Genomic DNA, 57,671 nt, shown 5'->3' on the forward strand with positions numbered 1-57,671 from the left:
CGGTAGTGTTGACAACACTATCAAACTCTGGAATGTAGAAACAGGCCAAGAAATCCGCACCCTCAAGGGGCATGATAGCACTGTCTATAGCGTTAATTTTAGTCCCGACGGCAAGACTTTAGTGAGCGGTAGTGTTGACAAGACTATCAAACTCTGGAATGTAGAAACAGGCAAACTCTGGGATGTAGAAACAGGCGAAGAAATCCTCACCCTCAAAGGGCATGATAGCGCTGTCATAAGCGTTAATTTTAGTCCCGACGGCAAGACTTTAGTGAGCGGTAGTGTTGACAAGACTATCAAACTCTGGAATGTAGAAACAGGCCAAGAAATCCGCACCCTCAAGGGGCATGATGAGCTTGTCACAAGCGTTAATTTTAGTCCCGACGGCAAGACTTTGGTGAGCGGTAGTTGGGACAAGACTATCAAACTCTGGAATGTAGAAACAGGCCAAGAAATCCGCACCCTCAAGGGGCATGATAACCATGTCACAAGCGTTAATTTTAGTCCCGACGGCAAGACTTTAGTGAGCGGTAGTTGGGACAAGACTATCAAACTCTGGAATGTAGAAACAGGCAAAGAAATCCGCACCCTCAAGGGGCATGATAGCGCTGTCTATAGCGTTAATTTTAGTCCCGACGGCAAGACTTTAGTGAGCGGTAGTGTTGACAAGACTATCAAACTCTGGAATGTAGAAACAGGCCAAGAAATCCGCACCCTCAAGGGGCATGATGATCTTGTCACAAGCGTTAATTTTAGTCCCGACGGCAAGACTTTGGTGAGCGGTAGTTGGGACAAGACTATCAAACTATGGAATGTAGAAACAGGCCAAGAAATCCGCACCCTCAAGGGGCATGATAGCGCTGTCTATAGCGTTAATTTTAGTCCCGACGGCAAGACTTTGGTGAGCGGTAGTGCTGACAACACTATCAAACTCTGGAATCTTGGGACAGACTGGGGTTTAAGTGATTTAATGGGGCGTAGTTGCGATTGGGTGCGGGCTTATTTGCACAATCCTAATTCTGATGTTAAGGAGGAGGATAGGGGTTTGTGTGATGGGATTTGATCCCCCCCTGCCCCCCTTAAAAAGGGGGGAGAATTTAGTATCTGGGGAAATTTATCTAAATTTCGTTAAAATTATGATAGAAGGAATCGATCAGAAAAATGATGAATGAAAACTACCCGCTACTTTGAAGAACAAGTCTTGGTCAAAAGACCCTATCTTAAGCGAGAATGGTGTCAACAGGCTATCCAGAATCCAGTTAGACGAGAAATAGAACCAAATGGACGCATTCGTCATTGGTTATACATTCCCGAATTAGGAAAATACTTGCGAGTTGTCACTCTAGATGATGGAGAAACCATTCATAACGCCTTCCCAGATCGTAACTTTAAGGAGTAAAAAATGAAATTTAGTTATTATCCTGAAACCGATTCTCTATACATTAGCCTATCAGAAAAAACAAGCACCGATTCTCAAGAAATCGCCCCTGATATTGTTTTAGATTTTGATAGCGAAGGAAAATTAGTTGGAATTGATATTGATCAAGCTAGTCAAATTGTTGATTTAACTCGTTTAGAAACTGAATCTTTCCCCCTTAATTCTGTTATTTTAGCTCAATCAAAATAGTCTATATTAGAATCAAATAGCCAAAGAGATAACAAGGGCTAAAATCTCCATTTCTTTACCCGATGAACTGGTTAATTACCTAAACCAGAAAGTAGAAGATAAAAGCATTTTCATCGCCTCAATTTTACAACAATGGCGACAACAACAAGAAGCAGAAGAACTCGCCCAAGCTTTTTTAGCAGTAGATGAACTAGAATTAGGATGGACTGACGAATGGCAAACAGCAGCGATTATCGACTCGGAAGCATTATGGCTGAAGTAAAACTGAGTTCTAAACATCTAAACTCCTTAAAAAAATTTATTGAAGACGCATTAACCGAAAGACTGCAAGAACTTCAAGAAGGAATTAAGCGCACCCAAGAACGAATAACTTTTTTTGAAAATAAGTAGCTGGTTATAATTAAATTAAAAATGGATTTTAGCTTCGATCCCCCCTGCCCCCCTTGATAAGGGGGGTGCCGATAGGCGGGGGGATCCCCCCTTAATCCCCCCTTAATAAGGGGGGCATCTGATGATTTTTAACGCCTACCTACTTAAGTATCAAATGCAGACACAAGAATTTCTCAGACGATTTGAAAACAATGAATTGCAGCATACCTTAGACTTTGATGAATGGATGGGAGAAGCTTGGATGCTAGAAGCTTTACTGCAAGACAAAGAAGAAATTGAGGAGATAGAATTTGTTGATTAATGACTATTTTCAAGAGATTAGACATCTCATTGAAGCTTGTCCAATAGTTCAATCTTATAACCTCATTACTGATAGTAGAAGTCTTTATGTAGGGTTTGCTGAAAAAGTAGGGGCGAAGCATTCGGATAGAAAATCTCTGGTTTCACCGATAGGTTATTGCCCGAATGCTTCGCCCCTACAGGACGCGGGCCGATGAAGATGCAAGGTTTTGAACGACGATTCTCTCAAAATCTTGCACCTGTTTCGCTCGTAAAGCCACAAATTTGACAGAAAAGAATTTGATTCGTCGGGTTGATAAGGATATACAGTTCGGGTTTATAATGATAAAAGTTTATGCTTAGAAAATTAATTAGGGCTGGCTGAAAAAGTAGGGGCGAAGCATTCGGATAGGAAATCTACGGTTTCAGCGATAGGTTATGCCCGAATGCTTCGCCCCTACAGGACGCGGGCCGATGAAGACGCAAGGTTTTGAACGACGATTCTCTCAAAATTTTGCACCTGTTTCGCGAGAAAAGCCACAAATTTGACAGAAAAGAATTTGATTCGTCGGGTTGAGAAGGATATACAGTTCGGGTTTATAATGATAAAAGTTTATGCTCAGAAAATTAATTAGGGCTGGCTGAAAAAGTAGGGGCGAAGCATTCGGATAGGAAATCTACGGTTTCAGCGATAGGTTATGCCCGAATGCTTCGCCCCGAAGATGCAAGGTTTTCAACCACGATTCTCTCAAAATCTTGCACCTGTTTCGCAAAATAGGCCCCTAAAACCCTTACCTCGTCTATATTTCACATTTATTCAGCAAGCCCTAATTACACTCTTTAAAAAAGTTTCTTTATTTCGACAGTAGCTGTCAGTATCTCTCGTAATTGTAGCGTTTAGAAATGCCTAATCTTAACCAATTAACCAAGCGAGAAGGTATGAGCAACCCTTCTCGCTTTATTATAACTAAACCAACGCCTCCACAGCTTGCGGAACTACTGCCGTCTCGGTCGTGGTCGTGGGATTTTCCCCTAGGTAAATTCCCAAAGAACGGGCTGTTTTGACGATAAAACCATTAGGATCCACGGGATAGGCACAGCGATGCTCTTGATGACATTGTTTGATAATTTTGATCACTGGTTTCAGGGGCAAACTACGCACTTGTCCCCCGCGCCAAATCACCACGCGATCGAGTTTTCCCTGTTCAATTAATTCTACGGCCTTAATGCCGAAAGCCGTGGCTAACAGTCGATCCATGGCCAAAGGAGGACGACTTCTTTGCAGGTGTCCCAAAGACATGGCCCGCACATCCATGGAATTGAGATAACAGAAGACGGGATCGGTAACGCACAAAGAGCGAGTTTTGTCAAATATTAATTTTTCTAAATAATCGGCAATATACTTCTCTTTTTGGTTATCTTCGTTTTTAACACCCTCAGAAATCACAATAAGAGCGAATTTACGACCTTGAGCGCGTAATTGTGCCAAATGACGACAACAACCGTCGATAATTGCGGGAGTGAGAGCCGGGGTTAATTCGGGAATAAAAATCGCATCGGCCCCCCCGGCAATTCCGGCATGAAGGGCTAAATGACCGGCATCTCTACCCATCACCTGCACAATCATCACCCTTTCGTGACTAGCGGCGGTAAAGGTGAGATCATACAAAGCTTGAGTAACGATATCGACGGCAGTGGTAAAACCGACTGCCCATTCCGTATAGGGAACGTCATTATCGATGGTTTTGGGAACCGCGATAATATTCCAATTGCCTTTCTGGGCGAGATCGTAGATGATATCGATGCTCCCATCGCCCCCGACGACGATCAGGGCATCTAATCCCAGCATTTCGTATCCTTGCAGGATTTTCGTGGCAATTTCTGGGTTTTCGGGATGTCCTTTGCTCAAAGAACCCAAAACACTACCACTAAGAAACTGCAAAACGTCTAATCCTTTCAAGACCCCGGGTAGGTTATAGCCATGCTGAGTCAGGATCAAATCTTCGGGGTGATATTTTCCCTCGGCAATCTGCATAAAACCGTCGGTCCCGTAGGGAATGCCGTACACATCCCAACCCTTGAGTTTTGATGATTTCACCACGGCACGAATTACCGCGTTTAACCCTGGGCAATCGCCACCACTGGTCAGAATGCCGATTTTTTTCTTTTGATTCTCGTTCATGGTTATATCCTCCAGGATTTTTTTTTCGTTGTCGGGAGTCAGTATTAAGGAGTCAGGAGTCGGGAGTCAGGAGATTATTTTTATTTATTCTCCCTGCTCCCCACTCCCCAATTCATAATTCATAATTCATAATTTCCCACTCCCCACTTTTATTTACTGGTGGTTTGAAAACGTTTCCAAACAGGTTCGTAACTTTGCAGAGCTTTCATGTACTGTACCCGTTCAAAAGCAGTGGGATCTGGGCAATTCATTTGACTCATACTGCCAATTAACTGCTCGATCGATTCATACTCATTTTCTTCCAACCAATGCAATAAACCCTGTTCGATCTTGATAATTTCCTCCAAACCGTGGCGTAATAAAACACTAACTAACATAGTCACTTTTGCCCCCACCATCATCATTTTGATCACGTCGATGGCGTTATGAATACCACTGGTAGCGGCAAAATCCGTCGGTACACGACCGTAAAGCATGGCAATCCAGCGCAGGGGTAAACGCATCGCTTGGGGATTACTGAGGATAATATTGGGGTGAACATCTAAGGTTTCTAAGTCGATATCCGGCTGATAGAAACGGTTAAATAATACCAACCCATCGGCCCCTGCTTCCGCTAATTGTTTAGCCATATTGGCCGTATTGCTAAAGTAGGGACTTAACTTCATCGAGACGGGAATCGATACCTCCGATTTGACAATTTTGAGGATATCAATATAGTTTTGTTCGACGTGATTTCCGGTTAATTCCAGGTCGTTGGGAACATAATAAACATTCAACTCCAAAGCATCAGCGCCCGCTTGTTGAATTTGAATGGCATACTCCAACCATCCCCCAGAGGTCTCACCGTTGAGACTGGCAATAATGGGAATATCGACCATTTCTTTGGCTTTGCGAATATGGTTGAGATATTCGTCGGAACCAACGTGAAAAACCTCCGGTTCGGGAAAATAAGTCAAAGCTTCCGCAAAACTCTCGGCTCCGTGGGTAAAATGATGGTGTAAAGCCAGTCTTTCGTGTTTAATCTGCTCCTCGAAAAAGGAGTGTAAAACCACGGCAGCGGCCCCAAAGTCTTCCATTCTCTTGATATTGTCGATATCCTCGCTCAAGGGTGCGGCCGCACCGATGACTAGCGGCGATCGCAATTGTAAACCCATGTAGGTAGTGTGTAGATTCATAACTATTCGTTGCTCCCTGTACCTTTTGCTGCTAAATACTGATACATTTGCCAGCGCGTATCCACATCTGCTTGTGCTTCTTTGAGCAGACGTTTAGCTTCCTCCGGCTTACTGGTGGCCAACATCTTAAAGCGATTCTCCGAGTAGAGAGTTTGCGCTACGGTAAGCTTAGGCGCACGGCTGTCCAATTGTAGGGGATTTTTGCCTTCTTTAGCTAAATCGGGATGATAACGGTACATTAACCAGCGACCGCTTTCCACCACTTCTTTTTGATGGTTCATGGCGGTGGTCATGTTGATCCCGTGAGCAATACAGTGAGAATAGGCGATAATTAACGATGGCCCGTTGTAAGCTTCCGCTTCTAGGAAAGCTTTGATAGTTTGCTCGTTTTTTGCCCCCATAGCCACGCTGGCCACATAGACGTTACCGTAGGTCATGGCCATTAAACCGAGGTCTTTTTTCGGTCCTGGTTTGCCACCAGAAGCAAATTTAGCTACGGCGGCCCGAGGAGTAGCTTTCGAGGCCTGGCCGCCCGTATTCGAGTAAACTTCCGTATCCATGACCAAAATATTCACATTGCGACCACTGGCTAAAACGTGATCTAAGCCACCATAACCGATGTCGTAGGCCCAACCGTCACCCCCGACAATCCAGACGCTTTTCTTGACCAGATAATCGGCCACGGATAACAACATTTTCACCTGCGTGGTCGGGGTTAATTGCCCTAAACGGGATTTTAAGGCCTCTACCCGATGCCGTTGTTCGTAAATTTCCGCTTCATCGACTTGGTGACAATTGAGAATATCTGCCGCTAGACTTTCTCCGATTTCACTAGCGAGGGTTCCTAACAGTTCGGCGGCAAATTCTGCCTGTTTATCGATGGAAACTCGGAATCCTAAGCCAAATTCGGCATTATCTTCAAAGAGGGAATTCGACCAAGCTGGACCGCGACCTTCGGCGTTAACTGCCCAGGGTGTTGTCGGTAAATTACCTCCGTAGATAGATGAACAACCGGTGGCATTAGCCACTATCATGCGATCGCCAAATAGCTGACTGACTAATTTAACGTAGGGAGTCTCACCACAACCGGCACAAGCGCCGGAAAACTCAAAGAGAGGTTCCTGCATTTGCTGATGGTTAATTTTATTGAGATTTAGGCTTAATCGGTCTGGATTAGGCAAATTAAGGAAGAAATCCCAGTTAACTCGTTCCTGTTCCCGCAGGGGCAATTGGGGAGCCATATTAATCGCTCTTAGACGTGGTTGCGATTTGTTTTTAGCGGGGCAAACATCAACACAGAGACCGCAACCGGTACAATCTTCGGCGGCCACTTGGATGGTGAATTTTAGCCCTTTCCAGTCGTGATCCTTGGCATTAGCGACTTTAAAGGTTTCCGGGGCCGTGGCTAATTCGGCCTCATCATAGACTTTCGAGCGAATAACGGCGTGGGGACAAACGAGAACGCATTTACCGCACTGAACACAGACATCCGCATCCCAAACGGGGATTTCTTGGGCAATATTGCGTTTTTCCCATTGGCTAGTGGCGGTGGGATAGGTCCCATCGTTGGGAAGGGCGCTAACGGGCAATTCATCCCCGTGACGGGCGATAATTTTGCCGAGGACTTCTCGGACGAAAGCGGGTGCAGTGTCGGGAATTGGTGGTCTTAATTCAAAAGCTTCAGGGGTGACAGTGGCGGGAATTGGGACTTGATAGAGGTGTTCTAGGGCAGAATCCACAGCTTTGATGTTCATCTGCACGATTTCTTCGCCTTTCTTGCCGTAGGTCTTGCGGATAGCTTTTTTGATTTGTGCGATCGCCTCTTCCCGCGACAAAACCCCCGCTAGGGCAAAGAAACACACCTGCATGACGGTATTAATCCGACTGCCCATCCCCGCTTCTTTGGCTACTTGAGTGGCATTAATTGTATAAACTTGCAGATTTTTGTCGATGATAGTTTGCTGGAGATGGCGGGGTAAGTGACTAAACACCTCCTCCGGTGGATAGGGACTATTCAGGAGAAAAATTGAGTTCGATTTAGCGGTTTCTAGCAGGTCAAATTGTTCGACAAATTCCCACTGATGACAGGCGATAAAGTTAGCATCGGTGATTAAATAGGTAGAGCGAATCGGATGGGGTCCAAAGCGTAGGTGAGAAACGGTGACAGACCCAGATTTTTTGGAATCATAGACGAAATAACCCTGGGCATAATTATCAGTATCTTCACCGATGATTTTAATTGAATTTTTGTTAGCTCCCACCGTACCATCGGAACCTAAACCGTAGAAAACCGCCCGCACTACTTCGTCCGGTTCGGTGGAAAAACTGCGGTCATATTCCAGACTGGAAAAGGTAAGATCATCAACGATACCAATAGTGAAGTGATTTTTCGGTTTGTCGAGACTTAAGTTATCAAATATACCAGCAATCATGGCTGGAGTAAATTCTTTGGAAGATAAACCGTAGCGTCCTCCCACAATTTTCGGCAGCTTGCCTTCGTACTCTTCCATAAAGGCATTTACCACGTCTAAATATAGCGGATCGCCCCCAGCACCGGGTTCTTTACAGCGATCTAAAACGGCTATTTTTTTCACCGTGGTGGGCAGAGCTGCCAGTAATTTTTCGGCGGCAAAGGGACGATAGAGACGAACTTTTAAAACCCCAACTTTAGCCCCATTTTGATTGAGATAATCGACGGTTTCATGGACGGTTTCCCCTCCCGATCCCATTAACATAATCACTCTTTCGGCATCGGGCGCACCGTGGTATTCATAGAGATGGTATTGCCGTCCTGTTAATTGGGCAAAACGATCCATAATTTTTTGAGTGATATCGGGACAAGCATGATAGAAAGGATTGACGCTTTCCCTTGCCTGGAAATAAACATCGGGATTTTGTGCCGTGCCTCGTAAAACCGGTCGATCGGGAGTTAAAGCCCTTTGACGATGGGCAATAATTAGGTCTTCATCGATCAGTTCTTTGAGAGTTTCATCGCTAATTAATTCGACTTTTTGCACCTCATGACTGGTACGAAACCCATCAAAAAAGTGCAGAAAAGGAATCCGCGTTTCTAGGGTGGTAGCCGTGGCAATAGCCGCCAGATCTTGAGCTTCTTGAACGGAATTAGCCGCTAACATAGCCCACCCCGTACTTCTGGCAGACATGACATCACTATGATCCCCAAAAATTGACAACCCTTGGGCTGCTAAAGCACGGGCCGCCACATGAACCACTGAAGAGGTTAATTCCCCCGCAATTTTGTAGAAGTTGGGGAGCATTAATAATAATCCCTGCGAGGAAGTGAAAGTAGTAGTTAAAGAGCCTGTTTGTAGCGCTCCGTGCAGGGTTCCCGCTGCCCCACCTTCGCTCTGCATTTCGATTACGGAAGGAATGGTTCCCCAGAGATTAGCTCTGCGTTCGGCTGCCCAACTATCGGACCATTCACCCATAGGCGAGGAGGGAGTGATAGGATAAATAGCGATTACTTCACTGAGACGATAGGCAACGCGTGCAACAGCTTCGTTACCGTCTATGGTTGCATAGGTTTTTGTGGTCATGTGTTCCCCTTAGTTTTTACGATATTTGTCGGGATTTTAAGTTTTTTTACGGCTCAATTTCGCACTAAATATCCTCTCGTTTCCCTGACAACCGAAGGATCTTCTTTGAGCGTCGCTTTTGACTCCCTATCTACTATTGGACGCTTACGGCAGACAGGCTTAAGTAGAGCGATTTTTCTGTCTCCACCTCGATCATTATCCAGATTCTTGGCTTTCTAGCAATTCGTTATTTTTTCTTAATACGCTGCTGAGTTTGCCAGCAACCGACACTGGGATTAATTAATATTGAGAATTGATAAGTAATCGTGCAGAATTAATTTCCTAAATTTTTGATTTTTGCCAGCGGTCTCAATAACCAGTTGATTTAGTCGGCCGATGAAGTTAAGATGTACTAGGTTGAACACAAATGAACTAAAGTACAAATTATCTTAACCCAAGGATAGGAAAATAGATCATGACTAACCTCGAAACCCTTACTCAAGCGCAACAGGAGTTGTACGACTGGCTAATTGAGTATATTCGCACTACTCAACACGCCCCTTCCATCCGGCAAATGATGCGAGCGATGAATTTACGCTCTCCCGCACCGATTCAAAGCCGTTTAGAACGTTTACGCGCCAAAGGCTATATTGATTGGACAGAAGGAAAAGCACGCACCCTGCGGATTCTCAAACAACCAGTGCAAGGTTTACCGGTTCTAGGTGCGATCGCTGCAGGTGGTTTAGTGGAACCCTTCACCGATGTGGAAGAAAAACTCGATCTTTCTAACCTGTTGCAACGCAGTCAAGACTGTTATGCTCTGCGGGTTTCTGGAGACAGTATGATCGAGGACCATATTGCCGATGGGGATCTGGTGATTATGCGTTCTCTCACCGGCAATGAAGCGGTGTCCAATGGGGAAATCGTCGCCGCTAGAGTGGAAGGCCACGGCACTACTTTAAAACGTTTCTACCAAGAAGGAGAAATCATCACTCTCCAACCCTCCAATCAAAAATATCAACCAATTACAGCCAATACCGAACAAGTACAAGTACAAGGGGTTTTGGTTGGTGTTTGGCGCGGTTATTAGCCAAAACTGGGGCGCACTTAAGCGCCCCGATAATTTGACTTTTGTTCTGCTGGCTTTTTTTTAGTTTGTCATCGAGTCCTTCGCTCTGGGAAAAGAATCGGGTTGGCAGACATAGGATAATATAAGGGTTTTAGCCTATCCCGAACTCAGATGTCTTAACTTTTATGCCCAAAAAACAGAAATATCCCCATCTCTTGGGATCAAAATGGACGGCAAAACAAAAAACATGGGGCTGGCGACATTTTCAAGTGGTCAATCGTCAAAATCGCGGTCAATGGGTTTTTGCCGAATTAGTCGCTTCCTGCGATCCGACTGTCCGCTTCTGGATTAATGCTAAACAGTTGCAAGACGCGAATCTCTGGCAATCAGGTTGGCAAACCCTAACGGAAATGAACCAACCGGACAGCGCCGACGAGATTATTGTTAATTAAGTAGGTAGGCGTTAAAAATTATCAGATGCCCCCCTTATTAAGGGGGGATTAAGGGGGGATCGAACCTAAAATCAATTTTTAATTTAATTATAACCAGCTACTTAAATGCAGTACAGCCTATTGCTGTTCCATAAAAGTCCGCACCGTACCATCGGAACCAAGAACCAGACGCAATTGGGGATTACCGGGGATATCGAGGGGAGAAACGAAAGGTTGATTGAGCAGGGGCATATTAGTGCGATCGAGATAGATTTTCGCCGCCTGTCCCAGGGGAATAATCTGTTTTAGGGAACCATCCTGATTTAAGACCAAACGGTACTCTAGAGTATGCTTGAGACTTTCTGGCGGTTGCCAACGGGATTGAAAATATTCTCTGGTTTCTGCCACTTGGGGAATTGTATCTAGTAAATTCGTCTCTGGGGCTTTAGCGATGCTTGTGGGCGGTTTGGGGTCTAAATTGACATTTTCAGGGTTAATAGGGCTTAGAGGCGGTAAATTGGGCAATTTTGGCGGTGCTGGAGTCGGATTCATCGTGGTGGGGGGAAGATTTGCCAGTGCATTTGTACCCTGAGCGCTGGTGACGGGGGGGGCAGTAATCGGGATGTTCTGATTATTCGGTTCAATTATGATCGCCGTGCCGCCAGGGAGCGAACCTGTGACTGGTGGCGGCGGTAAAGTGGACGGCGGAATCACTAGGGGGACGCTAGAGGGGCGCACTGGGGCTGGAACGGTTGCCACGGGTGGCGGTGGCGGTAAAGGGGTTTTATTGCCCAAATTTGCCGGTAACTGCGGGTTTGGGGCGGCTGTTCCCGTGGGGGGTAAAGGCAGCGTTGGCAAGGGTTGGGGAATCTTGGCGCTATTGGGATCGGTGGTTAAATCATTGTTGACTGCTTGTTGCTGTTGATAAAATGCGATCGCTATTCCCCCGATAGTTATTAGGGCTGAGGCGATTAATCCCGTCCACATCAGGGCATTTTTTCGAGTTTTCTGGCGAATTAATGGGGGTATTAGGGGGCTTTCATGGTTATATTCCCCTAAAGCATTGGCTAGATCGAATAATTGCGATGTGGTTAATTCGATCTCCTGTTTATCTTGATCGGTTAGCAGGGAACCTAAAAATAATTGATGCTGGAGAAGTCCCTGACAATGGAGAGAGGGTAAGGAGGGAAGATGACTTTCGGGGGAACCACTAGCCACGAAAGAGAGGCTAGAAACAGGACTAGAGAGTAAATTCTGCACATAATTAGCGACAATTTCCCCTAGGAGTTGTAATTGTGTGCGATCGCCTTTGATCGTCACCTGTTTTTCCTCACTCAATCTAGGATCATCAAAGCGCAATTGAAAGTGGGCATCGTTTAAGACATTTTTACCTAGCCAAACCGCTAGAGGCGAACTATTTCCCCAAATTTCTAGGGTACAGGTGGGGGGTGTATATTTGCGAATTAGATTACTCATTTTTAGTTATCGGTGGGAATTATGAATTATGAATTATGAATTATGAATTATGAACTGGGAAGCTTTTTTTCAGTGTTGCCAAAGGCACGGCGTAGCCGTCCAGTAAACAGTAAACAGTAATCAGTGAACTGAAAACTTACATCTGATAACTTACATCTGATAACTGATAACTGATAGCCTTTTTACTTTTTACTTGCCAAAAGGGTGTGCCAGAGAAGGAGATGACTGCGGGGGCTGCTGTAGAACAATAAATCGATTAATAATTTCCAAGCTAGGGAAGTTAAGCTAGAATCAATGAGATTATTTTCCGATATTTCTGGGTATTTTAAGCGAAAATTATCAATATAATTGCCCAAAAGCGTGGTTTTGACCGGTTCTTCTCCTTGAGTTCCCACTTGTTCCAAGAGAATTACAGCGCGACGGATTAACTCTTGCTTTTTTTGGGCTAGATGACAGAGGAGGAGAACTAGAGAACGGATGTCCGCTAGGGAAAGTTTTGACTGGGGTTGCCAGTGGTGGGCAACTAGGCGATCGCTTGTATCTGCATCTAAGGCTAATTCTTGGGCTGCTTGGGTGATAGACTCGGAGTCTAAATTAGCTAGAGAGACTAAAGCCGCCAAAATCAGGTTTAAATAGCTATTAATACTCTCTAACTGCTCGTTACTGGGTGAGATAGCTAGGGGTAAATCCTCACCCGTGGAGGACTCGGCAGACTGAGGCATAGTCAAGGACATAGATAATAAGGAATTGCCAGCAGAAAAACTTGGGTTTAGGAGAAAAAATCACTGGTTCTAAAGTGTCATAATAATTGAGATTGTTCTTTTCTTGCACGTCCGCTCACCGATTGCCTCCCACCCAATGAGTTTAGAATCCGCTACCGATGAAGTCATTAAGCAAAATTTGGAACAATTTCTAATTGTTTTGTCCGTTTCCTTGAGTGTGGCCACGGTTTCGAGGATTTTTAGCTGGTTTCGCCAAATTCCTTACACCCTATTGTTAGTGATAGTCGGTTTAGGTTTAGCCTTTATCGATATCCGTCTGGTGAACCTATCCCCCGAACTGATTCTAGAAATTTTTCTGCCCCCTTTGCTATTTGAAGCCGCTTGGAATACGCGCTGGCGAGATCTGAAGGATAATTGGATTCCCGTCAGTCTTTTCGCTATTGTCGGCGTAATTATCTCGATTTTCGGGGTTGGTTTTACCCTAGATGAATTGACCAATTTACCCCTATTTACGGCCTTATTAGTGGGTGCGAGCCTTTCTTCTACGGATCCCGTCGCTGTTGTCGCTCTTTTTCGCGAATTAGGGGCCAGTAAAAACCTCACCGTGCTTTTGGAAGGGGAAAGCTTATTTAATGATGGGGTTGCTGTCGTCGCTTTCGCTCTTTTGGTGGAAATTCCCCTCGGTGCTAGTGGTCTATCCTTGGAGACAACCATTAGCCGGATTGCCGCTTTTATCGGTATCGGGGTGGCAGTGGGTTGTTTAGTGGGTTTTGGTATCTCCTATCTGACTCAACGTCTGGATTTACCCCTAGTGGAACAGTCTTTAACTCTTGTGTCCGCCTACGGTGCTTATCTATTAACCGAGGAGTTTGGGGGTTCGGGGGTAATCGGAGTGGTGACTACGGGGATTATTTTGGGTAATTTTGGCTCTCGAATTAGTATGAGTCCCCGTACCCGCCTATTAGTCACGCAATTCTGGGAGTTTCTCGCTTTTTTTGTCAATTCGATCGTTTTTCTCCTCATCGGCGATCAGATCCGTCTCTCCAGTTTAGCCGATAATCTCAATTTAATTTTTATCACGATCGCCGCCGTAGTAGCAGCCCGTTTTTTGGCTACCTTTGCTTTGGCAACTGTTAGTAATGCCTTGATGGAAACTAAAATTAATTGGCGGGAAAAAACGGTTTTATGGTGGGGAGGTTTGCGCGGTTCCGTTTCTATTGCCCTAGCTTTAAGTGTGCCGGTTATTTTTCCCAATCGTCAGGATATCATCGATATCGTCTTCGGAGTTGTTCTCTTTACCCTTTTGGTTCAGGGATTAACTATTCAAACTTTCCTATCGAGATTAGACTTGATCGGTGATCAACCAATTCGAGAAAACTATGCGGAACTTTTAGCCCGACGGGTAGCTTTAAAAAGAGTTTTAGACTATCTTTCTAAATTAGATAAATCTCCCGATGTTGCCCCAGAATTCTTTAGTTATGAGCAGCATCTTGTCAAAGAAAAGTTAAAGACCGTAGAAGCGGAAATACAATCTCTCAACGATAGTTATCCCCAATTACAGCTATTAACAATGGAACAACTTCGGGAAACCCTCCTAGATATCGAAGCTGATACCTACGCTGAATTTATTCGATCTGGCCGTTTAACTAGCAATTTATCCCCCGTCCTCCAAGAAATTCTCGCTGAAAGTAAAATTAGTGAACAGTAGGACTATTTTGGGGTATATACAATCAATCTCAATTCTCCTAACGATCAACGACTGGGTTTTATGACAAAAACCCCTCCAATTAATGAAGGGGTTTTTGTGGGGTTTTATGGGGGATTTTAGGAGACTTTTGTAGTTTCTTTTTCAGTGGATTGGGAGGGTTTTAGTTTGCGTTTGAGGGTGGAAGCTGCGCCAAGTGTTCCGAGTGCGAGGAGGCCGAGGGTTGAGGTTGGTTCAGGTACTTTTGTTGAAGCTGCAATTGATTGAAGTTCAAGCGTGGACTCGAAGGACTGATTGTTACGGATTAGATTTGTGACAGGGATTGACGTTCGTCCAAAAAGTTCAGGTGGGGAGTGTGGATTATCAGCTATAAAGCTGATATAATCTTGGATAAATTGAGATGACAAATTAAAGTCAGTAATCTCAAGTCCGCCGAAAATATTATTGCCGAAAGGGGATAAGGCTTCGTCGTCAATTAGGAGACTGGGAATATCCGCAGTCAGAAAGTTTTGTCCATTTTTCGATATAGTTAGAATCCCGTTCTTGAATAGAAAGCCGTTTCCAATCGGTCCACTTAGTGTTAAATCTGTTACACTCATCGTCGCTCCAATTATTGGATCACTAACGAACATAGGGTCGAAAGTTTCGTTACCTACAAGGTTAGCAAAGTTGAATGTAACATCTGTGAAAGAAAGTTTTCCTGTTGTACTATCAAACCTTATCTTAGGCGCAATGCTATCCACTAGTATTGCTCCGCCTTCGGGAGAACCGAATTTGAGATTAGGTAGAGGTATTTCGGGAGCTTTTTGGACACAAAGATGTGCAAATGATCCAGAGATATTGTTGATAGGTAAATTACTGGCTCGGAAGTCAATACTCACGATGGGTGGGCAAAAATCTAAAGTATATTTGGCAGATATAAGTTGTGGATTGTTATTGTTTCCTAGAAGAGGAGACATAGTTTCTGGAGTAAATTTTTTTTGACCATCCACATCAACGTAATCAAAGAAAATTGTCAGATTTGTCGAGTTTTCATTACGGTTTGTAGCCTGTCCCACAAAGCTAAAAATTTTCCTGATTCCGCTTGGATTGTTTAGGAAAGGCTGAAATTCTCTTGATTCATTTGGATTGAGATTAAAGCTGTCTCCTGGAATCGGACCACCAGGAATAGGTTCGACTTGTGCTATAGCAGCCTCTGGGATAAACAGAACTAGGGAGAGCAAAAGAGATTTTCCGAGCAGAGATTGTATTTGCATTGGTGTTTCTCTGAATGTATTACGAAATTAACTATTTTCAAGTGCGATTGCCCCCCTCGCAGCTAGGTCAAGCAACACTTCAACCCAGCGCCAAAAGGAGATGACAAAAGGATACACATTACCCCCCCCCGCACTGTAGTCTAAGCTACAATTTAATAAATCTTTATATTCTTCTCCCTGGCTTAGGGATTCATAGGGGAAAGAGTCTCAGGTATTTTCCCCTGTTTTACTGCTTCTCAGGCGACCGATCGCCTTCCGTGAGGGATTGTGGCGCGGTGTGTCAGATTCGGTAATAGGGTTCAAAATTTCGCTAACATTGTTAAGTAGCTGGTTATAATTAAATTAAAAATGGATTTTAGGTTCGATCCCCCCTGCCCCCCTTGATAAGGGGGGTGCCGATAGGCGGGGGGATCTGATGATTTTTAACGCCTACCTACTTAGGTGATTATTTATTATGAGTATGTCGAGAGAGGAACAATTAAAGCTCCTTGGTCAGATGAAAGATTCTGATATCGATTATTCAGATATAGCTGCTACTGATGCCGAATTTTGGCAAGAAGCTACTGTAGAAGCTGCCCGTTGGATGGTATCGAGGGAAACGCCCATCGCCAGTAGGGGCAATTCATGAATTGCCCCTACTCCGTACCTACCAACTGGGTTTTAAGTTTTATGATGCCTTACATCTGGCTTTTGCTGAAGCGGGGGGCGCTGATATTTTCCTGACCACCGATGACAGGCTGCTGCGAAAAGCTCAACAATATAGAGATTCAATTAACGTAATGGTAGAGAATCCCTCGCTTTTAGCGATGGGAGTGTCAAAGGAGGATGGCAATGAAATTAGCTGAACTGAGAAAACAAGGATATCAAGCTTTAGTTGACTCTTTAGGGGTGGTGGGAATGCTCCGCTTCCTGCAACAATTGGAAGTCGGCCATGGCGATTAAACCGCCGAGCGACACCAGTGGTTAGATGAACTGACCCTCGCCGATTTTCAGAGCTACGTTCAACAAAAGAAAAGTATCAATGGTGGGGAGTTAGGGGGTTAGAAGGCAGAACTGGCTCTTCTGGTTTCTGTGTGGAAACGAGGTCTATACTGATAGAATATCCGCCAAATAGCGCTGAAAATCTTGCCCGATAAGCATTTCACGATTCCATAAGCAAAAATTATCAGACAAAATCGAGAAGAGCCATTAATTCTGTCGGGGTGATTAGAAAGGAATATCGTCTAAATTTTCCTCCACCGATGTGTCGCTAGGTTGCCAAGCGGAAGGATTAGAAAGTTCATAGGATGCGTCGTATTCAAAATCCCCGGTGGAGACAGGTGCGACGGGTTTTTCCACCTCGGTTTTATTCGATTTGTGGGTATTGATTGGCACGACTTTTTCCGGAGTCGGGGCTGCCATTTCACCGCTACTCATGCTGCCGTCAAGATGATAGAGATGACTAATGACTAATTCGGCCCGTTTTTCCTTAAAACCTTCGGGACGATCGATCATCTGCATGGAGAGACGACCTTCTAAAATTACCTGATCACCTTCGTGATAATTCTGAGCGACTTCTGAGGCTAAATTTCCCCAAGCTACGGCCCTTAAATTAGTCGGGGTTGCCTCGGCACGATTGGGAGAAAACTCGACTAACATTTGAGCGTAGGGAGTTTGATTATCTTGGGTATAACGTAATTCGGGACGACGGACAATTTTAGCCATTAAAATGCAACTGTTCATGGTCGAAAATCAGTCTGAATTTTTCTAATAGCACCATTGTACTGAATAAGTACAATGATCACCACTGGGGAGGTTGGGGAATTTTATGGGACTCTGGTTAAGAAAAAATCTCTTTAACACTTGGTACAACGTCATCTTAACCCTTGCGGGTCTATTTCTCAGCCTCTGGGGTGGTTTAAGTTTTCTCGATTGGTCGATAAATCGGGCAAAATGGGCTGTAGTGACGGAAAATCTCGGTTTATTCGTAGTCGGTCGTTATCCAGAACAGTCAATATGGCGAATTTGGCTGATTTTAACGATACTTGCGGCTTTATCGCTGTTTTCTTGGCAATTAAACCGGGGTCGCTTCCCCAATTGCCCCGCTTTTCTCCAACGCTGGTGGGGATTGCTCTGGTTATTGACTTTACCTTTAATCGCTTGGTTACTATTGGGGGGATTATTTTTAAAGGCAATTCCCCTCGATGATCTCAGTGGTTTAATCTTAACTTTATTAGTAGCGATCGCAAGTATGATTTTATCTTTTCCCTTGGGGGTATTATTGGCCCTGGGGAGACAGAGTGAATTACCGGCAATTCGTTGGCTATCTATTGGCTATATCGAATTATTGCGCGGTTTACCTTTGTTGGGAATTTTATTCATGGCTCAGGTGATGTTACCTTTAATTTTACCCGCCGGGACGAGACCGGAACGGGTGATCAGAGCGATCGCCGGATTTACCCTTTTTGCAGCAGCCTATCTGGCCGAAAATGTCCGGGGTGGTTTACAAGCGATTCCCAAAGGTCAAATTGAAGCGGCCAAAGCCTTGGGTTTAAAACCGATTTTCGTTTTATTATTGATCGTTCTACCCCAAGCTTTAAAAGCGGTCATTCCCGCTATTGTTGGTCAATTTATCAGTTTATTTAAGGATACTTCTCTACTGGCGATCGTGGGACTGGTGGATCTCCTGGGTATGGCAGGCTCGGTTTTAGCTAATCCGAAATTTATCGGCGATTATCCAGAGGTTTATCTATTTTTGGCGTTTATTTACTGGATTTTCTGTTATTCTATGTCCCTAGCCAGTCGTAGGTTAGAACAGCGTTGATTGGGGTGTGGGGTGATGGGGAATTATGAATTATGAATTATGAATTATGAATTATGAATTGGGGTATGGGGAGAACAAATAAAAATAATCTCCTGAATACTGACTCCTGAATACTGTCTCCTAACCCCACCAACAGACTTATTCAGCACACCCTACCTGGCTTTTTGTCATAAATATTGATATGATTTAACAATCAGCAGCAATTTATGGTAAATATATTTATTTAGGAGAGCGAGAAAATGGCTGGATTCTTTGGCCTGTTTGGCAATAAGACGAAATACGTCGATGAACCGATGGATATGAGCGCACCGGAACCGAAAGAGGCTTTTTACTTGGAACCCGATGACGCTAAAACTCTCGGTGATATCGACTTTATGCGGACACCGATCACGATCCGACGTACTTTCCCGAAAACTGCCTCGAATAAAAAGGGTGGCGAATCAATTAAACAGATTTCTTCTATGGAAGTCAGCAAAGTCACCGATAACGGTATTGTGGCAAAATCGGCGACTTCCGAGGCTAATAGTAAGGCTAACGGCGCTAATGATAACGTTCGTCGCGCTAACGATGACAATATCAATCCTTTCCTGAAAATGGCCCGCGAAATCAAGAAATAGTATAGTAAGGTGAGCATTGGCCACCCTTGAGAGCAAACTTTGGTGGGGAAAGCCCACCTTTTTTATGACCATTATTAACGGAAAAACCAAGTTATTAGGCGTAATCGGCGATCCTATCAGCCATACTCTTTCTCCCCTCATGCACAATGCCGCTATCGATGCCTTGGGGCTAAATTATGTCTATCTTCCCCTACCGATCGCGCCAGAAAATTTAGCAACGGCGATCGCTGGTTTGGCTGCCATCGATCTACAGGGTTTTAGCGTGACGATTCCCCATAAATTAGCAATTATTCCCTTATTATCGCAAATTACCGAGAAAGCCAGGCTAGTGGGCGCAGTTAATACCGTCTGGCGCACGGAAACCGGTTGGCAGGGAACGAATACCGATGTGGATGGCTTTCTCGCACCCTTGAAATCCCTTGACAAAGATTGGAGTCGGGTGAATCCAGTTATTTTAGGCAATGGCGGCGCCGCCCGGGCGGTGGTGGTGGCTTGCGCCCAGTTGGGCTGTGGCGAAATTCATGTGGTAGGACGCAATCAAAAGAAATTAGATCCTTTTAAAGAAAGTTGGGCGAATACCAGCCTCTATGACCTCCTAGAAGTGCATAGTTGGGACGAATTAGAGGGGCTGGTATCCACCACAGAACTCCTGATTAATTCTACCCCGATCGGAATGTCCCCCCAGGGCGAACAATCCCCTGTTGAGTTAGAATTATTAGACCTTTTACCCCCATCGGCGATCGCCTACGATCTAATTTATAATCCCCGGCCGACGAAATTTCTCCGGTTAGCCCAGACTAGAGGGATAAGAATTATTGATGGGTTAGAAATGTTAGTTAATCAGGGAGCGATCGCACTAGAAATCTGGTTAGGTCAACCCGTCCCCGTCTCGGTCATGCGGGAAGCTTTGTTAAAACAATTCTAAATGCTAAAATCCTATTTCTGGCTTTATTTATGCCCCCTTCTAGTTCCTTTTGGAAAACTCTGAATAACTCGATTCTAGTACGCTATCTATTATTATTTGGCTGTGGCTGGAGTCTAATTATCTTAATTAACTATTTCTACGGGATGATCGCTATTTTTACCGGTTCGGCAGTCCTGGCCGCTCTATTAAATTATCCCGTGGTTTGGTTATCCCGTTATCTACCGAGAGGACTAGCCATTGCTATTACCACCCTAGTAGCTTTTATCCTCCTATTTAGATTAGTCACAGGCATAGGATTAGAAGCGGTTAATCAGGGGAGAGGACTACTATTCAATCTTACCGATGCCCTTAGTCAAAAAGATTTTTTACCCTTTCAAGACTTTCTCGATCGATTAGATTTGAATAAAATGGTGGGAAGCTTACAAACCGGTTTAGCCACGGGTTTATCGCTCGTACAGGGAGTTTTTTCCAGTGTCTTTACGGGCGTTTTCGGGGCGGTAATCAGTGTTTATATGCTCATCGACGGTGATAAACTCTGGCGAAGTTTTTTGCAACTTCTCCCCATAGCATACCGGGAGCGTTTTGCCAAGTCTTTTCGACAAAGTTTTCTGGGATTTATTCGCGGGCAACTGTTGTTAATGCTCTTTTTATCGGTGACGAGTTTCTTAAGTTTTTCCCTATTAGGAATCAAATATGGGCTAATTTTAGCGAGCATTCTCGGTGTTATCGATGCTATCCCTGGTATCGGGGCAACCTTGGGCATTTTGTTGGTAACTATCTTGACTTTTACCTCCCAGGGACTAGCAATTGCCGTTAAAGCTTTTATTGTCTGTGTTGTCTTGGTGCAAATTCAAGATAATATTCTTCGCCCTAAAGTTATGGGTAATGCCCTAGAATTAAACCCAGTAATTTTATTTTTATCTCTCTTTATCGGCGAAAGAGTTGCGGGATTATTAGGAATTTTTCTCTCCATTCCTATTGCTGGAATGATTGCGATCTGGATCGGATCGAGTGAAGAAAAACCAATAACAGATTTAGAGGAAAATCAGTTAGGAGAAAGTCAGGAGAATTAAGGGCTGATCCCCAGTCTCTACTATACAATTAGAGAAATTTGTTATCCACAACACTCGATCGCTACCTATGGAAAACCTAGATTTAAAGAAATCCTCGCCCCTCTTATTTATCTCACCGTTTTTTCTCTGGGGAACAGCGATGGTAGCGATGAAGGGTGTTATCCCCCACACCACCCCCTTATTTATGGCGGGAATTCGCCTTGTCCCCGCCGGAATGTTAGTTTTAATAGTAGCTTGGTTTTTAGGTCGTCCTCAGCCCAAAACCCTGCAAGCGTGGCTATGGATTGCCCTTTTTGCTCTGATGGATGCCACTCTTTTTCAAGGTTTTCTGGCATTGGGATTAAATCGCACCGGGGCAGGATTAGGTTCGGTAATTATTGACTCCCAACCCCTAGCGGTGGCTTTAATGTCGAGTTGGCTATTTAAAGAAGTTATCGGTGTCTGGGGGTGGTTGGGATTGGGTTTAGGAATTGGGGGAATTAGTTTAATTGGCTTGCCCGATCAATGGTTTTATGACTTTTTTGGACAAAAAGCGGTAAATATTGACTTTAGCTGGCAGGAATTACTAAATAGCGGCGAAATGCTCATGCTTTTGGCTTCCCTATCCATGGCGGTGGGAACAGTGTTAATCCGGTTTGTCTGTCGTCATGCGGATCCCGTCAGCGCCACAGGATGGCACATGATTTTAGGGGGATTGCCCCTATTTTTAGCTTCAGGTTTCACCGAATCCCATCAATGGCAAAATATCGATTTAAATGGTTGGTTAGCTTTAAGTTATGCCACTATTTTTGGTAGTGCGATCGCCTATGGAATATTCTTTTATTTAGCCGCCAAGGGCAATTTAACCAGTTTAAGTTCTTTAACTTTTTTAACTCCGGTTTTTGCCCTCACTTTCGGGAATTTATTCCTCGGTGAGATGTTAAGTGTATTGCAATGGGTGGGGGTATCTTTAACCCTCGTTAGTATTTATTTAATCAATCAAAGGGAAAGAATCGCCCCACAATTGCGGGCAATTTTTGCTAATCTTTCCTCACTTATACCCAAAAGCAACTAACTCAATCCTGAGATAATATAGTTAGTAGCGATCGCTATTATTGCAGAAAGCGGCGACTAAACTACCGCGACGAAAACAACCCACCTGACAGTAAACCTCGTCCGGTTGCAAACAGGCAACGGCTAGATTGAGCAGGGGAAAGAGATTGCGATCGGGATAGGAGGCGGTTTTTGGGCTTAAAAGGGTTAATTGCTCGGAAATAGGCGACATCAAAGGCGATCCCCAATCCTGATACTGTTGGGGCAGTTTTTCTAAGAATTTCTGTAAATCCATACCTTAGCTCTTGCAAAAGTGACGATCCTCACCCCTTAATCATAGATCGTTATCTTCGGGATGAAGTCACTGCCTTAATTGTGGAAGAGTGCTAATCTGATCTATTAGCCCATCAGCACAAGTAGACCAACTTCTGATATGCCCTACAACTGCTTCCAGATCAAATTTTGGGGAGTACGGGGAAGTATTCCCTGTCCAGGTTCGGAAACGGTTCGTTATGGTGGTAATACTTCCTGTGTGGAGATGCAAGTCGGTAGAGAAAGATTAATCTTTGACGGTGGTACAGGGTTACGCATCCTAGGACAGTCTTTGATGGCAGAAAGTCCAGCGAAAGCCCATTTATTTTTCACCCACTCCCATTGGGATCATATTCAAGGTTTTCCTTTTTTTACCCCTGCTTTTATCAGGGGCAATACTTTTAAAATCTATGGGGTTCCCTCCCCCAACGGGGCAACCATCAAGCAAAGATTACACGATCAGATGTTACATCCTAATTTTCCCGTGCCTTTGCAGATTATGCAGGCCGATTTAGAATTTTATGATCTAGAAATCGGCGAAACCCTCCACTATGGCGATGTCAGCATCGAAACCCGTCCTTTAAACCATCCAGGAGAAGCGGTGGGTTATCGGGTAAATTGGCGGGGTTTATCGGCAGCTTATATTACCGATACCGAACATTTTCCTGATCGCTTTGATGATAACGTTTTGGCTTTAGTCCGGCAAGCGGATGTGATGATTATTGATGCTACCTACACCGATGAGGAATACAACGATCCTAAGTATTCTAAGGTGGGTTGGGGCCATTCCACTTGGCAGCAAGCAGTCAAAATCGCCCAGGCAGCGCAAGTTAAGCAGTTAGTTCTATTTCATCACGATCCCGGCCATAATGACGATTTTCTCGATCGCATTGGTGAACAGGCAAGAAAGATTCTGCCTCAAACTATTCTCGCCCGGGAAGGCCTCTCGATCGAACTGCGACCGGGAGATGATCAGATAGATGAAGCGTAACCTAAGTCACTGTTCCCACCATGAAGATAACTGCTCCCCGTGAGCGCAGATAAGATAGAATGATATAACTTCATCTGGGATTTTCTCTGATGCCATATTATAAAAATGTCCAATCAATCCTCACCTAACTCTAGGGAAATACAAGCAATTTTTGATCAGATCGCTCCCGAATATGACCGACTTAATCAAGAATTAAGTTTAGGATTACACCGCGTCTGGAAATTAATGACAGTCAAATGGTGTCAACCCAAAAAAGGGGATTTTGCCCTCGATATCTGTTGTGGTAGCGGCGACCTGACTAACCTATTATCAAAACAAGTGGGTAAAACCGGCCAAGTGATCGGACTAGATTTTTCCCCACAACAATTAAAAATCGCCCGTCAACGTTTTAGCGCCACTAATATTAACTGGATGGAGGGGGATGCCCTTAATTTACCCTTTGCCGATTCTAGCTTTGATTGTGCCACTATTGGCTATGGATTACGCAATGTGGTGGATATTGCCCAATGTTTGGGGGAATTATACCGAGTCCTGAAACCGGGCGCTACAGCGGCGATTCTGGACTTCCATCAACCCACCGAAACCATCGCCAAATTATTCCAAAACTGGTATCTCGATCATATCGTCGTTCCCGCCGCCGAGCGCTACGGTTTAACTGACCAGTACGCTTATATTAGTCCGAGTATCGATCGCTTTCCCCGGGGCCCAGAACAGGTAAAATTAGGCTATCGGTCGGGATTTTCCAGCGCCGTTCACTATCCACTCCTAGCAGGACTGATGGGAGTGTTAGTCTTAAAGAAATAACTCACTCACATTTCCGTTTATTTTTTGCTGCTAAATTGAATCTCCCTACTCTTTGGACATGGATCTTACCGCCGATCGCGGGGGCAATTATTGGCTATTTTACCAACGATGTAGCCATTAAAATGCTATTTCGTCCCTACAAGGCGATTTATATCGGTAAGCGTTCTCTTCCCTTCACTCCGGGGTTAATTCCTCGCAATCAAGATCGATTAGCTGTCCGGGTATCGGATACGATCATGGGTTCCCTGTTAACTCCCGAGGAACTACAAAAACTGGCTAAACGACTCCTCGACACCGAAAGGGTACAGGGGGCGATACTCTGGCTGTTACAATTAGCTTTAAAACAAATAAAAGGCGATCGGCAAGCAAAAACCGCCGAGATTTTGGCGGCGATTCTTCACGATTTATTCGGGGAATCTTTAGCGAGATTACTAAAAGTTTTAGCCCGACGGCAGGACTTTTTAGAAAAACAGATCAATCAAATTTTTGATCGCCTAGTCTTAGAATTTTCTCTCAGTGAACAACAGGCGCGACAATTCTCCGATTGGCTATTAGAAACCGTCCTACCTGCTGATGTTATCCGTCTAGCTTTAATCGATTTTTTAACCGATCGCAATATTCAAGTTATCGATGAAGGATTTCGGGAAAAAACCAGTGGAACCTATTGGGTAGTAGCCAATTTATTCGGTTTACGCAATGCCCTCGCTCGCTTACGCACTTTTTGCCTTGATGAAAAGGATTTAGCTAATACCAGAATCAAAGAATTATTACTATCTTTAGAGATGCGTAATCGTCTGAAAAACTGGTTACAAAGTATCTCTTTACAAAATTTACCTATCTCCACTGTCAGACAATTGCGTAAAACCACCAGGGACACGGTGCGAATTTATATTCAAGAAAGTGGCGAACAATTTCTGCAAGATTTTGGACAAACGATCGACTGGGATCAAATCGCTAATTTAATTATTAATCGTCTGCAATCTTCGGAGTCAATGACTACATCATTAGGGGTAATTAGTCAAGAGTTAGCGTTAATTTTAGAGCGTTATTTAGAGGAAGATTTAGAGAAATTAGTCGCCCAAATTATCCCAATTCTCAACATCGATCAGGTAATCCGCGATCGGGTAAATGCCACTTCCCCTGCTGATCTGGAAAATGCTATTCAAGGCATTGTTAAACAGGAATTACAGGGAATTGTTAATCTCGGTGGGATTCTCGGTCTTCTGGTTGGACTAATGCAAACAGTTATTTTGATTGCACAGAATAGAGGGTAATAATTGGTGGGTTAACTTAGTTTAACCCACCGGAATCATCCCGTTTATTTTTAAGGTAAAATCAAAAAACTTCCCTGACAGAAAAGAGTTTGATCGTCGAGAATAAAAGATTTAATCTCCACATCTTTGCCTAAATCGACGGTAAAAGGTTGCAAATCAATAGATAAATCTGGGGCTAAACCTTGCCATTGTCGGGGACTAATCCCTAAAGTGCGGACATCTTCTAGGGTAATATCAGCGCTAAAAATTACTTCTGCACCCGTTTCTCTATGGCCGAGAAGACAGAAATAACCCTGATTTAAGAGAACATTTTTCCAGTTAAACTGCTGTTGTGAGATAATTTCTCTGGCGTTAACAACTCCGTTATTTTCTAGGGAAAAAATTAGTAAATCGGCAAAAGCATTAACTAAAATAGTCGAGGCGATCGAATTATTTAAATCCTGCTCGTTAATTTCCACCTCACCGCTAACCCGAATAGGTTCCAAAATTTTTAGGGGTTTCCCTCGCAAAACCTGCCCAATATTAAGACGAATATTTTCCCCTCTTAATTGCGCTTTACCTAGATGTAACCCCTGATAAATCGCTTTTCCTACGGCTAAAAATACCCCGGGGATATAACCGCGCAAAATTTGCCGATCATGACCTTGCAGCTGCATTTCTAAATCTTCTATCTGTTCTACTTGTGTTCTTAAGAACAGACGTACTGCTGGCGGCAAAACCTTACTAATAATCTCACTTTGAGTATTGACCCACATAAACGTTATCTCACTCACTCCACAATGTTTCTAATTGTAACAGAGCTAGATCGATCGAACCATGAGGGGCTGCCGTCAGCTATCATACTAAATCCGTTGAGTAGAGGCGAGTTATGAGGAGAGGCAAAAGGCAAAAGGCAAGAGGCAAAGGGGAATAAATAATCAGTTTTTAACTAGGTAGGCGTTAAAAATTATCAGATGCCCCCCTTATCAAGGGGGGATTAAGGGGGGATCGGCACCCCCCTTATCAAGGGGGGAAGGTGGGATCGGCACCCCCCTTATCAAGGGAGGATTAAGGGGGGATCGAACCTAAAATTCATTTTTAATTTAATTATAACCAACAACTTAATAACTGGATTTGGTATCATTTATAGCTAAAAACTTCGCTACTTTCTGTTTACTGATCACTGATCACTGACAAGCCCCTAATTCTTAGGTTTTTGAGGCGTTGAGGGAATTAAAACGAGGGGAAAGATAGGCGACTAAAACCCCAAGGGCAAAACCGATTAAATTGCGGAAAAGGGGCAGTAATTCACTGGTGCGAGTAACCACCGGTCCGATGCCAAAAGCAACAAAGAGGATAAACCAGAGGGGAGAGACAATTAAAACCCATTGCCAAGCGAAAACCTGTCCTTCTTTGCGAGGAATACCGGCAAAACCGAAGACTAAACCGCCGACAATTGAGGTAATTAAAGTTAAAATCCACTGTTCCTTCGGTAAACCGGGGACTACCGCACAACCACCTTTAACTAAACAGCCTTTTACCGTGTCCAAGGATTGTACGATCGCATTATTTTCGCCATTTTCCCGGACAAAATACATATTACCGAAACGGGCCTGTAATTCGATCCAAAAAGTGCGGGGTAAAAATTCATAGACGGCATCACCAATACTAAAAGATAGTAGATTACCGCCGCGACCATCGGCCACTAGGAGAATACTTTTATCATCCAATCCCCAGAAATTAATCACGGCCCGGCCGGGGCTGCGGTCATATTGGGTTAAAACTCGCATTTTCCAGCCGGTTTCCCCTTGAAATGTCTCGATATCTCGGATTAATGCCTCTTCCTGTTTTGCGGGTAGATAATTGGCTAAATCAACGATCGGAGTGGCTTGATTGGGCAGTAATTCGGGATTATTCACCGCTAGAGCTTGATCCGGGCAGATAATCCAACCCAGACAGCTAATGACACCAATTACAAGAGCGATCGAGATTCCTCGGCAAAAACGATTGAGCATAGCACTTCTAGACAATGAGAATTTTTTCAGCAAGGGTGTAGGCTAACTTTCAGTTTCTTTACACTTATTTACTTTATCTTAAGGGAATTCTCAACTTTAGTCACCCAGTTATCGGTCATCAGATGCGAGTTTTCAGTTCACTCTCCAGAAACTCAACTCAAGCTGATGAGGTCTCAACCAGTGGCATTAACTGGATCTTTTGCCAAAATGGAGTAAATATAGTAGCGGGGGGATGGTCAATGACAGCACGGGAAGTATTAGAGTTAATTCAACGGGCAAAAGACAAAAGAGCGAGGAAGTTGGATCTGTCCAAAAAAAACTTAACAGAAATTCCCCCCGAAATCGCTCAACTCACCTCCCTGCAACTCCTCGACCTCAGCAATAACCAAATCAGCGAGATTCCAGAAGCACTCGCTCAACTCACCTCCCTGCAGCACCTCCGTCTCAGCAATAACCAAATCAGCGAGATACCAGAAGCGCTCGCTCAACTCACCTCCCTGCAAGAACTCAACCTCAGCAATAACCAAATCAGCGAGATACCAGAAGCACTCGCTCACCTCACCTCCCTGCAATTCCTCTTTCTCTACAATAACCAAATCAGGGAGATTCCAGAAGCGTTCGCTCAACTCACCTCCCTGCAATTCCTCTATCTCAGCGATAACCAAATCAGGGAGATTCCAGAAGCGCTCACTCACCTCACCTCCCTGCAAGACCTCGGCCTCAGCTATAACCAAATCAGGGAGATTCCAGAAGCGCTCACTCACCTCACCTCCCTGCAAGACCTCGACCTCAGCTATAACCAAATCAGGGAGATTCCAGAAGCACTCACTCAACTCACCTCCCTGCAAGTCCTCAACCTCAGCTATAACCAAATCAGGGAGATACCAGAAGCGCTCGCTCACCTAGTCAACCTGAAGCGATTAGTCCTCGAAAATAACCCGATTACCAACGTTCCCCCGGAAATTATTCGTCAGGGATGGGGTGAAACAAGATGGAATAATGGCAACCCGCAGGCGATTTTTAGTTATCTCAAGGATAAAGGGAAAAAACGCCCTCTTAATGAGCTTAAAGTTTTATTGGTGGGGGAGGGGGATGTGGGGAAAACTTCCCTGTTAAAGCGGTTACTGCACGATACCTTTAATTCCGGAGAACCCAAGACCCCCGGCATTAATATTGAAAAGTGGCCACTGCCCCAAAAACCCGATATTCGCCTCAATATCTGGGATTTTGGCGGTCAGAAAGTGATGCAAACCACCCATCAGTTTTTTCTGACTAAACGCAGTCTTTATCTGCTTGTCCTCGACAACCGCAAAAACGAACAGCAAAACCGTCTGGAATACTGGTTAAAACTCATTGAAACCTACGGAGGCAATTCTCCCGTGATTATCGTGGGTAATTGTGCCGATGAAAATCCCCCGCAAGTTAAGATCCGCACCCTCCAGAAAAAATATCCCCAAATCACCAAGCTAATCGCCACTTCCTGTAAAACCGGTGCGGGAATCGAGGAACTTGTGCAGGAAATCGCCTCCCAAATCGATGCTATTCCCCATATCAAAGATTTATTGCCTAATAGTTGGTTTGAGATCAAAACTCAACTAGAAGCGATGCAAGAGAGTTATGACTTTATTTCCTACGAAAAGTATCAGGAAATGTGTCAGACAGCCGAGATTAAAGAGGCCAGCGATCAAAAAAGTTTAGTGCAGTTTCTCCACGATCTCGGTATTGTCCTCAACTACCAAGATGATCCGCGACTGAATGAAACCAATGTCCTGAACCCGGAATGGGTAACTGACGGTGTTTATGATATTCTCAATAATCACGATTTGATGGTACAAAAAAAGGGCATTCTTTCACTGCCAGATCTGCCAAATATTCTCAAACAAACCCAACGTTATCCCGAAAATAAACGCCGATTTTTGATGGATTTGATGGGAAAATTTGAACTCTGTTTTCCCCTTGATGGTTACAGTCCCGCTCGCTATCTAATCACCGATCTTCTACCCATCGATGAACCGGATGTGGATAGCTACGAAAACGCACCTTTACACTTCCAGTACCGTTATGATATCCTGCCCGGTAGCATTATTTCCCGCTTTATCGTCCGTAATCACCAGATGATCTATAAAACCATGCGTTGGCGTAGTGGTGTGGTTCTGACAATGGATCTTAATAAAGCTTTGGTGCGTGCCGACGAGGAAGATAACTACATCAGCATAAAAGCTAAGGGTGAGCGTGCTAGTGCGCTTTTAGCTATTATTAAGACAGATTTTGAGAAAATTCACGCTACTATCCCTAATTTAGCCGTACAGGAAAAGTTAGTGATTCGAGAATTGCAAGGGGAAAAACCCACCGGGGTAGAAGTTCCCGTCGATTATCTCCATCTGATAGAACTCGATCGCCAAGGTGTCGTCGAAGCAACTCTCCCCGGTTTGCGCGGCAAATATAATATCCGCGATATCTTAGAAGGGGTAGAATCTAAGACAGAAAGAGAAAGATATCTCGATATAAGGGAGGAACGTGGCCGCAAAAGCCGAGAAAATCGCCCTATGAGTCCCAAAACGCCAGAAACTCCCAATCTCCTGAAACCTAGTCTCGCTTTGTTGCTGGTTTTAGCTGTGGTTGCTTTTATCTTTGCGGTGCTTGCCAATACTGTGCCAGTGGTACAGTTTATTACCAGCGTTTTGGCAATTATTTTTATCTTTGCTTTGATTGTGATTGTGGGATTGCTCTGGACGGGTAAAATCAATGAAACGACCTTCAATCAGTTTTTAGAGGGTTTTTGGCGATCTATCACGATTTTTAAAGGACAAGAACCAAAAACCAACAACGATGACACCCCCCAAGAAACCCCCGAATCGGAGCAGTAAAGATTTGCTTACCACAGAAAGGTAACTTAGGCGAAAAAGTTTACAAATATTTAGGGTTTGCTGAAAAAGTTTGTTGGTGGGGTTAGGAGTTGAGAGTTGGGGTTTTAGGGAGTTGGGGTTTTAGGGTTTTGGGGTATTAGTTGAAATTCTCCTATCTCCCCACTCCCCCATTTCCCAATTCATAATTCATAATTCATAATTCATAATTCATAATTCCCCATCTCCTTAACTGCGTTTCCAAGTATTCCAAGCGACTTTAAAACCGATCAAGAGGCGACGGCTGCCACGATCGAGCTTGCTGAGACCAGCTTTAGCATTACCGAGACTGCGATCGACTCCTTGGACAACTTGGCGGGTACTTTTGACCCCTTCATCGATATTTTCGGTTAATTCGCTGATTTCCGCCCCTGTCAGGCGAATTGCTTCTAGAGTCGGGGGAAATTCCCGATGGAGGGTATCGAATAATTTTTCGGCACTGCGGGCTGCCCGGGCTAACTCTTGCAGGGCAGGTAAAGCGGCGATGAAAACCGCCGTTAAACTAACGGCGACTAGCAGTAAAGAACATCCTAGCCAGAAAATAGGTTCGGTCATTTAATAGTGATTCGAGTGTTGATTATCGCCTTGGGGGGATTCTTGCGAGTCGGGGAAAGGATTGTCGGTGGCTAGACTTTGACTAGCTTCGATTCCGGCTGTCACCGCCTCTTTTAATCTGATTAAAGTATCATCCCAATTACGTCGGGCCGATTCCGATAGGCGATCGGCCTGCAATTGCATCGTCGTGGTCAGATCTTCGGCTAATTCTGGCAAAGCCCGCGCGGATTTTTGCAGAATTCGACGGGTTTCTTTTCCAGATCTGGGCGCTACTAATAAACCCGCCACTGCCCCGATCGCACTGCCCACTAAAACCCCGACGAGGAATAAGCCACCGTTACCGTTATTTTTATCTGCCATAGGATTGCCCTTGTACTTAATTCCCAATTTTACGAGCAATTACACTTCTCTTGTGCAGTTTCTTCGGCAAAATTTTGGACTGTTGCTCTTGGTAAAGAAAAACAGAGGCTCTCTTAGGTTTGGTGGGCAAAATGTATTCTAAGATACAGTCCTGCTGGCGAGCGAGTGGAAGGAACCACAAAGACACAAAGGACACAAGGATTGATCGATCATAGAGTAAGTTAAACTTATCACACAGAACCTAGAAGAGCCAAACAGACCTAGAAGGGATAAATTGAGAAAAAACTAGCGATCGGGAAAACCTGATTTTATGACCGACTTTGAGCCAATAAGGGAGTGAAAAAGAAGAACCTCTGGGAGTCTTGCCGTGTTTCGACCCCAAAGGTTCCTCTTATGCTGAACTTATACTCCTCACACAGTATTTATATTACACACAACCCGCTGCTTTTGTCAAGAGGTTTATGACATTTTTTTCCACAGACCTCTGGCCAAATTAATTTCCCAGGGTTGGTAGGCGCTCTTGTCGGGGACAGCTATCAATATCAACTATTACCTTCAAGCCACGTTTTTAAATCTCGTTCTGGTTTAGCCACATTGAATAAATGTAAACCAAAATCCTCTGAAATATCTTGACAAATTTTCACTCCTCTGATGCTGTTGCCTTTTTCATCTAAAAGGGGCGAAAAAGTCCCAATTCCCAACTGATGGGGGACTACTGCCGTAATTCCGCCCCCGACACCGCTTTTTGCTGGTAATCCTACCCGATAGGCCCATTCTCCTGAAGCGTCGTACATTCCACAGGTAAGCATAACACTGATCACATCTTGAACGTAGTGTTCATCGATCGCCCGTATTCCTGTGATTGGGTTGACACCTCCATTAGCTAAGGTAGCCGCCATCAGAGCTAAATCGTGAGCATGGACGAGAATGGCGCATTGTTGACAGTAAAGATCGAGGGTTTCTTCAATTTTATCGCTAACCATGCCAAAATTTAGCATTAGATAGGCCATGGCCCGATTGCGATTGCCGGTGGATTTTTCCGAGAGAAAAACGGGGACATTAATCTCGTGATCCCTGCCGGTATAGCGTTTAAACATTTCTAAAATACGTTTTAGCCTTTCGGTGGCATTCTGTCCGGTGATTAAATCCGTGGTAGCGATCGCACCAGCATTAACCATAGGATTATAGGGACGATTGGTTTTTTCATCGAGAATAATCGAGTTAAAAGCTTCTCCCGTGGGTTCAACCCCGACTTTACTATTAACGTATTCTCTTCCGTGATCTTCTAGAGCTAATCCAAAGACAAAAGCTTTAGAAATTGATTGTACTGTAAAGGTTTGCTGACAGTCTCCCACCTCAAAAATCTGACCATCAGTGCTAATTACGGAAATACCAAACCATTCTGGAGCTGCTAGGGCTAATTCCGGAATATAATCGGCGATATGACCCGTCTGTAAATCAGAGTATTTTGCGTGCAGATAGTTAAGATAGTTCCGAAAAGGATAGACTAACTCTTGCTCGGAATTGACGGGACTAATAAAATCTTTTGGGGAAGCCATAGAGGAGTATAGCAGTTATCGTTTAATTGCCACTCTAGAGACGTTAATAAGCACATCTCTAGAGAATTTCTGTAATCCCTAATTAACTTCTCGAACCGCGATAAATGCGATCAGCTTGGGAGGGTTCTAAATAATTATAGCCCGGTTTTTGGGTCGAGGAGCCATTCTTTTTCGCCACAGTATTAACCGCAGGAGTGGCTTTTTTTACCTCCGCGTGAGTCCTGATATAATCCTCAGAAATCTTGAAGGGATGACTATTGGGAAGGTGACGACTAGAGGGTAAATTGTCTGCTGCTTCGGGGTGGGTAATTTTACTATGGGGAGCGACAAAATCGTGTAGGATGGGATCGTAGGCTAAAATTTCGCCAGTTTCAATCCGAAAAATCCAACCGTGTAGAGATAATTTACCCTGATGTAATCGGGAACGAATAATTGGATAGCTTTGCAAATTACTTAACTGATTGAGAACATTTTCTGCTACTGTCACCTCGATCAGTTCTTCTCCTTCTAATTCTTTGTAATTATCCTTAACTAAACGTCGAGTAGCTTCTGCTTGTTTTAACCAATCGTAAACTAAAGGCATTTCATCGGCCAGACTCTGCAATTTTAGCAAACCTTTCATCGCTCCACAATGGGAGTGACCGCAGATAATCACTTGCTCGATGCCGAGAGCGTTGATAGCATATTCTATAGATGCACCCTCACCACCATTGGTTGCTCCGTAGGGAGGAATTATATTCCCCGCATTACGAATTACGAATAATTCCCCCACCTCCGCTTGGGTAATTAGGTTAGGATCGATCCTGGAATCGGAACAGGTGATAAACAGGATTCTCGGTTTTTGTCCGTGGGAGAGTTGCTCAAATAATTGCCGATGTTCATCAAAATAACCACTCTGGAACTTTTCTAGTCCCTGTAGGAGTTTCTTCATAATAATTTTTCTGGTTTAGTTTGATCGCTATTTACTCGATCCTTTCAGCATTATCGGGCATGAGATAACAGCAATGCAACCGGCCAGATTAGCGATCGTTATCGGCGGCGAGATCGGTTATATTTTGTTAAGATAAGATACGGACTGTATCTAAGCAAATTTTATTTTATGGAAACTGCAACAATTTTGGGTGTTTCGATCGCTGCCGCTTTGGTAGGAATTACCGCTTTAGCTCTTTATACCGCTTTTGGACCGCCGGCAGCAGAATTAAGCGATCCTTTTGAAGATCACGAAGATTAATTCTTTAATAACCATGTGGCTATCTGCCAAGGAGAAATTTGCTCCATAGGATCGATCGCTCTTTCTAAACCATCGATCGATTCTTTTATTATTAATTGTAATTGATTTTGCCAATCAATAACAGCGTTTTCTCCCTGACATTCATAAACGCGCATTACCCAACCCCGAGAGGCTGTTTCACTTTGTTTGAAACTCATTAAAATTAAGTTATCGGCCGAGAATTTTAACCATTGTGCCACGGGTGGCAACTGGGTTGATCGAGAAGAATTATTAATAAAAATAACGTTGACAGGTGAGTTTAACTGCCAAGCGTGATGGACAGTTTTCGCCGTTTTCCAGTTACCTTGATGGGGATATATTGCATAGGTAAATTCTTGGGTTCCCAGATCCGCCTCGGGATCTGGCCATCGGGGACTTCTCAACAGAGTTAATCGCAGTTGCTGGTTAGTAGCATCATAGCCATATTTATTATTATTTAAAAGACTTACCCCATAGTTTGCTTCTGTATCGGTTAAATCCGCCCATTTATGGGCGTAAACTTCCCATTTTGGCGATTCTGGTTCGTGGGAACGCTCGATCGCACCACAGGCAATTTCATAGGCGGTAAAATCGCTGTTTAGGGTGAGAGGAAAAGCGGTTTTTACTAAAGTATGTTCCTGTTGCCAATTAACAATAGTTTTAATCTGGAGAATAGGGGAATCTTTTTCTAAGATATAATCTTGACAAAATTGCGAATCACCTAAACTTCTGATCACGCGAATCTGCCAGCGCAAGGGACCACATTCTAAGCATTTGATCGATTTTAATACTGTTTTTGGTAAGGGATATTGTTGATAATTCGGATCGATATTCCAAGCGTCCCAATATTGTCCTTGATCTTTAAATGCCTGTAATTGATTACCGGCAGCTTGCAGGATTTCTTTTTGATTAATTATATCGAATATACTATCTATATCTCCCGTTTCCGAGTTAATAGTAACTTTAAGCAGTCCATTATCTAAAATAAATTGGCAGTTGGTTAAATTTTGCTCGGCTGCTGGCTGATTGGGAACTAACCAAAATAACTTATAACCCACAGAAGGAATATTTTCAGCGAGAAATAATAGCTGATTGTCGTGGGATAATTGCGAAGGACAGAGACAATTATTTAAGTCATAAACCGAACAATTGACAGATTCTATAGCTAAAGAGACAACCTGGGATCTTTCCCAGTTAAGAGAATTAAAAACTAGAAAAGGTTTTGCTTGGGAATGGGGGGGATTAGGTAAATTAATTTGAGTGGCAATTGCCTGTAAAGTTTGATCTAAAATTGCTTCAACCGTGGCGATAACTTGCCGCCATAACTGATTGGCATCCCTAAACACTTCGGGTATAGAAGTACCAGGAAGTATATCATGAAACTGATTTAATAAAACCTTTTTCCATGCCGATTCTATCTCGACTTTCGGATAGGGAATCTCTAGTAAAATATTAGCCAGAGAAGACCATAATTCTCCTTGATACAAGAGGATTTCACAGTAACGATTGTAGGACTTTTGGTCAGCGTGGGTAGTATAACAACCGCGATGAAATTCTAGATATAATTCATCATCCCAGATAGGGAGATTACTTGTCTCCAGACTGTCCAGATAAGTTGTTGCTTGGCTAAATTTTAACTGGGGGAAAAAAGGAGATTTTTGCCAACGTTGGGCCACCTCTAACATATCACGAGTCGGACCGCCGCCATGGTCACCAACTCCCGGCAACCAAAAAATATCTTTTAAGCCGGTTTGCCGTTCCCAATTGAGAGCATGATCGGTCATAATAATTGGGTTAGTATCCATAACTCCGGCAACATTGGGAGGAGACATGAGGGAAAGAATTTTACTGCCATCGGGAGATTGCCACCAGAAAAAACCGTGGGGAAATTTAGTCGTATCATTCCAATGTAGTTTCCCGGTTACAAAGTATTTAATGCCAAAGGATTTAAGAATTTGCGGCAATTGGTAGGGAAAACCAAAGGTATCTGGCAGCCAAGCAGTTTTAGTGATTTGTCCAAATTTTTCTTGAAAATATTTTTGTCCATAAAGCAGCTGTCGAAATAGGGATTCCCCAGAAATTAAATTGACTTCTGGTTCTACCCACATCCCGCCCAAAAGTTCCCAGGATTGCCCTTTATATGCCTCTAGCATTGCTTCAAACAGGTCAGGATGATGTTTTTCTATCCATTCGTAAATTAGGGGACTAGAATGACCAAATATGAGGGCAGGAAAATCTTTTTGCAGGTTTAAAACCGAGATAAAAGTGTTTTTTGCCACTTGCCAAGTTTCTGCCAACGGCCACAACCAAGCCATATCTAAATGTGCATGACCGAGAAGATGAAAACTGCGTTCTTTGAGAGGTTGAGCGAGGGGTTGTAGGGATTGACGAATTGATTCTAGGGATTGATTAAATCTATCTTTGTTGGTGACATTATCCCAGTCAATATTATCGAGAGTAGCGGTAAAAATTGCTAAGTTTTCAGGATAAAAAGTTTGTAGATAATTATGGAGAATGGTCAATTCATCAGCAACAAAACTAGGATCGATCGCTTGGCTATATTCATAGATTAACTGCGATTTCATCAAACCACCAATATCATGATTGGGACTGACTAAACGCAGAGTAACAAGAATTTCTTGACCAGTAGAGACCGAGTTGGAAAGTAAAATGCGGGTGGAAGAATCAAAGAGGTCTCCTGCTTGGATAAATTGATTATTAACATAAATTTTGACATCTTCCGCCCACCAAGTTAGGATTAATCTCAGTTCCATTCCCGCTAAAGGATAACCGGCTAAATGTTCGGGGACAATAATTTTTTGAGTTAGATATTGAATTTGTCTGCCGGCTGGCCAAATAATGTATTGTTTTTCATTGAGGGTGACGGGTTGAATTGGGTTTCCCGCTGCTGTAGCGATCAACCAATTTTTCTGAACATCTGTGCGGGTAAGGTGAGACAGTTTAGCGATGTTGTCGAGGGGAGACATGAGCCAACAAATAAGTTAATTTTGACCATTTTAAGCGATCGATGCCTAATCGGGCTAGGGGATAACTTCTGTTAACGCCATAGTGCTGAAGACTTGCTTAATCTCATTCTTCAATGGTTGATTGAGAATGAGCGGGAAAGAGAAAGCCCGTGATGAGGATTGAACTCATGACCTCACCCTTACCAAGGGTGTGCTCTACCACTGAGCTACACGGGCATTGATCGTGGTGGGCCGGGCCGGATTCGAACCAGCGTAGGCGTAGCCAACGGATTTACAGTCCGCCCCCATTAACCACTCGGGCACCGACCCATTAATTCCACGATTAACAATCATAGCACCCTTAGCTAAAACCCACAAGTGTTTAGGGAAAAAAATTTTTGAGCCATAAAATAAGTCCCATTAAAGCCATGGCTTTAACGGGAGTTTTCTGACGATCTGGAGAGAGATTACTTCAAAGCAGCTTCTTCTTGGTGGGTGAGGATCACACAGTCAGAGGTAGGATAGGCGACGCAGGTGAGGACATAACCCGCTTCAATTTGATCGTCATCTAAGAAGGATTGATCGGATTGATCGACAGTACCAGATTCAATTTTACCTGCACAGGTGGAGCAAGCTCCTGCGCGGCAGGAATAAGGTAAGTCCAGTCCTTGCTCTTCAGCTATATCGAGAATGTACTCATCATCGGGAACCTCAATTGTAGTATTAAGTCCTTCAGATTCATTTTTCAGGGTGACTTTATAAGTTGCCATCGGTTGTTCCTCTTAATTAAATGCTAGTGAAAGCGGCAGTCTCTACAATTGCCTCTCGCTCGTAGTCAGATTGAACGATTGGAGCGAGTTTCATTTTTGATACTACGGGAAAATCTCCCCGACTCAGCCTTGCATTAGTAATGACAGTCTTAAATAAACTTAAAATAAAATTTACTTATATATCTACTCCAGAATTTTTGAGGATACTTGCTTGATCTCTAGATAATTTCATCCCTCTACAATCTAGTCAAACTAGCCACCACTAAGCATTTGGAGCGATAATGTTAATCGTTTTTTTCGTCTTGAGCCGATTTTTATTAAATATTAATTTAACTTATGGTTAAGATAGATGTCGATGAATTGTCTTTAACCCAGCCAAGAAATTGCTTTTCGGCACTACTGCCGGTAACACATCTAAGGAAACTAGGAAAAAATCTATTGACAATCAAACCAATAAATGATAGAGGGGGATAAATCCCCTGTTGCCAGGGGTAGCATCCGTTAAAACGGATGGCTAACCCTCCCTGACGATTTCTTGGTTTTCGGATTGTCAGTTTTCCAGGATCTGGTTCACTGATTACCGGTCACTAATTACTTATTAGGTTGGGGAGTCATGCGTAGATAGGGTTTGATTTCTTCAACTCCTTTGGGGAATTTGCTACGAGCTTCTTCAGTGGGAATAGAGGGAACCACCACACAATCGCCGCCGTCGGTCCAGTTGGCGGGGGTAGCCACTTGATAGTTATCGGTGAGCTGCAGGGAGTCGATCACGCGCAGGATCTCGTTAAAATTGCGTCCCGTGCTGGCAGGATAGGTAATGGTTAAACGTAATTTTTTGTTGGGATCGATGATAAACACCGAACGTACCGTCAGATTATTGAGGGAATTGGGGTGAATCATGCCGTAGAGATCCGACACTTTGCGATCGCCATCGGCGATAATCGGATAGTTAACGGTAGTGTTTTGAGTTTCGTTGATGTCATTAATCCAACCCCGATGGGATTCGGCACTATCCACACTCAAAGCGATCACTTTCACATTGCGTCGCTCAAATTCTGACTTAAGACTAGCCACCGTACCTAATTCCGTGGTACAAACGGGGGTATAATCAGCCGGGTGGGAGAACAGCACCACCCAGCTATCTCCTACCCACTGGTGAAAAGAAATCGGACCTTCACTAGAATCTTGTGTAAAATCTGGAACGATATCACCCAATTGGAGAGCCATAATTGTGTCTTCCTTATTATGTATTTCAAGACAAGCAACAGTTTATGATGCCATAGGAGTGCTGTTCGTCATTGATAATTTTAGGGATTTATAATAATTGGGTTAGGGGATAGGGGATTGAGGAAATGGGGGAAGTGGGGAGATAGGGAAATAGGGAAATTCAACTGTAGCAGCCGCCAGATGGCAGCAGGAAAGTCTTTGCCAGAAAAGGGTTTTAGCGATTTAGATTCTCCTAACCAACTTGTTCTTTGTGATCAAACCCCAAAACCGCAAAACCCTTCCCCTAGGGGGGCAAACTAGGTTATGATCTGGTCTAATGGCATGATATAACTTTTTTAACTAGCTATCAGCGTTCAGCTAATAGCTAGGCTGCGGTGGCAAATCCCAACTACCCACCCTATGCCTAGTCGGAAAGCTGACGGCTTAATTTCTTGTCCTGATCGTTAATTTGCCTTGGTTTTAGGAGACCACAACTGCAATGAAGAATCTTGTTCGTCTGCTGGCGGTAATTGCCTTGATTATCGGGAGTTTTTGGGGCAAAGTTCCCGCTCAAGCTCTCAATCTCACCTCGCTCGCCCTTCCCTCTCTTCCCGTGGCGGTCTTAAATGCGGCTGATGCCAAACTAACCACAGAATTTGGGGCGAAAATCGACCTTAATAACAGTGATATTCGCGATTTCCGGGACTTGAGAGGTTTCTATCCCAATTTAGCCGGTAAAATCATCAAAAACGCCCCCTACGAAGAAGTGGAAGATGTCCTCAATATCCCCGGACTCTCGGCCACTCAAAAAGAGCGTTTACAGGCTAATCTGGAGAAATTCACCGTTACTGAGCCTTCTAAAGAATTTATCGAGGGTGATGACCGTTTTAACCCCGGAGTTTACTAAATCCAGTTAATTACGGTTTTAAAAAAATTTCTAGGTGGGCGATCGCTCACCTTTTTCAGTGATCAGCTTCTGAAGGCAAGAGGCAAAAGAAAGAATCTGGCATACTGCCCCAAGGTAAAAACTGGCGATTTTTGCCAGAACTATAGAGAAATGAAATGCTAGAATAAATAGAATTTATCAATTCATCCCTCAATGGTCGTTTCCTGGCAACTGCCGAGTTATCAAGATGTTTTAGTGGTCGGCTCGGGAGCGGCGGGATTGTATGCCGCGCTGTGTTTACCCCCTAACTTAAAGGTGGGTTTAATTACCAAAGAAGATTTAAAAACCGGGGCTAGTGATTGGGCGCAGGGAGGAATTGCGGCGGCCACGTCCCCGGCAGATTCCCCCGTTTTCCATTTAGAAGATACCCTGAAGGCCGGAGCGGGCTTATGTGATCGCTATGCCGTCCAGTTTTTAGTTGAGAAGGCCCCTCAAGCGATCGCTGATTTGCTGCGGTTAGGAGTTAGTTTTGATCGCTCTGGAGACGACTTAGCCCGCACTCTTGAGGCTGCCCATTCCCAGGCCAGGGTGCTACACGCAGCCGATCGCACGGGGAGAGCGATCATCAGTACCCTGATGGAAAAAGTGACCGAGCGCTCCAATATTACCATTATTCCCCAAGCGATTGCGCTGAAACTCTGGCTTGACCCGGAAGGGCAACGCTGTCAAGGTATTTGTTTACTCCATCAAGATCATCTCTGTTGGCTGCGAGCGCAAGCAGTCATTCTGGCTACGGGAGGCGGCGGTCAAGTATACGCCCAAACTACCAATCCCGCCGTTAGCACCGGGGATGGAGTCGCCCTGGCTTGGCGTGCTGGGGCAGTGATTCGCGACCCAGAATTTTTTCAGTTTCACCCCACCGCCTTGACTGTGCCGGGGGCGCCGCGGTTTTTAATTAGTGAAGCGGTGCGCGGCGAAGGAGCGCATTTAATTGATGCCCAGGGGCGGCGTTTTGCCTTCGATTATCATCCGGCCGGAGAATTGGCCCCCCGGGATGTGGTGAGTCGGGCGATTTTTAGCCATTTGCAGAAAACCTCCGACGATCCCGCCCATGCCAAAGTATATCTAGATTTAAGACCGATCGAACCGGAGCGTCTGCGTTATCGTTTCCCCAATATTATCCGCATCTGTCAAAAATGGGGCATTAATGTGCTTGAGGATGTGATTCCCGTCGCCCCCGCCGCTCACTATTGGATGGGAGGAGTGGCCACAGATTTAAACGCCCGTACTTCTCTACCCGGTTTGTATGCGATCGGCGAAGCCGCTAGTACAGGTGTTCATGGAGCCAATCGTTTAGCCAGTAATTCTCTCTTGGAATGTATTGTCTTTGCGGCAAGTTTAGTTGAAATAGGTCTAGAGCCAGAAAACTTTCTGGGGGAAAGACCAGAAAAACCCCTAGAAATCGCAGAAAATTGGCAGGAAGAACAGGAATACTGGCAAAAAGTACGGAGAGAATTACCGATTTTAATGTGGGAAAATGCGGGAATTTGCCGATTTCAAAATGAGTTAGAAACTGCTATCCTACAGGTGCAGCAGTGGAAACAACAGTTACATTCCTTAAAGATGGGCCAATTTCTCCAGAATCTTCTCCCCGACAAAGGACAATTATTTTTGTGTCCCTCGGTGCAGTTAGAAATAAGAATAGCGATCGAGACATTAAATCTTCTAGATATCGCCGACTTAATTCTGGAAAGTGCCTTATTACGAGCAGAAAGCCGAGGCGGTCACTATCGGGGCGATTATCCAGAAACTGTAGCTAATTGGCAATTCCACACGACTATTCAAGGTCGAACGTGGCGCAAAACGCCTGTGCAAGCTTAATTAAGCCAGTTTTTCACAGATAATCCCTAAGCTCTAAACAGTGGACTCTATCCCCGATCCCAGTAGCGGCACTATTTGCCCGACGCTGACCCGGGGCTTTTCCCAATCATCGTAGTCCATGACCCCTCTCTGGAGCTGAGTGCCTCCCATCTATAGCTTTTAGGCTATCATACTTTTACCTACCCCTAAACAGTTACATTAATTCTATGATCAAACCTAATTTCCTATTGTTGTTAGCTATCGGTGTGAGCAGTTGGGGTCATGATTTTCAGGCTTTATCCAAGGCTAACGCTCAAACTCCACCTAGGTTAGAGCAACCCCAGACTGTCGCCACTTACGATCAGTTGATGAAAGCTGGTTACGAAGCCACAGCCCAAAGAAATTACCAACTCGCCCTAGAAAAATTTCAACAAGCTCTGGCACAACGTCCGAACAATACATTTGCTCAAAATGCGATCGCTAATATGCAGAAGTATTTAGGTCAAAACGCCGCGGCCGCCAACGCAGCCGCCAAAAATGAGAATTTGCCAATACCATTAATTGCTGGCTCAGCCCTGTTATCCATCGCTTTATTGGCAGCTTTACTATCGCTTTTCCTTCAATACCGTCCCAAGGGCAAAGCCTCAAAACCGCGCAAAAAGACAACTTACGTCACTCCTAAAAACCCACTCGACAACTTTTCTAGGGGCAATGGCAATTCCTTCGATGCGGACACCAAGACGGGCAGTGACATTAATGGCGGTGGTGAAGAGGATTTCGAGCCTTCTTTGCCCGTACAAGCTACCTCCCGTATCCCGAACGCCGACTTAATCCTGAGTTTAATTGAAAGTCTTCGCGATAACGATCCCCGTACCCGTAGACGGGCGGTTTGGAAGCTGGCACAGATGTCCGATTCTAGGGCAATGCAGCCTTTAGTCGATAGCATGGTGGATGGGGATTCCTACGAACGCAGTTTAACCCTAGAAGCCCTCGCTCAAATCTGCACCCGCTCCCTGCGACCGATGAACCAAGCTTTGGCTATCTCTCTCCAGGATAAAAATCCCCAGGTGCGGAAAAATGCTATTCGGGATTTAACCAGACTCTACGATATCATGTCTCAGATCAGTCAATTAATTTGTCATGCCCTCGATGATTCCGATGAGGAAGTGCAAGAAACGGCACGCTGGGCAATTAGACAGTTAAATCTGCAATTAGCTCCCCGTTTAGATATTGCTCCCCTAGAAACCACTGGTGAACCGGAAGATGATGACGTACAGGATACTTCCTTCACTGAAACCACACCCACTGAGGTGCAAAATTGAGTCGAAAACTGTTATTTATCTCCACCCCCGTGGGATTTCTGGGTTCGGGGGGCGGCGGTGGCGTAGAATTAACTCTTTATAATCTCGCTCGTACTCTGACCAGGCAAGGCTATCTGGTGCGGGTAGTGGCTCCAGAAGCCTCGCAGTTGCATGATATTCCCTTAATCACTATAGCAGGAAATGCCCAGATTTCCGCCCAAAGTCAGGGCCAGCAAGCCCCGATTTTAATGCCCGAAAATGCCGTTTTGGCCAATATGTGGCACTACGCCCAATCAGTACAAAGTCAGTATGATTTGATTGTTAATTTTGCCTACGATTGGCTCCCTTTTTATCTCACTCCTTTTTTTGCCACTCCCGTCGCCCATTTAGTCAGCATGGCTTCCGTTTCTTTGGCGATGGATCATATTATTGAAAAAACCTATAGCAGTTTTCCCCATTTACTCGCTTTTCACACCCTCGCCCAAGCGGAAACTTTCTCCCTCTCTCCCCCCTATCGCTGTTTGGCTAATGGTTTAGACCTATCTTTGTATCAGTTTCGGGCCGATTCCTCCCCCTGTCTAGCCTGGGTGGGACGGATTGCCCCGGAAAAGGCTTTGGAAGATGCGATCGCTGCTTGTCAACAGTTAGGTGTGCCTTTACGCGTTTTCGGTCATATTTCCGATCCTCTCTACTGGCAAAATTTACAGGATACCTACAGTTTCGATTTAGTCGATTATCGCGGGTTTTTGCCCACCGAGAGCCTACAAAAAGAGCTAGGCGACTGTTTTGGCCTGTTGATGACCCCGCGCTGGGTTGAGGCTTTTGGTAACGTGGCTATTGAAGCTTTGGCCTGTGGTGTTCCCGTAGTTGCCTATCGTCGCGGTGGTCCAGTAGAAATTATTGAAGATGGAAAAACTGGTTTTTTAGTTGAACCCGATAGTATCGAGGGATTAGTTACAGGAATTAAAAATTTAGACCGGATCGATCGATATTCTTGTCGTGCAGTAGTCGAGCAAAAATATTCCCTAGAAGCTTTAGCAAATCGAGCTATTAATTGGTTTGAAGAAATTTTTGCTCGCAAAAAATAAATAGGCTCTCTTGGTTTAGTCCGGTTAAATCTAGCCTAGCATAAACTTTTCTATCGGGTTATCCCAGAAGGGTTTGGGAGCAACCACGGAGGCACAAAGAACACAAAGTGAAAAAAGCTAGGGTAATCGATCTTGCCGGTCAAGAAGAAGGATTAATAGCCATTTATAGAGAGAATTAGTCATGCAAGCTTCTCAGGTTAAAATTGAATATGGAGACTTTCAAACTCCCCCGGAGTTAACCGAAAAGATTTGTCAAAAATTATGGCAAATTCATGTTAAACCCGATGTTATTATTGAGCCAACTTGTGGTATAGGTAACTTTTTAAAAGCAGCAGCACTTACCTTTAAACAAACTGAAAAAATCCTCGGCTTTGAAATTAATCCTAATTATATCACTCAGATTAATCAAGATCGGCAAATATGCCAAGATCAAAGAATACAAGTTGAACAGAAGAATTTTTTTGATTGTGACTGGTATTCCCTGACTCAATTATGGTCAGAAAATATTTTATTCTTGGGGAATCTGCCTTGGATAACCAACTCAAAACAAGGACTTATTAACGGAAAAAATTTACCTCAAAAAAGCAACTTTCAAGGCTATCATGGTTTAGATGCCATGACGGGAAAAAGTAATTTTGATATTTCAGAGTGGATGTTAATTAAGCTGATTGAATGTCTCGATCGACGTTCAGCTTATCTGGCAATTATTTGTAAAACGGCCGTATCTAGAAAAATTTTAAACTATATCTATACTCACAAAATTCATCTCGTTTACTCGGCAATTTATCCGATCAATACTCAAAAATATTTTCAAGCAAATGTAGATGCTTGTCTTCTATTTTGTCAATTTGATTCTCATTCAGAAAATTACTTTTGTGATGTTTTCAATAGTTTTGAAGAAGGGAAATTTCAGCGCATTGGTTATCAAAATAATATCCTAGTCAGAGATTTAAATGCTTTTACTAGATTAGAATATTTATATCATCGGCATCCTCAGGAAAAATGGCGTTCAGGAATTAAACATGATTGCTCAAAAGTCATGGAGTTGCAGTTAGTTAATGGAATTTTTCTCAATGGTTTAAAGGAAGTCGTTGATATTGAACCCACCTATCTTTATCCTCTCCTGAAAGGTTCAGATGTGGCACAAAATCGCCTAGAGGTTATCAATAAATACATTTTGGTAACTCAGAAGTTTATCGGTGAATCTACAGAAAATATACGCGATATAGCACCAAAAACTTGGCAATATTTAGTTGATCATAAAAATTATTTTCTAGACAGAAAGAGCAAAATTTATCAAAATCAGCCAGACTTTTGCATATTTGGCGTGGGTTCTTACAGCTTCTCACCTTTTAAAATTGCCATTTCTGGACTTTATAAAAAACTGAATTTTAACCTGATATTACCCTATCAAAATCAACCCGTTATTTTCGATGATACTGTTTACTTCCTAAGCTTCGATGATTTAGATACCGCTCAAAAAACCTTACAGCTTCTCAATTCTTCCCTAGGCAGAGAATTTTATTCATCCTTAATATTTTGGGATGAAAAACGACCGATAAAAACCCGTATTTTAAATAGTTTAAATTTATCAGTTTTAGCCGAGAAGTTGTTATCCTATAAGCTTTAATTTTAGCTGCGTTAATGACCCACCCGACAAGATCGGTGATCTGCTATGCAGTGCCTTCGGCATCGCACTATATCGTTTCCTAAGCTAGTGAGGTACACCTATTTTTCTTCCCTTTTGCCTTTTGCCTGTTGCCTTTTGCCTAAAACCCATAACTTTTGTACCTCAGCAGAGTGAAAAACGCTATATATCGATTGAGTCTGATTGACGATTCGATCGTAAAATAACAAGATATCAAGAGAGTACAGGTCAAATATGCCGAAATTTGTTATCTGGGGTAGTTATTGTGAAAACGTGCTGGAAAAACGCGCACCCTATCGTCAAGCACATCTAGAGGGATTAAATCAACAGAAAGAACGGGGAATTCTCGTTACTATCGGACCAACGGCAGATTTAAGCCAAGTTTTCGGAATTTATCAGGCAGCCAGCGAGTCAGAAGTGCGAGAATTAATCGAAGCGGATCCCTACTGGCAAAATGGTATCTGGACAGAATACCAAGTCAAAGAATGGATTCAAGCCATTTAAGGGGACTATCAGCTATATTTTTCTATAAGGGTGTTGTCTTAAAGCTGACAGCTTTCCTACTTTTTGCTTATCGCCATGGTTTACATCAAAAAGGTCGAACTCTCACACTTCAAATCCTTCGGGGGAACAACCCCTATACCCTTTTTACCGGGGTTTACGGTGGTTTCCGGTCCAAATGGTTCGGGAAAGTCGAATATCCTCGACGCATTGCTATTTTGCTTGGGATTAGCTACTTCCAAGGGAATGCGGGCCGAAAGATTACCGGATTTAGTCAATCATAGCTATAACAGTCAACGTCATAGCACCGAAGCGAGTGTTTCGGTGACTTTTGATGTTAGCGATATTCCCGACGCAACCGATAGGGATTGGACGGTTTCCCGACGCTTAAAAGTGGCTAAGGGTGGCAGCTATACTTCTACCTACTATATCAATGGGGAAACCTGTACGGTTAGCGAACTTCACGACCAGTTAAACCGTTTACGCATCTATCCCGAAGGGTACAACGTGGTGTTACAGGGGGACGTAACCCGAATTATCAGCATGAATGCCAAGGAAAGACGGGAAATTATCGACGAATTGGCAGGAGTAGCCGAATTTGACCGCAAAATTGAGAAAACTAAGGAGAATATCGATTCGGTTAAAGAAAGGGAAGAACGCTGCCAAATTATTGCCACAGAATTGCAAAAATCTCTCGAGAAATTAGCACTCGATCGCATTAAAGCCGAAAAATACCAAAAACTCAAGGCCCAAGTCCAAGAAAAACAACAATGGGAAATTGTCCTCCATTGGCAAAATCTCCAGCAGCGCTGCCAGCAAGTACAAGGACAAATTCAAGCTGGGGAAAGGGAAAAACAGGTTTTAACCGAGACTATCGCCAATTTATCCGAACAAATCGCCCAAAATAGTCAAGAATTAGAGAAACTCAATCAACAGGTTAAAGCTTTCGGGGAAGATGAACACCTGTCCCTGACTTCCCGATTAGCGAGTCAACAGGCCAAACGACAACAACAGCAAGAACGACAAAAAGAGTTAGAAAACCTTGAAAAAGAGTCTCAGGCACAGAAAAACAGACTTTTAGAGGATATTAATCGCTACAATCTCGAATTAAATCAGATTACTGCCCAAAAAAGCCGTTTAGAAACTGAAATTTTACCCAATCTCCTACTGACAACCCAAACCGCAAGGGAAACCCTAGAAAACCATCGTCTGCAAGCAAGTAGTCTCGCGGAAGCGTCAGAAGCTTGGGTAAAAGAACAAAGTGACCTTTCCCGCAATATTACCCGTCTTCAGGAACAATTAAACCCCTACCGTAGCCAACGAGCCCAATTGACCGAAAGATGCGATCGATTGCAAACTAATATAGTAGAAGCTGGTCAACGTCTGCAAGAATTAGAGCAAGTCGTTAGCACAAAAACAGAAGAAAGTCAAGAAATATTACAAAAAATTAATCAATCAGAACCAGATATCCAAAATTTAGCCCAAAAACTCACCATTGCCGAACAAAATCGCGTCATCAGTCAGGACACCCAAAAACGTCTGCTAAAAGAACAACGGGACAAACAGAGGGAATTAGATAAACTGGAAGCGACTAAGCAAGCGCAACAGGAGGCCCAGGGAACCTATGCTACTCAAATATTATTACAGTCAGATTTGCCCGGAATCTGCGGATTAGTAGCACAATTGGGCGAAGTAGAGGAACGTTATCAAATTGCTCTGGAAATCGCCGCCGGAGGTCGTTTAGGTCATGTAGTCGTCCAAGATGATAGCGTTGCGGCTGCCGGAATTGCCTTGCTAAAACAGCGTCGCATCGGTCGGGCCACTTTTTTACCCCTGAATAAAATTCGTCCTCCCCGTCCCCAGGATATTTCCTCTCTGCGTCATGCGCGGGGTTATCTGGATTTAGCGGTGAATTTGGTTAAGTTTCAACCCCAGTATCGGGAGGTTTTTAACTATATTTTTGGCAGTACCGTGGTTTTCGAGGATATAGATTCTGCCCGTTATTATATCAATCAATATCGTATTGTTACTTTGGATGGCGAGTTATTAGAGATGACTGGCGCTATGACTGGAGGCAGCCAACCGACGCGATCGGGGCTGCGTTTTGGTAAAATTTCTCCTAAGGAGTCTAGTGAAGTGGAATCTCTACGGGAAAGATTAGCAGAAATCGATCGCATTCTTACCCGCAACGAAGAAAAAATTACTCAAGTTAATAATCTTATCAGTCAGTTAACCCAACAGTTAACCGAAACCCGTCAAAGTCATCGGGAAAATCAATTATCTCTACAACAATTAAGCAAGGATTTACAACGTTTAACCACAGAAAAAGAGGATTTAACCCGTCAATTATCGGGCCAGCAAGAGGAAATTACTATTTCTCGTCAACGGTTAGAGGTATTAACCAGAGAAATTCCTGAGTTAGAGTTATCTTTACAGGAAGAACAGGAGAAATTAACTGCTTTAGAGGCCAATCATACCCATAGCGAATGGCAACAGGTACAGGGAATAATTCGCGCTCAAGAATTAGAGTTACAAACCCAAGAAAATCACCTCGCGACAGTCCGCGAACAGTTGAAAGATTTACAAAGTCAACAGATCAGACTAGAAGAAAAAAGTCAAGAGTCTGGGGATAGAATTATTGAGATTGACAAGATAATTACCGATGCAGTTAATCAGAGAAATATCGGTAATCTGGAGATAGAAAAACTTGATCGCCATATTTTAGAAATCAATCAAGCTTTACAGCAATTATCCCGACAACTAGGGGAAACCAAGCAAAAAAGAGACCAATTAGAGACAGTTTTGCGACAACAACAAAACCAACAACAACAGGCTATCTGGCAATCGGAAAAGTTAGTCAACAATCAAGAGGAAAGACAAGCATTACTAACCACTTTACAGACAGAAATTAGTCAACTAGAAAGCGACTTACCCAATCCCTTGCCCGAAATTCCCGAAAGTGAGCGAGATTTCGAGAAAATTCAAAGCGATATTCGGCAGTTACAAAAGAAATTAGAAGCTTTAGAACCTGTGAATATGTTAGCTTTAGAAGAACACCAAAAAACTAAAGAGAGATTAGATGAACTATCAGAAAAACTGCAAACTCTAGAGGGAGAAAGAACCGAACTACTTTTACGCATAGAAAACTTTACCACCCTCAGATTTAATGCTTTTCAGGAAGCATTTACTGCCGTTAACGAAAACTTTAAGAATATATTTGCTACCCTGTCCGATGGCGACGGTTACTTACAACTAGAAGACGAAAATGATCCCTTTAATGGTGGCTTAAATCTGGTGGCACATCCGAAAGGAAAACCCGTACAGCGATTAAGTTCCATGTCTGGAGGTGAAAAATCTTTAACCGCTTTAAGCTTTATTTTTTCCCTACAAAGATATCGTCCTTCTCCCTTTTATGCGTTTGATGAAGTGGATATGTTTTTAGATGGGGCCAATGTAGAGAAATTGGCCAAAATGATTCAAAAACAAGCACAACAAGCGCAGTTTATTGTCGTTAGTTTGCGTCGGCCGATGATTGAAGCATCGGAAAGAACCATCGGTGTCACCCAAGCGCGGGGAACCCATACACAGGTACTAGGAATTAAAGTTTAACCTTAGACGCAAGTGGGGTGTGGGAATTATAAATTATGAATTATGAATTATAAATTATGAATTATGAATTATGAATTGGGGTGTGGGGAAGTGGGGTGTGGGGAAGTGGGGAAGTGGGGAAGTGGGGAAGTGGGGAAGTGGGGTGTGGGAAGCTTTTCAGTTATCAGTAAACAGTAATCAGTGAACTGAAAACTCACATCTGATAACTGATAACTGATAACTGATAACTGCCAGACAAGCCGGACAAAGTTAAGTTATATTAAGATTACTCAGAATGCGTCCTCGTCCCATTCAGAAATCTCATGACTCAACCGCAAGCACAACGCATCCTCTACGTTAGACTCCCCTGTAACCCCATTTTCCCCATCGGTGTCGTTTATCTTTCCGACCACGTTCATAAACTATTCCCCGACATCGAACAAAGGATTTTTGACCTTGGCACCGTCCCCCCCTTAGACTTTAACCAGGCACTCGATCGCTGTGTTGACGAATTTCGGCCCACCCTGCTAGTATTCTCCTGGCGGGATATTCAAATATATGCTCCCGTCGGTGGTCGCGGTGGTAATCCCCTGCAAAACGCCTTTGAATTTTACTACGCTAAAAACCCCCTAATCAAGCTGCGAGGTGCTTTAGGAGGTTTAAAGGTGACAACAGCCTACTACGGCGAATTATGGCGCAATCAGGGACTAATTCGCCGAGGGTTGCAGCAGGCCAAAAAATACCATCCCGAAGCGCGAGTTATCGTCGGGGGTGGTGCCGTCAGTGTTTTCTACGAACAACTAAAAACCAAACTGCCCACAGGAACAATTGTATCAGTGGGAGAAGGGGAAACGCTGCTAGAAAAATTCCTCTCTGGCCGGGACTTTAGCGATGAACGTTGTTATGTCGTCGGAGAAACCACACCCCGGCCGCGTTTAATCCACGAATCCCCCACCCCGTTAGAAAAATCCGCTTGTAACTACGACTATATCGCCAGTATTTGGCCGGAATTTTCCTACTATTTCCAAGAAAACGACTTTTATATCGGGGTACAAACCAAGCGCGGCTGTCCCCATAACTGCTGCTACTGCATCTATACCGTTGTCGAAGGGAAACAAGTACGCATTAATCCCGCCGATGAAGTAGTTAAGGAAATACGCCAATTATACGACCGCGGCATTCGCAATTTCTGGTTTACCGATGCCCAATTTATCCCCGCCAGAAAATTTATCGACGATGTAGAAGAACTATTAGAAAAAATCCTCGCCGCTGGGATGAAAGATATCCATTGGGCTGCCTATATTCGCGCCGATAATCTCACCCCGAAACTGTGCGATTTAATGGTAAAAACAGGCATGAACTACTTTGAAATTGGTATCACCAGTGGTTCTCAGGAATTAGTCCGTAAAATGCGGATGGGCTATAATTTGCGGACAGTTCTGCAAAATTGTCGGGACTTAAAAGCGGCGGGTTTTAATGATCTGGTTTCGGTAAATTATTCCTTTAATGTTATTGATGAAACCCTAGAAACTATTCGTCAAACTATCGCCTATCATCGGGAATTAGAAAACATTTTTGGAGTCGATAAAGTGGAACCAGCCATCTTTTTTATCGGACTACAACCCCACACCCATCTAGAAGAATACGCCATCAAAAAAGAAATTCTTAAACCCGACTACGATCCCATGAGTTTAATGCCCTGGACAGCCAAAAAACTGCTCTGGAATCCTGAACCTTTGGGGTCATTCTTTGGCGAAGTTTGTCTGCAAGCATGGCGACAAAATCCCGATGATTTTGGACGGGAAGTGCTGAAAATTTTGGAAGCAAGACTAGGGAAAGCCGATTTAGAATCCGCTCTGACCGCACCCATAGAAACTAAGGAAAAAGTCTTAATTCCTGCTTAAAAATTAATTTTAGTCAATCCCAAGGCGGCAATTAGCGTTACCATGAGTCTGAAATCAGGAGATGATCAAAATCCCTTTACCGGTAACTGCAAAATGACCGACCATCGCCTCCATGGGCTAGAATTAGCGGAATATATCGCCCTAGGATTAACCCTGCTTACCCTTATCGCCATGGGTGCGGGGTTTTTGCCTTTGTTCCTCCTAGTCGTGACTTTCGGGTTGAATATTCTCAATCGTCTCCGAGAAAGAACCAGGCAACTTCAACGCTTAACCGAGATAACCGGTCATTTACAGGAGCAGTGGGAAGAAGAAAAAGAAGCTTTATCGGCCCAAATACAGTCCCTCACTCCCGCGGTGGCCAGCGATAACGCCCGTGCGGTCGCAACGCGCTCGCTACGCGAGATCGCAGAATTAGAGGAGAATATTCTCACCCTCGAACAGTCCTACAATCAAATTATTCAATATATCAACCGTAACGGGCTGCTGGAACGCATCGAACATCTGGAAAAATCCTACAGTCGCTTACAAAGAGAGATTTTGCCGCTTAACGAAGAATCAGCAGATATTAACGCCATAAAAGCGGAAAATGAGCCACAAATCACCCTACCCGCCCTTAATTTAACTCCCACTTCCCCCCCCGTCCCTATCCCCCATTGGCACTATTATCGCCGTCTGAGCGCCCATCGGGAAATGATTACAGCGATCGCAATTACTGAGGATCAAAGGTTTTTAATTAGCGTTAGTTGGGATCGTACCCTAAAAATCTGGGATTTTGCGAGAGGAACCCTGATTAATACGGTGGAAGCTCATGATCAGGGCATTTTAGCCCTAGCAGTCACCAGAAACGGCGATTATCATCTAGCGACGGGAGGATTCGATCAAACCGTTAAATTATGGACTTTAGCCAGCGATGGCAGTAATCTGGAATTAAATCAAATTTTCCTCGGTCATCTCGGTTCGATTCACGGTTTGGATTTTGCCCCCCGTTGGCATTTTTTGGTGAGCGGTAGTTACGATCAAACCCTAAAACAGTGGAATTTAGAGCAGGAAAACGAAGAATTTAGCTCCTATGACAGTCTAGGGGCAATTTATGCCCTAGCAGTGGCTCCTAATCAAGATTTTATCGCCGCAGCTGGAGGTGATGGCACTGTCACCCTCTGGCAATTGGGATCGGGAGCAAAAATCGCCGTCCTATCCGGTAACGTTTCTTCGGTGCAGAGTCTGGCGATCGCTGCCGATGGTCAGATTATTGCCGCCGGTTGTGTGGATGGGACGGTGAAAATCTGGCGATACGACCCCGAGAAAAGCGGTCATTTTGCGCCAATTCGGGTGATCAATGCCCATAATGGTCAGGTGACCAGCTTGGTATTCGCAGAGGAGGGTCAGTGGTTATTTACCGGGGGAACCGACGGAGAGATTAAAATCTGGTTAGCCAATTATCAACAGGCGATCGCCACTCTCACCGCTGCCGATGGGCGATCATCGCCAATTTCCAGTTTAGTTCTCAGCCCCGATTATTGTCACCTAGCGGCGGCTGCGGCCGACGGCAGCATCACCATCTGGGAAAATATCACTTAATGGTCGATCGAACTAGAAAAATTGTATAATGTAATGTCCCGGACTCGGTCAGGCCAGTTTGACCCGAAGAAAAAGTGACTGAGTTAACTGTCGTTTCTGCCCAATAGTTGTCATCGGGGCATCGAGAACGCGAGAGCGATCGCTTATCCCAGAATCATTACCCATAGTAAAAAATTCAGAATGAAGACTCCAACAGATCAAAGATTTGATTACGTCAAAATCGGTTTAGCGTCCCCCGAGAGAATTCGACAATGGGGAGAAAGAACCCTACCTAACGGTCAAGTCGTCGGAGAAGTAACCAAACCAGAAACGATCAACTATCGGACTCTCAAACCGGAAATGGATGGGTTATTCTGCGAGAAAATTTTTGGCCCCTCCAAGGACTGGGAATGTTGGTGCGGTAAATACAAACGCGTCCGTCACCGGGGAATTGTCTGTGAACGTTGCGGGGTGGAAGTCACCGAGTCCCGGGTACGTCGTCATCGCATGGGTTTTATCAAATTAGCTGCCCCCGTCACTCACGTTTGGTATCTCAAAGGTATTCCCAGTTATCTCAGTATCCTGCTCGATATGCCCCTGCGGGACGTGGAGCAGATCGTCTATTTTAATGCCTATGTGGTTCTCGATCCGGGTAACGCGGGCAATCTTAGTTATAAACAACTCCTCAGCGAAGATCAATGGTTAGAGATCGAAGAAGAAATCTACGCGGAGGATTCGGAATTAGTCGGCATTGAAGTGGGTATCGGGGCCGAGGCTATCCAAAGACTCTTACAGGAAATTAACCTGGAAGAAGAAGCGGAAAGACTGCGGACGGAAATTGTCGAAAGTAAGGGGCAAAAACGGGCAAAATTAATTAAACGTCTCCGGGTAATCGATAACTTTATCGCCACGGGTTCTCAGGCAGAATGGATGGTTTTAAGCGTAATTCCCGTGATTCCTCCCGATTTACGCCCGATGGTGCAGTTGGACGGCGGCCGTTTTGCCACCTCTGACCTGAACGATCTCTACCGTCGGGTGATTAACCGCAATAACCGTTTATCCCGTCTGCAAGAAATTCTCGCCCCGGAAATTATCGTCCGCAATGAAAAACGGATGTTACAGGAGGCCGTCGATGCTTTAATTGATAACGGTCGTCGCGGTCGCACGGTGGTGGGGGCCAATAATCGCGCCCTGAAGTCTTTATCGGATATTATCGAGGGTAAACAGGGGCGTTTCCGTCAAAATCTCCTCGGTAAACGGGTTGACTATTCGGGACGTTCGGTTATCGTTGTCGGTCCGAAATTGAAGATCTATCAATGCGGTTTACCCCGGGAAATGGCGATCGAATTGTTCCAACCCTTCGTTATCCATCGTTTAATTAAATTAGGCATCGTCAATAATATCAAGGCAGCCAAGAAAATGATCCAACGGGGGGATGCCAATGTTTGGCACGTCTTGGATGAAGTAATCACGGGACACCCGGTGATGTTAAACCGCGCTCCTACCCTGCACCGTTTGGGCATTCAAGCGTTTGAACCGATACTGGTGGAGGGCCGGGCGATTCAGTTACATCCCCTCGTCTGTCCCGCTTTTAACGCTGACTTTGACGGCGACCAAATGGCCGTACATATTCCCCTCTCCCTGGAAGCACAATCGGAAGCGCGATTATTGATGTTAGCTTGTCATAATATTCTCTCACCGGCGACCGGTCGCCCGATTGTTGCCCCTTCTCAGGATATGGTTTTGGGTTGTTATTATCTCACGGCCGAAAATCCCAAGGCCCAAAAGGGTGGGGGTCGTTATTTCGCCAGCATGGATGACGCTATTCGCTCTTTCGATCAGGGATTGGTGGATCTACACGCTTCTGTGTGGTTGCGTTTACCCGTCGGAGAAAAGGTGAAAACCAATAAACCCGATGAGGAAGTCCTGGAAACGGAAACTCTCCCCGATGGCAGCATCTGGAAATATTATCGGGAGCGCAAAACCAGGGAGAAGGATGGTGAGATAATTTCTCAGTATGTGCGTACTACTGTGGGGCGAATTATCTACAATAAGACGATTCTAGAGGCTTTGGTGGTCTAGAGAGAGATTAGGTTAGGGTGGGCAATGCCCACCTTAATTTTTAGGCTAAAGCGGCAATACATTCTATTTCCACTAGCACATCTTTGGGAAGACGGGCCACTTCCACACAGGCCCGGGCCGGGGCAGTTTCCGGGGGGAAATAACGGGCATAAACTTGATTCATCGCCCCGAAATTGGCTAAATCCGAGAGAAAGACGGTAGTTTTCACCACATTTGACCAATTAGCCCCGGCAGCGGTTAAAATGCCCTCTAGATTGGCCATAACTTGTTCGGTTTGGGCGCTAATTTCCCCAGAGACGATTTCACCCGTGACGGGATCTAGGGGAATTTGTCCCGCAACAAAGAGAAAAGGACCAGGAGCGGCGATCGCTTGATTATAGGGACCCACAGGGGCCGGAGCTTTATCAGTACGGATGACCTGATTATTCATGGGCAGGATAGTTAAAAAAGATGACATTGAATCAATTGAATATTTTCCCAGTTTTTCGATCGCTTGCAGTTAATTTTCGCCGGTTAGGGGGTTTAATTTTGACTGATTGTCTTTATCGAAGGTGCGCTAAAAGCGATTGTACGAGAAATAAGTCAACATTTATGACGTTGCAATTCTGCATCTAACTCTGTTAACAAAGCATATATTCTATCAAAATCATGTTGAGTTTTAGAAGGAGCGTCATAGGTTCTCAAAGTACCTTTAGTATGAGTATGAGCCGCTCGATTGCGACTTCTCTTTAGATTACCGAGATCACCTTTTAAAGCACTAATTTTACCGGTTTTTTCTAACTTTTTTTCGATTTTTTCTAATGTTGCTAAACCAATAACCATAATCAACATTTTTCTAAAAGCTTCATATTGAAAGTTAGAGTTAGGCTTAATAATCTCGTCTTTGATGAATTTTTGGTTAGCTGGGGACTTTAAGCATCGTTTAGCACATCTTAAAACTATATCATCCATAGTTTCCTCGATCCAGCCACATAATTCTATAAGAGCTAGTTTAGAATAAAAAATCTTTTGATCATCACTTGTAGAGTCATTATAGAGTTTATCAAGCCTGTTTAACGTCTTGAATAAATAACTTTTAGTAATCATTACCAGTAGATGAAAAAATTTTGATAGATGTATTAATTCTCTCTAAAGCCTTATCTTTTTGATAAATACCACTAGCTAAATTTTTAGTCAAAAATGGTTCAGATTTTATTAATCTAGAATACTTGTCTTGTAATTCATCATTGGAGAGATTGACTAAAGTATCTAAATTCTTGGCAACTCCTAACAGAATTCCCTCAGCAATAACTTTACTGGTTTTGAGAGGTTCCTCTTTGAAGATTCTATCATAAATTAAGTCAACAGTTTGCTTAAATAATTTATCTTTATCTTGAATGAAATCTTCGTGAGCAAATCTATGTTTATACATATAATCATTTAAAAATCTGGTCAATTTCCCCTTGTAGTTCTGGTATTCATCATAAAAAGCAAAGAAACGAAGCACTAATTCTTCATCTTCAAATCGAGATGCTTTTTGCTGCTTTCGATCCATCAGCAAAAGCCAGTTTTCATATTGAGCGCATTTTTTTAAAAAACTATTAAACTCGCCATTATAGATACAATTTCTGATCTCCTGATTATTGAGTTTTACTCCACCGGTATTTAAGCGATGGAAAATGGTAAAAATATAATTATTATGAGCTTTTTTGCTGGAGTCATAGCGAATCATGGTGATGGGAATAGTCATATTTTCTACGCGTTCATATAATTCTTCATGCTGAGTTTTTATTTCCTCAACTGTTTTTCCAGAAATAGACGAATCTACATCAGCTAATTTTGATAGCCTCCAATTTTCAGTAGTTAAAAATTTGACGATGGTACTAATTCGTTGTAATCCATCGATGATATAGCGTTTATCTGTCTTATAGTCAAGACTAATACACATACTAGGAATCGGTAACTGTTTCATTAAACTATCAATAAAACGAGTTTGTTGTGGATAAGTCCACACCACATCTCTTTGAAAATCTGGA

At 43.9% G+C, this 57,671-nt stretch carries 50 protein-coding genes, 2 tRNA genes and 1 pseudogene (1 of these 53 running past the window's edge); 31 read left to right on the top strand and 22 right to left on the bottom strand.

The genetic code is table 11. The features are described 5' to 3' along the window. The 6 genes from IM475_RS13000 to IM475_RS13020 all read left to right on the top strand — a co-directional run. Window positions 1-1,063: WD40 repeat domain-containing protein (locus IM475_RS13000; protein ID WP_287727839.1), on the top strand; the 1,063-nt coding region annotated here is incomplete at its 5' end. 105 nt (window positions 1,064-1,168) lie between these two features. Continuing rightward, on the top strand, window positions 1,169-1,399 hold the full coding sequence (locus IM475_RS13005; protein WP_002742722.1) for a hypothetical protein: 231 nt from the start codon (window positions 1,169-1,171) through the stop codon (window positions 1,397-1,399). A 3-nt stretch (window positions 1,400-1,402) separates the two neighbouring features. Then, window positions 1,403-1,627 carry a DUF2283 domain-containing protein gene (locus tag IM475_RS13010; protein ID WP_002742721.1) on the top strand — a complete coding sequence of 75 codons (225 nt, stop codon included), beginning with the start codon at window positions 1,403-1,405 and terminating at the stop codon, window positions 1,625-1,627. 49 nt (window positions 1,628-1,676) lie between these two features. Beyond that, the gene (locus IM475_RS23165) at window positions 1,677-1,889 is read left to right on the top strand and encodes a hypothetical protein (RefSeq protein ID WP_502865672.1); all 213 of its coding nucleotides are present in this window, start codon (window positions 1,677-1,679) and stop codon (window positions 1,887-1,889) included. After that, window positions 1,841-2,017, top strand: coding sequence for a hypothetical protein (locus tag IM475_RS13015; RefSeq protein ID WP_287727841.1), 177 nt, complete (start codon window positions 1,841-1,843; stop codon window positions 2,015-2,017). Before IM475_RS23165 ends, IM475_RS13015 begins: the two co-directional genes overlap by 49 nt. Window positions 2,018-2,138: 121 nt before the next feature. After that, on the top strand, window positions 2,139-2,318 hold the full coding sequence (locus tag IM475_RS13020) for a hypothetical protein (RefSeq protein ID WP_002758288.1): 180 nt from the start codon (window positions 2,139-2,141) through the stop codon (window positions 2,316-2,318). A 945-nt stretch (window positions 2,319-3,263) separates the two neighbouring features. On the opposite strand, the gene IM475_RS13025 is transcribed toward IM475_RS13020, so the two are convergent. The 3 genes from IM475_RS13025 to nifJ all read right to left on the bottom strand — a co-directional run bounded on the left by IM475_RS13025 (window position 3,264) and on the right by nifJ (window position 9,210). Further along, window positions 3,264-4,478, bottom strand: a complete 1,215-nt coding sequence (locus IM475_RS13025; protein WP_287727843.1) for an ATP-dependent 6-phosphofructokinase — start codon at window positions 4,476-4,478, stop codon at window positions 3,264-3,266. 149 nt (window positions 4,479-4,627) lie between these two features. Further along, window positions 4,628-5,653 carry a dihydroorotate dehydrogenase-like protein gene (locus tag IM475_RS13030; RefSeq protein WP_287727844.1) on the bottom strand — a complete coding sequence of 342 codons (1,026 nt, stop codon included), beginning with the start codon at window positions 5,651-5,653 and terminating at the stop codon, window positions 4,628-4,630. A gap of 2 nt (window positions 5,654-5,655) precedes the next feature. Further along, window positions 5,656-9,210 carry a pyruvate:ferredoxin (flavodoxin) oxidoreductase gene (gene nifJ, locus IM475_RS13035; RefSeq protein ID WP_287727845.1) on the bottom strand — a complete coding sequence of 1,185 codons (3,555 nt, stop codon included), beginning with the start codon at window positions 9,208-9,210 and terminating at the stop codon, window positions 5,656-5,658. Window positions 9,211-9,664: 454 nt separating this feature from the next. Here nifJ and lexA point away from each other — a divergent pair, with 454 nt between their 5' ends. Then, window positions 9,665-10,279 (top strand): transcriptional repressor LexA, encoded by a 615-nt coding sequence (gene lexA / locus IM475_RS13040; protein WP_079209078.1) that lies wholly within the window; start codon window positions 9,665-9,667, stop codon window positions 10,277-10,279. Between the two features lie 164 nt (window positions 10,280-10,443). Then, window positions 10,444-10,710 carry a TIGR02450 family Trp-rich protein gene (locus IM475_RS13045; protein WP_002737176.1) on the top strand — a complete coding sequence of 89 codons (267 nt, stop codon included), beginning with the start codon at window positions 10,444-10,446 and terminating at the stop codon, window positions 10,708-10,710. A gap of 117 nt (window positions 10,711-10,827) precedes the next feature. On the opposite strand, the gene IM475_RS13050 is transcribed toward IM475_RS13045, so the two are convergent. Both IM475_RS13050 and IM475_RS13055 read right to left on the bottom strand, forming a co-directional pair. Further along, window positions 10,828-12,165 carry a DUF4335 domain-containing protein gene (locus IM475_RS13050; protein ID WP_287727846.1) on the bottom strand — a complete coding sequence of 446 codons (1,338 nt, stop codon included), beginning with the start codon at window positions 12,163-12,165 and terminating at the stop codon, window positions 10,828-10,830. Window positions 12,166-12,347: 182 nt separating this feature from the next. Beyond that, the gene (locus IM475_RS13055; RefSeq protein WP_123230464.1) at window positions 12,348-12,887 is read right to left on the bottom strand and encodes a DUF3038 domain-containing protein; all 540 of its coding nucleotides are present in this window, start codon (window positions 12,885-12,887) and stop codon (window positions 12,348-12,350) included. A 136-nt stretch (window positions 12,888-13,023) separates the two neighbouring features. Here IM475_RS13055 and IM475_RS13060 point away from each other — a divergent pair, with 136 nt between their 5' ends. Further along, window positions 13,024-14,595 (top strand): Na+/H+ antiporter, encoded by a 1,572-nt coding sequence (locus IM475_RS13060; protein ID WP_002758276.1) that lies wholly within the window; start codon window positions 13,024-13,026, stop codon window positions 14,593-14,595. Between the two features lie 116 nt (window positions 14,596-14,711). Here the strand turns inward: IM475_RS13060 and IM475_RS23170 are convergent. Further along, a pseudogene (locus IM475_RS23170) lies at window positions 14,712-14,837 on the bottom strand (PEP-CTERM sorting domain-containing protein); the annotation flags it as partial. A gap of 1,465 nt (window positions 14,838-16,302) precedes the next feature. Here IM475_RS23170 and IM475_RS13070 point away from each other — a divergent pair. Both IM475_RS13070 and IM475_RS13075 read left to right on the top strand, forming a co-directional pair. Then, on the top strand, window positions 16,303-16,476 hold the full coding sequence (locus IM475_RS13070; protein ID WP_172456625.1) for a hypothetical protein: 174 nt from the start codon (window positions 16,303-16,305) through the stop codon (window positions 16,474-16,476). A gap of 1 nt (window position 16,477) precedes the next feature. Further along, window positions 16,478-16,693, top strand: a complete 216-nt coding sequence (locus IM475_RS13075) for a PIN domain-containing protein (RefSeq protein WP_190723162.1) — start codon at window positions 16,478-16,480, stop codon at window positions 16,691-16,693. Between the two features lie 361 nt (window positions 16,694-17,054). Here the strand turns inward: IM475_RS13075 and IM475_RS13085 are convergent, their stop codons facing one another. Further along, on the bottom strand, window positions 17,055-17,570 hold the full coding sequence (locus IM475_RS13085) for a single-stranded DNA-binding protein (RefSeq protein WP_287727847.1): 516 nt from the start codon (window positions 17,568-17,570) through the stop codon (window positions 17,055-17,057). 85 nt (window positions 17,571-17,655) lie between these two features. Between IM475_RS13085 and IM475_RS13090 the strand changes: the two genes are divergently transcribed. From IM475_RS13090 to IM475_RS13110, 5 genes are all read left to right on the top strand, one after another. Beyond that, complete coding sequence (locus tag IM475_RS13090) at window positions 17,656-18,651, top strand: amino acid ABC transporter permease (RefSeq protein ID WP_287727848.1); 996 nt, start codon at window positions 17,656-17,658, stop codon at window positions 18,649-18,651. Window positions 18,652-18,890: 239 nt separating this feature from the next. Then, the gene (locus tag IM475_RS13095) at window positions 18,891-19,268 is read left to right on the top strand and encodes a hypothetical protein (protein ID WP_287727849.1); all 378 of its coding nucleotides are present in this window, start codon (window positions 18,891-18,893) and stop codon (window positions 19,266-19,268) included. A 64-nt stretch (window positions 19,269-19,332) separates the two neighbouring features. Continuing rightward, the gene (locus IM475_RS13100) at window positions 19,333-20,193 is read left to right on the top strand and encodes a shikimate dehydrogenase (protein ID WP_287727850.1); all 861 of its coding nucleotides are present in this window, start codon (window positions 19,333-19,335) and stop codon (window positions 20,191-20,193) included. Between the two features lie 29 nt (window positions 20,194-20,222). After that, a complete protein-coding gene (locus IM475_RS13105) occupies window positions 20,223-21,266 on the top strand; it encodes an AI-2E family transporter (RefSeq protein ID WP_287658269.1) in 1,044 nt (347 codons plus the stop codon). 67 nt (window positions 21,267-21,333) lie between these two features. Continuing rightward, on the top strand, window positions 21,334-22,320 hold the full coding sequence (locus tag IM475_RS13110; RefSeq protein WP_149986245.1) for a DMT family transporter: 987 nt from the start codon (window positions 21,334-21,336) through the stop codon (window positions 22,318-22,320). 21 nt (window positions 22,321-22,341) lie between these two features. On the opposite strand, the gene IM475_RS13115 is transcribed toward IM475_RS13110, so the two are convergent. Continuing rightward, window positions 22,342-22,593 carry a methyltransferase type 11 gene (locus IM475_RS13115; protein ID WP_287727852.1) on the bottom strand — a complete coding sequence of 84 codons (252 nt, stop codon included), beginning with the start codon at window positions 22,591-22,593 and terminating at the stop codon, window positions 22,342-22,344. A gap of 138 nt (window positions 22,594-22,731) precedes the next feature. Here IM475_RS13115 and IM475_RS13120 point away from each other — a divergent pair, with 138 nt between their 5' ends. From IM475_RS13120 to IM475_RS13130, 3 genes are all read left to right on the top strand, one after another. After that, the gene (locus IM475_RS13120) at window positions 22,732-23,601 is read left to right on the top strand and encodes an MBL fold metallo-hydrolase (RefSeq protein WP_287727853.1); all 870 of its coding nucleotides are present in this window, start codon (window positions 22,732-22,734) and stop codon (window positions 23,599-23,601) included. Between the two features lie 105 nt (window positions 23,602-23,706). After that, the gene (ubiE, locus tag IM475_RS13125) at window positions 23,707-24,405 is read left to right on the top strand and encodes a bifunctional demethylmenaquinone methyltransferase/2-methoxy-6-polyprenyl-1,4-benzoquinol methylase UbiE (RefSeq protein WP_287727854.1); all 699 of its coding nucleotides are present in this window, start codon (window positions 23,707-23,709) and stop codon (window positions 24,403-24,405) included. Between the two features lie 35 nt (window positions 24,406-24,440). Continuing rightward, window positions 24,441-25,679, top strand: a complete 1,239-nt coding sequence (locus IM475_RS13130) for a DUF445 domain-containing protein (protein ID WP_287727855.1) — start codon at window positions 24,441-24,443, stop codon at window positions 25,677-25,679. A 50-nt stretch (window positions 25,680-25,729) separates the two neighbouring features. Here IM475_RS13130 and IM475_RS13135 read toward each other — a convergent pair whose 3' ends face one another. Next, window positions 25,730-26,434: an LmeA family phospholipid-binding protein gene (locus tag IM475_RS13135; RefSeq protein WP_287727856.1), complete on the bottom strand. Its 705-nt coding sequence runs from the start codon at window positions 26,432-26,434 to the stop codon at window positions 25,730-25,732. A 432-nt stretch (window positions 26,435-26,866) separates the two neighbouring features. Continuing rightward, on the bottom strand, window positions 26,867-27,673 hold the full coding sequence (locus tag IM475_RS13140; RefSeq protein WP_002775882.1) for a TPM domain-containing protein: 807 nt from the start codon (window positions 27,671-27,673) through the stop codon (window positions 26,867-26,869). A gap of 239 nt (window positions 27,674-27,912) precedes the next feature. Here IM475_RS13140 and IM475_RS13145 point away from each other — a divergent pair, with 239 nt between their 5' ends. After that, window positions 27,913-30,540, top strand: coding sequence for a leucine-rich repeat domain-containing protein (locus IM475_RS13145; protein ID WP_287727857.1), 2,628 nt, complete (start codon window positions 27,913-27,915; stop codon window positions 30,538-30,540). Between the two features lie 225 nt (window positions 30,541-30,765). Here IM475_RS13145 and IM475_RS13150 read toward each other — a convergent pair whose 3' ends face one another. The 4 genes from IM475_RS13150 to IM475_RS13165 form a co-directional block, all read right to left on the bottom strand. Further along, window positions 30,766-31,131: a DUF948 domain-containing protein gene (locus IM475_RS13150; protein ID WP_287727858.1), complete on the bottom strand. Its 366-nt coding sequence runs from the start codon at window positions 31,129-31,131 to the stop codon at window positions 30,766-30,768. Continuing rightward, complete coding sequence (locus tag IM475_RS13155) at window positions 31,132-31,491, bottom strand: YtxH domain-containing protein (RefSeq protein WP_287727859.1); 360 nt, start codon at window positions 31,489-31,491, stop codon at window positions 31,132-31,134. Window positions 31,492-32,033: 542 nt separating this feature from the next. After that, window positions 32,034-33,050, bottom strand: a complete 1,017-nt coding sequence (gene glsA, locus IM475_RS13160; protein ID WP_002736106.1) for a glutaminase A — start codon at window positions 33,048-33,050, stop codon at window positions 32,034-32,036. A gap of 82 nt (window positions 33,051-33,132) precedes the next feature. Then, window positions 33,133-33,981 carry a carbonic anhydrase gene (locus IM475_RS13165; RefSeq protein ID WP_287661979.1) on the bottom strand — a complete coding sequence of 283 codons (849 nt, stop codon included), beginning with the start codon at window positions 33,979-33,981 and terminating at the stop codon, window positions 33,133-33,135. Between the two features lie 168 nt (window positions 33,982-34,149). On the opposite strand from IM475_RS13165, the gene psbN reads away from it, so the two are divergent. After that, entirely contained in the window at window positions 34,150-34,281 is a 132-nt protein-coding gene (gene psbN, locus IM475_RS13170) for a photosystem II reaction center protein PsbN (RefSeq protein WP_002736132.1), read from the top strand. Here psbN and IM475_RS13175 read toward each other — a convergent pair. The 5 genes from IM475_RS13175 to IM475_RS13195 all read right to left on the bottom strand — a co-directional run bounded on the left by IM475_RS13175 (window position 34,278) and on the right by IM475_RS13195 (window position 39,262). Then, window positions 34,278-37,286: an alpha-mannosidase gene (locus IM475_RS13175; RefSeq protein WP_287727860.1), complete on the bottom strand. Its 3,009-nt coding sequence runs from the start codon at window positions 37,284-37,286 to the stop codon at window positions 34,278-34,280. The two genes, psbN and IM475_RS13175, sit on opposite strands and share 4 nt — an antisense overlap. A gap of 144 nt (window positions 37,287-37,430) precedes the next feature. Continuing rightward, a tRNA-Thr gene (locus IM475_RS13180) sits at window positions 37,431-37,502 on the bottom strand. An 8-nt stretch (window positions 37,503-37,510) separates the two neighbouring features. Beyond that, window positions 37,511-37,595 (bottom strand) — tRNA-Tyr (locus tag IM475_RS13185). Between the two features lie 137 nt (window positions 37,596-37,732). Then, entirely contained in the window at window positions 37,733-38,035 is a 303-nt protein-coding gene (locus IM475_RS13190; RefSeq protein WP_287727861.1) for a ferredoxin, read from the bottom strand. Window positions 38,036-38,626: 591 nt separating this feature from the next. Next, the gene (locus IM475_RS13195) at window positions 38,627-39,262 is read right to left on the bottom strand and encodes a peroxiredoxin (protein WP_002761158.1); all 636 of its coding nucleotides are present in this window, start codon (window positions 39,260-39,262) and stop codon (window positions 38,627-38,629) included. Window positions 39,263-39,740: 478 nt separating this feature from the next. Here IM475_RS13195 and psbU point away from each other — a divergent pair, with 478 nt between their 5' ends. The 10 genes from psbU (at window position 39,741) to IM475_RS13245 (ending at window position 55,656) form a co-directional block, all read left to right on the top strand. Beyond that, window positions 39,741-40,148: a photosystem II complex extrinsic protein PsbU gene (psbU, locus tag IM475_RS13200; RefSeq protein ID WP_287727862.1), complete on the top strand. Its 408-nt coding sequence runs from the start codon at window positions 39,741-39,743 to the stop codon at window positions 40,146-40,148. Between the two features lie 192 nt (window positions 40,149-40,340). Beyond that, window positions 40,341-42,008, top strand: coding sequence for an L-aspartate oxidase (nadB, locus tag IM475_RS13205; RefSeq protein ID WP_287658283.1), 1,668 nt, complete (start codon window positions 40,341-40,343; stop codon window positions 42,006-42,008). A gap of 206 nt (window positions 42,009-42,214) precedes the next feature. After that, window positions 42,215-43,309, top strand: coding sequence for a HEAT repeat domain-containing protein (locus IM475_RS13210; protein WP_287727863.1), 1,095 nt, complete (start codon window positions 42,215-42,217; stop codon window positions 43,307-43,309). Then, window positions 43,306-44,376, top strand: a complete 1,071-nt coding sequence (locus IM475_RS13215) for a glycosyltransferase family 4 protein (protein ID WP_287727864.1) — start codon at window positions 43,306-43,308, stop codon at window positions 44,374-44,376. Before IM475_RS13210 ends, IM475_RS13215 begins: the two co-directional genes overlap by 4 nt. Before the next feature lie 181 nt (window positions 44,377-44,557). Next, complete coding sequence (locus tag IM475_RS13220; protein ID WP_287727865.1) at window positions 44,558-46,006, top strand: SAM-dependent methyltransferase; 1,449 nt, start codon at window positions 44,558-44,560, stop codon at window positions 46,004-46,006. Window positions 46,007-46,258: 252 nt separating this feature from the next. Then, window positions 46,259-46,528, top strand: coding sequence for a YciI family protein (locus tag IM475_RS13225; RefSeq protein ID WP_108935534.1), 270 nt, complete (start codon window positions 46,259-46,261; stop codon window positions 46,526-46,528). A 75-nt stretch (window positions 46,529-46,603) separates the two neighbouring features. Further along, window positions 46,604-50,134: a chromosome segregation protein SMC gene (smc, locus tag IM475_RS13230; protein ID WP_287727866.1), complete on the top strand. Its 3,531-nt coding sequence runs from the start codon at window positions 46,604-46,606 to the stop codon at window positions 50,132-50,134. Between the two features lie 302 nt (window positions 50,135-50,436). Continuing rightward, entirely contained in the window at window positions 50,437-52,017 is a 1,581-nt protein-coding gene (locus IM475_RS13235) for a photosystem II high light acclimation radical SAM protein (protein WP_287727867.1), read from the top strand. Window positions 52,018-52,059: 42 nt separating this feature from the next. Further along, window positions 52,060-53,595, top strand: a complete 1,536-nt coding sequence (locus tag IM475_RS13240; protein WP_287727868.1) for a WD40 repeat domain-containing protein — start codon at window positions 52,060-52,062, stop codon at window positions 53,593-53,595. A gap of 180 nt (window positions 53,596-53,775) precedes the next feature. Continuing rightward, window positions 53,776-55,656 (top strand): DNA-directed RNA polymerase subunit gamma, encoded by a 1,881-nt coding sequence (locus tag IM475_RS13245; protein ID WP_002737004.1) that lies wholly within the window; start codon window positions 53,776-53,778, stop codon window positions 55,654-55,656. Window positions 55,657-55,696: 40 nt separating this feature from the next. Here IM475_RS13245 and IM475_RS13250 read toward each other — a convergent pair whose 3' ends face one another. The 3 genes from IM475_RS13250 to IM475_RS13260 form a co-directional block, all read right to left on the bottom strand. After that, window positions 55,697-56,113: a RidA family protein gene (locus tag IM475_RS13250; protein WP_002762767.1), complete on the bottom strand. Its 417-nt coding sequence runs from the start codon at window positions 56,111-56,113 to the stop codon at window positions 55,697-55,699. A 125-nt stretch (window positions 56,114-56,238) separates the two neighbouring features. Beyond that, complete coding sequence (locus IM475_RS13255; RefSeq protein WP_287727869.1) at window positions 56,239-56,742, bottom strand: HEPN domain-containing protein; 504 nt, start codon at window positions 56,740-56,742, stop codon at window positions 56,239-56,241. Next, on the bottom strand, window positions 56,732-57,671 hold the 3' portion of the coding sequence (locus tag IM475_RS13260) for a DUF262 domain-containing protein (protein WP_287727870.1). It continues 170 nt past the right edge of the window; only the last 940 of its 1,110 coding nucleotides appear in the window; its start codon lies off the right edge, out of view — the gene reads right to left on this strand; the stop codon is at window positions 56,732-56,734. Before IM475_RS13260 ends, IM475_RS13255 begins: the two co-directional genes overlap by 11 nt.

The organism is Microcystis sp. M061S2 (assembly GCF_020245605.1).
GTDB lineage: Bacteria > Cyanobacteriota > Cyanobacteriia > Cyanobacteriales > Microcystaceae > Microcystis.

What these genes read in the sequence shown, in the direction of transcription:
- IM475_RS13005 (WP_002742722.1), top strand. Translation starts at nt 1,169, where the DNA reads ATGAAAACTACCCGCTACTTTGAAGAACAAGTCTTGGTCAAAAGACCC.
- IM475_RS13010 (WP_002742721.1), top strand. Translation starts at nt 1,403, where the DNA reads ATGAAATTTAGTTATTATCCTGAAACCGATTCTCTATACATTAGCCTA.
- IM475_RS13015 (WP_287727841.1), top strand. Translation starts at nt 1,841, where the DNA reads ATGGCAAACAGCAGCGATTATCGACTCGGAAGCATTATGGCTGAAGTA.
- IM475_RS13020 (WP_002758288.1), top strand. Translation starts at nt 2,139, where the DNA reads ATGATTTTTAACGCCTACCTACTTAAGTATCAAATGCAGACACAAGAA.
- IM475_RS13025 (WP_287727843.1), bottom strand. Translation starts at nt 4,478, where the DNA reads ATGAACGAGAATCAAAAGAAAAAAATCGGCATTCTGACCAGTGGTGGC.
- IM475_RS13030 (WP_287727844.1), bottom strand. Translation starts at nt 5,653, where the DNA reads ATGAATCTACACACTACCTACATGGGTTTACAATTGCGATCGCCGCTA.
- nifJ (WP_287727845.1), bottom strand. Translation starts at nt 9,210, where the DNA reads ATGACCACAAAAACCTATGCAACCATAGACGGTAACGAAGCTGTTGCA.
- lexA (WP_079209078.1), top strand. Translation starts at nt 9,665, where the DNA reads ATGACTAACCTCGAAACCCTTACTCAAGCGCAACAGGAGTTGTACGAC.
- IM475_RS13045 (WP_002737176.1), top strand. Translation starts at nt 10,444, where the DNA reads ATGCCCAAAAAACAGAAATATCCCCATCTCTTGGGATCAAAATGGACG.
- IM475_RS13050 (WP_287727846.1), bottom strand. Translation starts at nt 12,165, where the DNA reads ATGAGTAATCTAATTCGCAAATATACACCCCCCACCTGTACCCTAGAA.
- IM475_RS13055 (WP_123230464.1), bottom strand. Translation starts at nt 12,887, where the DNA reads ATGCCTCAGTCTGCCGAGTCCTCCACGGGTGAGGATTTACCCCTAGCT.
- IM475_RS13060 (WP_002758276.1), top strand. Translation starts at nt 13,024, where the DNA reads ATGAGTTTAGAATCCGCTACCGATGAAGTCATTAAGCAAAATTTGGAA.
- IM475_RS13070 (WP_172456625.1), top strand. Translation starts at nt 16,303, where the DNA reads ATGAGTATGTCGAGAGAGGAACAATTAAAGCTCCTTGGTCAGATGAAA.
- IM475_RS13085 (WP_287727847.1), bottom strand. Translation starts at nt 17,570, where the DNA reads ATGAACAGTTGCATTTTAATGGCTAAAATTGTCCGTCGTCCCGAATTA.
- IM475_RS13090 (WP_287727848.1), top strand. Translation starts at nt 17,656, where the DNA reads ATGGGACTCTGGTTAAGAAAAAATCTCTTTAACACTTGGTACAACGTC.
- IM475_RS13095 (WP_287727849.1), top strand. Translation starts at nt 18,891, where the DNA reads ATGGCTGGATTCTTTGGCCTGTTTGGCAATAAGACGAAATACGTCGAT.
- IM475_RS13100 (WP_287727850.1), top strand. Translation starts at nt 19,333, where the DNA reads ATGACCATTATTAACGGAAAAACCAAGTTATTAGGCGTAATCGGCGAT.
- IM475_RS13105 (WP_287658269.1), top strand. Translation starts at nt 20,223, where the DNA reads ATGCCCCCTTCTAGTTCCTTTTGGAAAACTCTGAATAACTCGATTCTA.
- IM475_RS13110 (WP_149986245.1), top strand. Translation starts at nt 21,334, where the DNA reads ATGGAAAACCTAGATTTAAAGAAATCCTCGCCCCTCTTATTTATCTCA.
- IM475_RS13115 (WP_287727852.1), bottom strand. Translation starts at nt 22,593, where the DNA reads ATGGATTTACAGAAATTCTTAGAAAAACTGCCCCAACAGTATCAGGAT.
- IM475_RS13120 (WP_287727853.1), top strand. Translation starts at nt 22,732, where the DNA reads ATGCCCTACAACTGCTTCCAGATCAAATTTTGGGGAGTACGGGGAAGT.
- ubiE (WP_287727854.1), top strand. Translation starts at nt 23,707, where the DNA reads ATGTCCAATCAATCCTCACCTAACTCTAGGGAAATACAAGCAATTTTT.
- IM475_RS13135 (WP_287727856.1), bottom strand. Translation starts at nt 26,434, where the DNA reads ATGTGGGTCAATACTCAAAGTGAGATTATTAGTAAGGTTTTGCCGCCA.
- IM475_RS13140 (WP_002775882.1), bottom strand. Translation starts at nt 27,673, where the DNA reads ATGCTCAATCGTTTTTGCCGAGGAATCTCGATCGCTCTTGTAATTGGT.
- IM475_RS13145 (WP_287727857.1), top strand. Translation starts at nt 27,913, where the DNA reads ATGACAGCACGGGAAGTATTAGAGTTAATTCAACGGGCAAAAGACAAA.
- IM475_RS13150 (WP_287727858.1), bottom strand. Translation starts at nt 31,131, where the DNA reads ATGACCGAACCTATTTTCTGGCTAGGATGTTCTTTACTGCTAGTCGCC.
- IM475_RS13155 (WP_287727859.1), bottom strand. Translation starts at nt 31,491, where the DNA reads ATGGCAGATAAAAATAACGGTAACGGTGGCTTATTCCTCGTCGGGGTT.
- glsA (WP_002736106.1), bottom strand. Translation starts at nt 33,050, where the DNA reads ATGGCTTCCCCAAAAGATTTTATTAGTCCCGTCAATTCCGAGCAAGAG.
- IM475_RS13165 (WP_287661979.1), bottom strand. Translation starts at nt 33,981, where the DNA reads ATGAAGAAACTCCTACAGGGACTAGAAAAGTTCCAGAGTGGTTATTTT.
- psbN (WP_002736132.1), top strand. Translation starts at nt 34,150, where the DNA reads ATGGAAACTGCAACAATTTTGGGTGTTTCGATCGCTGCCGCTTTGGTA.
- IM475_RS13175 (WP_287727860.1), bottom strand. Translation starts at nt 37,286, where the DNA reads ATGTCTCCCCTCGACAACATCGCTAAACTGTCTCACCTTACCCGCACA.
- IM475_RS13190 (WP_287727861.1), bottom strand. Translation starts at nt 38,035, where the DNA reads ATGGCAACTTATAAAGTCACCCTGAAAAATGAATCTGAAGGACTTAAT.
- IM475_RS13195 (WP_002761158.1), bottom strand. Translation starts at nt 39,262, where the DNA reads ATGGCTCTCCAATTGGGTGATATCGTTCCAGATTTTACACAAGATTCT.
- psbU (WP_287727862.1), top strand. Translation starts at nt 39,741, where the DNA reads ATGAAGAATCTTGTTCGTCTGCTGGCGGTAATTGCCTTGATTATCGGG.
- nadB (WP_287658283.1), top strand. Translation starts at nt 40,341, where the DNA reads ATGGTCGTTTCCTGGCAACTGCCGAGTTATCAAGATGTTTTAGTGGTC.
- IM475_RS13210 (WP_287727863.1), top strand. Translation starts at nt 42,215, where the DNA reads ATGATCAAACCTAATTTCCTATTGTTGTTAGCTATCGGTGTGAGCAGT.
- IM475_RS13220 (WP_287727865.1), top strand. Translation starts at nt 44,558, where the DNA reads ATGCAAGCTTCTCAGGTTAAAATTGAATATGGAGACTTTCAAACTCCC.
- IM475_RS13225 (WP_108935534.1), top strand. Translation starts at nt 46,259, where the DNA reads ATGCCGAAATTTGTTATCTGGGGTAGTTATTGTGAAAACGTGCTGGAA.
- smc (WP_287727866.1), top strand. Translation starts at nt 46,604, where the DNA reads ATGGTTTACATCAAAAAGGTCGAACTCTCACACTTCAAATCCTTCGGG.
- IM475_RS13235 (WP_287727867.1), top strand. Translation starts at nt 50,437, where the DNA reads ATGACTCAACCGCAAGCACAACGCATCCTCTACGTTAGACTCCCCTGT.
- IM475_RS13240 (WP_287727868.1), top strand. Translation starts at nt 52,060, where the DNA reads ATGAGTCTGAAATCAGGAGATGATCAAAATCCCTTTACCGGTAACTGC.
- IM475_RS13245 (WP_002737004.1), top strand. Translation starts at nt 53,776, where the DNA reads ATGAAGACTCCAACAGATCAAAGATTTGATTACGTCAAAATCGGTTTA.
- IM475_RS13250 (WP_002762767.1), bottom strand. Translation starts at nt 56,113, where the DNA reads ATGTCATCTTTTTTAACTATCCTGCCCATGAATAATCAGGTCATCCGT.
- IM475_RS13255 (WP_287727869.1), bottom strand. Translation starts at nt 56,742, where the DNA reads ATGATTACTAAAAGTTATTTATTCAAGACGTTAAACAGGCTTGATAAA.